Annotated in this window: 50 protein-coding genes and 4 pseudogenes (2 of these 54 cut by a window edge); 20 read left to right on the top strand and 34 right to left on the bottom strand. The window is 70.6% G+C overall.

Annotated features, from left to right (window positions below; translation table 11 throughout):
• Positions 1 to 969: the 5' portion of a sigma-70 family RNA polymerase sigma factor gene (locus ACWCXB_RS13565; protein ID WP_450722265.1), read on the bottom strand. The gene continues 39 nt to the left of window position 1, outside the view; the window shows 969 of its 1,008 coding nt (coding positions 1-969); the start codon lies at positions 967 to 969; its stop codon lies off the left edge, out of view.
• A 281-nt stretch (positions 970 to 1,250) separates the two neighbouring features.
• Here ACWCXB_RS13565 and ACWCXB_RS13570 point away from each other — a divergent pair, with 281 nt between their 5' ends.
• Positions 1,251 to 2,042 (top strand): SDR family NAD(P)-dependent oxidoreductase, encoded by a 792-nt coding sequence (locus ACWCXB_RS13570; protein WP_450722267.1) that lies wholly within the window; start codon positions 1,251 to 1,253, stop codon positions 2,040 to 2,042.
• Between the two features lie 93 nt (positions 2,043 to 2,135).
• Here ACWCXB_RS13570 and ACWCXB_RS13575 read toward each other — a convergent pair whose 3' ends face one another.
• Positions 2,136 to 2,510, bottom strand: a complete 375-nt coding sequence (locus ACWCXB_RS13575) for a GntR family transcriptional regulator (RefSeq protein WP_450722269.1) — start codon at positions 2,508 to 2,510, stop codon at positions 2,136 to 2,138.
• 82 nt (positions 2,511 to 2,592) lie between these two features.
• Here ACWCXB_RS13575 and ACWCXB_RS13580 point away from each other — a divergent pair, with 82 nt between their 5' ends.
• Together ACWCXB_RS13580 and ACWCXB_RS13585 are read left to right on the top strand one after the other, a co-directional pair.
• On the top strand, positions 2,593 to 3,525 hold the full coding sequence (locus ACWCXB_RS13580) for an N-acetyltransferase family protein (protein ID WP_450722271.1): 933 nt from the start codon (positions 2,593 to 2,595) through the stop codon (positions 3,523 to 3,525).
• Entirely contained in the window at positions 3,506 to 3,997 is a 492-nt protein-coding gene (locus ACWCXB_RS13585) for a DUF402 domain-containing protein (protein ID WP_450722273.1), read from the top strand. The genes ACWCXB_RS13580 and ACWCXB_RS13585 overlap by 20 nt, the downstream gene beginning before the upstream one ends.
• Before the next feature lie 12 nt (positions 3,998 to 4,009).
• Here the strand turns inward: ACWCXB_RS13585 and ACWCXB_RS13590 are convergent, their stop codons facing one another.
• From ACWCXB_RS13590 to ACWCXB_RS13605, 4 genes are read right to left on the bottom strand one after another with little or no spacing between them, the layout of a single operon-like run.
• Positions 4,010 to 4,459 (bottom strand): GNAT family N-acetyltransferase, encoded by a 450-nt coding sequence (locus tag ACWCXB_RS13590; protein WP_450722275.1) that lies wholly within the window; start codon positions 4,457 to 4,459, stop codon positions 4,010 to 4,012.
• Positions 4,456 to 5,952, bottom strand: coding sequence for a tripartite tricarboxylate transporter permease (locus ACWCXB_RS13595; RefSeq protein ID WP_450722277.1), 1,497 nt, complete (start codon positions 5,950 to 5,952; stop codon positions 4,456 to 4,458). The genes ACWCXB_RS13590 and ACWCXB_RS13595 overlap by 4 nt, the downstream gene beginning before the upstream one ends.
• A 3-nt stretch (positions 5,953 to 5,955) precedes the next feature.
• Positions 5,956 to 6,495, bottom strand: a complete 540-nt coding sequence (locus tag ACWCXB_RS13600) for a tripartite tricarboxylate transporter TctB family protein (RefSeq protein WP_450722279.1) — start codon at positions 6,493 to 6,495, stop codon at positions 5,956 to 5,958.
• Complete coding sequence (locus tag ACWCXB_RS13605; RefSeq protein ID WP_450722281.1) at positions 6,492 to 7,475, bottom strand: Bug family tripartite tricarboxylate transporter substrate binding protein; 984 nt, start codon at positions 7,473 to 7,475, stop codon at positions 6,492 to 6,494. The genes ACWCXB_RS13600 and ACWCXB_RS13605 overlap by 4 nt, the downstream gene beginning before the upstream one ends.
• A 252-nt stretch (positions 7,476 to 7,727) precedes the next feature.
• Here ACWCXB_RS13605 and ACWCXB_RS13610 point away from each other — a divergent pair, with 252 nt between their 5' ends.
• Complete coding sequence (locus tag ACWCXB_RS13610) at positions 7,728 to 8,408, top strand: response regulator (RefSeq protein WP_450722414.1); 681 nt, start codon at positions 7,728 to 7,730, stop codon at positions 8,406 to 8,408.
• A 24-nt stretch (positions 8,409 to 8,432) separates the two neighbouring features.
• Here ACWCXB_RS13610 and pyrF read toward each other — a convergent pair whose 3' ends face one another.
• From pyrF to ACWCXB_RS13625, 3 genes and pseudogenes are all read right to left on the bottom strand, one after another.
• Positions 8,433 to 9,128 carry an orotidine-5'-phosphate decarboxylase gene (pyrF, locus tag ACWCXB_RS13615; RefSeq protein WP_450722283.1) on the bottom strand — a complete coding sequence of 232 codons (696 nt, stop codon included), beginning with the start codon at positions 9,126 to 9,128 and terminating at the stop codon, positions 8,433 to 8,435.
• Between the two features lie 374 nt (positions 9,129 to 9,502).
• Positions 9,503 to 10,120, bottom strand: coding sequence for a TOPRIM nucleotidyl transferase/hydrolase domain-containing protein (locus ACWCXB_RS13620; RefSeq protein ID WP_450722416.1), 618 nt, complete (start codon positions 10,118 to 10,120; stop codon positions 9,503 to 9,505).
• A gap of 53 nt (positions 10,121 to 10,173) precedes the next feature.
• A pseudogene (locus tag ACWCXB_RS13625) lies at positions 10,174 to 10,341 on the bottom strand (transposase); the annotation flags it as partial.
• 112 nt (positions 10,342 to 10,453) lie between these two features.
• On the opposite strand from ACWCXB_RS13625, the gene ACWCXB_RS13630 reads away from it, so the two are divergent.
• The 5 genes and pseudogenes from ACWCXB_RS13630 (at position 10,454) to ACWCXB_RS13650 (ending at position 14,538) form a co-directional block, all read left to right on the top strand.
• The gene (locus ACWCXB_RS13630) at positions 10,454 to 10,909 is read left to right on the top strand and encodes a hypothetical protein (protein ID WP_450722285.1); all 456 of its coding nucleotides are present in this window, start codon (positions 10,454 to 10,456) and stop codon (positions 10,907 to 10,909) included.
• A 357-nt stretch (positions 10,910 to 11,266) separates the two neighbouring features.
• Positions 11,267 to 11,653 (top strand): DUF6221 family protein, encoded by a 387-nt coding sequence (locus ACWCXB_RS13635; protein WP_450722287.1) that lies wholly within the window; start codon positions 11,267 to 11,269, stop codon positions 11,651 to 11,653.
• Positions 11,654 to 12,005: 352 nt separating this feature from the next.
• Entirely contained in the window at positions 12,006 to 13,496 is a 1,491-nt protein-coding gene (locus tag ACWCXB_RS13640; protein ID WP_450722289.1) for a M12 family metallopeptidase, read from the top strand.
• A gap of 89 nt (positions 13,497 to 13,585) precedes the next feature.
• Positions 13,586 to 13,857, top strand: a pseudogene (locus ACWCXB_RS13645) (transposase); the annotation flags it as partial.
• A gap of 117 nt (positions 13,858 to 13,974) precedes the next feature.
• Positions 13,975 to 14,538 (top strand): dihydrofolate reductase family protein, encoded by a 564-nt coding sequence (locus ACWCXB_RS13650; protein WP_450722291.1) that lies wholly within the window; start codon positions 13,975 to 13,977, stop codon positions 14,536 to 14,538.
• Here ACWCXB_RS13650 and ACWCXB_RS13655 read toward each other — a convergent pair.
• On the bottom strand, positions 14,535 to 14,822 hold the full coding sequence (locus ACWCXB_RS13655; RefSeq protein ID WP_450722293.1) for a GntR family transcriptional regulator: 288 nt from the start codon (positions 14,820 to 14,822) through the stop codon (positions 14,535 to 14,537). The genes ACWCXB_RS13650 and ACWCXB_RS13655 overlap by 4 nt on opposite strands.
• Positions 14,823 to 15,111: 289 nt before the next feature.
• Between ACWCXB_RS13655 and ACWCXB_RS13660 the strand changes: the two genes are divergently transcribed.
• Positions 15,112 to 16,101: a lytic polysaccharide monooxygenase auxiliary activity family 9 protein gene (locus ACWCXB_RS13660; RefSeq protein WP_450722295.1), complete on the top strand. Its 990-nt coding sequence runs from the start codon at positions 15,112 to 15,114 to the stop codon at positions 16,099 to 16,101.
• A gap of 55 nt (positions 16,102 to 16,156) precedes the next feature.
• Here the strand turns inward: ACWCXB_RS13660 and ACWCXB_RS13665 are convergent, their stop codons facing one another.
• The 3 genes from ACWCXB_RS13665 to ACWCXB_RS13675 form a co-directional block, all read right to left on the bottom strand.
• On the bottom strand, positions 16,157 to 17,029 hold the full coding sequence (locus ACWCXB_RS13665) for an esterase/lipase family protein (protein ID WP_450722297.1): 873 nt from the start codon (positions 17,027 to 17,029) through the stop codon (positions 16,157 to 16,159).
• 184 nt (positions 17,030 to 17,213) lie between these two features.
• Positions 17,214 to 18,230 (bottom strand): DNA polymerase Y family protein, encoded by a 1,017-nt coding sequence (locus tag ACWCXB_RS13670; RefSeq protein ID WP_450722418.1) that lies wholly within the window; start codon positions 18,228 to 18,230, stop codon positions 17,214 to 17,216.
• A 506-nt stretch (positions 18,231 to 18,736) separates the two neighbouring features.
• The gene (locus ACWCXB_RS13675) at positions 18,737 to 22,228 is read right to left on the bottom strand and encodes a DNA polymerase III subunit alpha (RefSeq protein ID WP_450722299.1); all 3,492 of its coding nucleotides are present in this window, start codon (positions 22,226 to 22,228) and stop codon (positions 18,737 to 18,739) included.
• A gap of 221 nt (positions 22,229 to 22,449) precedes the next feature.
• Here ACWCXB_RS13675 and ACWCXB_RS13680 point away from each other — a divergent pair, with 221 nt between their 5' ends.
• Positions 22,450 to 23,616: an AI-2E family transporter gene (locus ACWCXB_RS13680; RefSeq protein WP_450722301.1), complete on the top strand. Its 1,167-nt coding sequence runs from the start codon at positions 22,450 to 22,452 to the stop codon at positions 23,614 to 23,616.
• A 105-nt stretch (positions 23,617 to 23,721) separates the two neighbouring features.
• On the opposite strand, the gene ACWCXB_RS13685 is transcribed toward ACWCXB_RS13680, so the two are convergent.
• On the bottom strand, positions 23,722 to 24,807 hold the full coding sequence (locus ACWCXB_RS13685; RefSeq protein ID WP_450722303.1) for a S1 family peptidase: 1,086 nt from the start codon (positions 24,805 to 24,807) through the stop codon (positions 23,722 to 23,724).
• A gap of 405 nt (positions 24,808 to 25,212) precedes the next feature.
• Between ACWCXB_RS13685 and ACWCXB_RS13690 the strand changes: the two genes are divergently transcribed.
• Positions 25,213 to 26,112, top strand: a complete 900-nt coding sequence (locus ACWCXB_RS13690; protein WP_450722305.1) for an alpha/beta fold hydrolase — start codon at positions 25,213 to 25,215, stop codon at positions 26,110 to 26,112.
• Here the strand turns inward: ACWCXB_RS13690 and fxsT are convergent.
• The 5 genes from fxsT to ACWCXB_RS13715 all read right to left on the bottom strand — a co-directional run bounded on the left by fxsT (position 26,109) and on the right by ACWCXB_RS13715 (position 34,681).
• The gene (gene fxsT / locus ACWCXB_RS13695; RefSeq protein WP_450722307.1) at positions 26,109 to 30,038 is read right to left on the bottom strand and encodes an FxSxx-COOH system tetratricopeptide repeat protein; all 3,930 of its coding nucleotides are present in this window, start codon (positions 30,036 to 30,038) and stop codon (positions 26,109 to 26,111) included. The genes ACWCXB_RS13690 and fxsT overlap by 4 nt on opposite strands.
• A complete protein-coding gene (gene fsxC / locus ACWCXB_RS13700) occupies positions 30,022 to 31,374 on the bottom strand; it encodes an FxsC protein (RefSeq protein ID WP_450722309.1) in 1,353 nt (450 codons plus the stop codon). The genes fxsT and fsxC overlap by 17 nt, the downstream gene beginning before the upstream one ends.
• 110 nt (positions 31,375 to 31,484) lie before the next feature.
• Positions 31,485 to 32,261, bottom strand: a complete 777-nt coding sequence (locus ACWCXB_RS13705) for an aminoglycoside N(3)-acetyltransferase (RefSeq protein WP_450722311.1) — start codon at positions 32,259 to 32,261, stop codon at positions 31,485 to 31,487.
• Positions 32,251 to 34,476, bottom strand: coding sequence for a radical SAM/SPASM protein FxsBH, inactivated beta-hydroxylase extension form (gene fxsBH / locus ACWCXB_RS13710; RefSeq protein WP_450722313.1), 2,226 nt, complete (start codon positions 34,474 to 34,476; stop codon positions 32,251 to 32,253). Before fxsBH ends, ACWCXB_RS13705 begins: the two co-directional genes overlap by 11 nt.
• 40 nt (positions 34,477 to 34,516) lie before the next feature.
• Positions 34,517 to 34,681: an FXSXX-COOH protein gene (locus tag ACWCXB_RS13715; RefSeq protein WP_351232986.1), complete on the bottom strand. Its 165-nt coding sequence runs from the start codon at positions 34,679 to 34,681 to the stop codon at positions 34,517 to 34,519.
• Positions 34,682 to 34,911: 230 nt separating this feature from the next.
• Between ACWCXB_RS13715 and ACWCXB_RS13720 the strand changes: the two genes are divergently transcribed.
• On the top strand, positions 34,912 to 35,814 hold the full coding sequence (locus tag ACWCXB_RS13720) for a DUF4231 domain-containing protein (RefSeq protein ID WP_450722315.1): 903 nt from the start codon (positions 34,912 to 34,914) through the stop codon (positions 35,812 to 35,814).
• A gap of 29 nt (positions 35,815 to 35,843) precedes the next feature.
• Here ACWCXB_RS13720 and ACWCXB_RS13725 read toward each other — a convergent pair whose 3' ends face one another.
• The 4 genes and pseudogenes from ACWCXB_RS13725 to ACWCXB_RS13740 all read right to left on the bottom strand — a co-directional run bounded on the left by ACWCXB_RS13725 (position 35,844) and on the right by ACWCXB_RS13740 (position 39,684).
• Complete coding sequence (locus tag ACWCXB_RS13725; protein WP_450722317.1) at positions 35,844 to 36,323, bottom strand: hypothetical protein; 480 nt, start codon at positions 36,321 to 36,323, stop codon at positions 35,844 to 35,846.
• 141 nt (positions 36,324 to 36,464) lie between these two features.
• The gene (locus ACWCXB_RS13730) at positions 36,465 to 37,370 is read right to left on the bottom strand and encodes a S1 family peptidase (RefSeq protein WP_450722319.1); all 906 of its coding nucleotides are present in this window, start codon (positions 37,368 to 37,370) and stop codon (positions 36,465 to 36,467) included.
• A 251-nt stretch (positions 37,371 to 37,621) separates the two neighbouring features.
• Positions 37,622 to 38,311: pseudogene (locus ACWCXB_RS13735) on the bottom strand (DUF1684 domain-containing protein); the annotation flags it as partial.
• A 137-nt stretch (positions 38,312 to 38,448) separates the two neighbouring features.
• The gene (locus ACWCXB_RS13740; RefSeq protein WP_450722321.1) at positions 38,449 to 39,684 is read right to left on the bottom strand and encodes a DUF5685 family protein; all 1,236 of its coding nucleotides are present in this window, start codon (positions 39,682 to 39,684) and stop codon (positions 38,449 to 38,451) included.
• Positions 39,685 to 39,981: 297 nt separating this feature from the next.
• Between ACWCXB_RS13740 and ACWCXB_RS13745 the strand changes: the two genes are divergently transcribed.
• The gene (locus ACWCXB_RS13745; protein ID WP_450722323.1) at positions 39,982 to 40,416 is read left to right on the top strand and encodes a cell division protein SepF; all 435 of its coding nucleotides are present in this window, start codon (positions 39,982 to 39,984) and stop codon (positions 40,414 to 40,416) included.
• 246 nt (positions 40,417 to 40,662) lie between these two features.
• Here ACWCXB_RS13745 and ACWCXB_RS13750 read toward each other — a convergent pair whose 3' ends face one another.
• Together ACWCXB_RS13750 and ACWCXB_RS13755 are read right to left on the bottom strand one after the other, a co-directional pair.
• Positions 40,663 to 41,853, bottom strand: a complete 1,191-nt coding sequence (locus tag ACWCXB_RS13750) for an acyl-CoA dehydrogenase family protein (protein WP_450722325.1) — start codon at positions 41,851 to 41,853, stop codon at positions 40,663 to 40,665.
• Between the two features lie 77 nt (positions 41,854 to 41,930).
• Positions 41,931 to 43,643 (bottom strand): MFS transporter, encoded by a 1,713-nt coding sequence (locus tag ACWCXB_RS13755; protein WP_450722327.1) that lies wholly within the window; start codon positions 43,641 to 43,643, stop codon positions 41,931 to 41,933.
• 421 nt (positions 43,644 to 44,064) lie between these two features.
• Between ACWCXB_RS13755 and ACWCXB_RS13760 the strand changes: the two genes are divergently transcribed.
• Positions 44,065 to 45,135: a phosphatase PAP2 family protein gene (locus ACWCXB_RS13760; RefSeq protein ID WP_450722328.1), complete on the top strand. Its 1,071-nt coding sequence runs from the start codon at positions 44,065 to 44,067 to the stop codon at positions 45,133 to 45,135.
• 131 nt (positions 45,136 to 45,266) lie between these two features.
• Here the strand turns inward: ACWCXB_RS13760 and ACWCXB_RS13765 are convergent, their stop codons facing one another.
• Positions 45,267 to 45,482, bottom strand: a complete 216-nt coding sequence (locus ACWCXB_RS13765) for an I78 family peptidase inhibitor (RefSeq protein ID WP_450722330.1) — start codon at positions 45,480 to 45,482, stop codon at positions 45,267 to 45,269.
• Positions 45,483 to 45,949: 467 nt separating this feature from the next.
• Here ACWCXB_RS13765 and ACWCXB_RS13770 point away from each other — a divergent pair.
• Positions 45,950 to 46,224: pseudogene (locus ACWCXB_RS13770) on the top strand (cytochrome ubiquinol oxidase subunit I); the annotation flags it as partial.
• 10 nt (positions 46,225 to 46,234) lie between these two features.
• Here ACWCXB_RS13770 and ACWCXB_RS13775 read toward each other — a convergent pair.
• The 3 genes from ACWCXB_RS13775 to ACWCXB_RS13785 form a co-directional block, all read right to left on the bottom strand.
• Entirely contained in the window at positions 46,235 to 47,194 is a 960-nt protein-coding gene (locus tag ACWCXB_RS13775) for a helix-turn-helix transcriptional regulator (protein ID WP_450722332.1), read from the bottom strand.
• Positions 47,195 to 47,260: 66 nt separating this feature from the next.
• Positions 47,261 to 48,037, bottom strand: coding sequence for a hypothetical protein (locus ACWCXB_RS13780; protein WP_450722334.1), 777 nt, complete (start codon positions 48,035 to 48,037; stop codon positions 47,261 to 47,263).
• Entirely contained in the window at positions 48,034 to 49,317 is a 1,284-nt protein-coding gene (locus ACWCXB_RS13785; RefSeq protein ID WP_450722336.1) for a glycosyltransferase family 4 protein, read from the bottom strand. The genes ACWCXB_RS13780 and ACWCXB_RS13785 overlap by 4 nt, the downstream gene beginning before the upstream one ends.
• A gap of 279 nt (positions 49,318 to 49,596) precedes the next feature.
• On the opposite strand from ACWCXB_RS13785, the gene ACWCXB_RS13790 reads away from it, so the two are divergent.
• Positions 49,597 to 50,406, top strand: coding sequence for a hypothetical protein (locus tag ACWCXB_RS13790; protein WP_450722338.1), 810 nt, complete (start codon positions 49,597 to 49,599; stop codon positions 50,404 to 50,406).
• Positions 50,407 to 50,517: 111 nt separating this feature from the next.
• Complete coding sequence (locus tag ACWCXB_RS13795; RefSeq protein ID WP_450722340.1) at positions 50,518 to 50,868, top strand: hypothetical protein; 351 nt, start codon at positions 50,518 to 50,520, stop codon at positions 50,866 to 50,868.
• A gap of 91 nt (positions 50,869 to 50,959) precedes the next feature.
• On the opposite strand, the gene der is transcribed toward ACWCXB_RS13795, so the two are convergent.
• The 5 genes from der to aroH all read right to left on the bottom strand — a co-directional run bounded on the left by der (position 50,960) and on the right by aroH (position 55,609).
• Complete coding sequence (gene der / locus ACWCXB_RS13800) at positions 50,960 to 52,408, bottom strand: ribosome biogenesis GTPase Der (RefSeq protein WP_450722342.1); 1,449 nt, start codon at positions 52,406 to 52,408, stop codon at positions 50,960 to 50,962.
• A gap of 78 nt (positions 52,409 to 52,486) precedes the next feature.
• Positions 52,487 to 53,131 (bottom strand): lysophospholipid acyltransferase family protein, encoded by a 645-nt coding sequence (locus ACWCXB_RS13805; RefSeq protein ID WP_450722344.1) that lies wholly within the window; start codon positions 53,129 to 53,131, stop codon positions 52,487 to 52,489.
• Positions 53,128 to 53,808: a (d)CMP kinase gene (gene cmk / locus ACWCXB_RS13810; protein WP_450722346.1), complete on the bottom strand. Its 681-nt coding sequence runs from the start codon at positions 53,806 to 53,808 to the stop codon at positions 53,128 to 53,130. The genes ACWCXB_RS13805 and cmk overlap by 4 nt, the downstream gene beginning before the upstream one ends.
• Before the next feature lie 356 nt (positions 53,809 to 54,164).
• Positions 54,165 to 55,250, bottom strand: a complete 1,086-nt coding sequence (locus ACWCXB_RS13815; protein WP_450722348.1) for a prephenate dehydrogenase — start codon at positions 55,248 to 55,250, stop codon at positions 54,165 to 54,167.
• A complete protein-coding gene (gene aroH, locus ACWCXB_RS13820; RefSeq protein WP_385418614.1) occupies positions 55,247 to 55,609 on the bottom strand; it encodes a chorismate mutase in 363 nt (120 codons plus the stop codon). Before aroH ends, ACWCXB_RS13815 begins: the two co-directional genes overlap by 4 nt.
• Before the next feature lie 306 nt (positions 55,610 to 55,915).
• Here aroH and ACWCXB_RS13825 point away from each other — a divergent pair, with 306 nt between their 5' ends.
• Both ACWCXB_RS13825 and ACWCXB_RS13830 read left to right on the top strand, forming a co-directional pair.
• Complete coding sequence (locus ACWCXB_RS13825) at positions 55,916 to 56,593, top strand: hypothetical protein (RefSeq protein ID WP_450722350.1); 678 nt, start codon at positions 55,916 to 55,918, stop codon at positions 56,591 to 56,593.
• 27 nt (positions 56,594 to 56,620) lie between these two features.
• Positions 56,621 to 56,629, top strand: the beginning of a protein-coding gene (locus ACWCXB_RS13830) for a DUF6529 family protein (protein ID WP_450722352.1). Its footprint extends 636 nt past the window's final position; only the first 9 of its 645 coding nucleotides appear in the window; the start codon lies at positions 56,621 to 56,623; the stop codon falls past the right edge of the window.

Raw genomic sequence — 56,629 nt, forward strand, 5'->3', positions numbered from 1 at the left:
GAGCACGCTGTTGTCGAAGCGGGTGAAGGCGCAGATGCGGTCGCCGGTGAGGGTGAGGACGAACAGGCCGGTTCCATGACGGACGCCGGTGGAGGCGCGCAGGTAGGCCCCGAACGCCGGCTGACCGTTGGCTCGCGTCGGCACGAGGTCAACCCTTCGGCCCGAGCGGAAGATGCCGGCGAAGAGGCGGGCCACGACGTCGCGGCCTTGGTATTCGAGGGGAATCGGTGGCATGGAGATGAAGACATCGTCCGTCAGAAGGGCCACCAGCGCGTCCAGATCCCCGGACTCGTAGGCGCGGACGAACTCTGCCACGAGCGTCTGCTCGGAGGCCCCGCCGGGGGCGGGAGCCGGTTCGCGCTCGTCGGTCGGCGGCTGCCGGCGCTGCAGGCCGGCGCGGGCCCGTTTGAGGGCGCTGTTCACCGACTCGACGGTCGAGTCGAGCATGTCGGCCACCTCGTTCGCATGGAATCCGAGGACGTCGCGCAAGATGAGCACGGCGAGCTGGCGAGGCGGCAGGACCTGAAGAGCGGTCACGAAGGCCAGGGAGATGGCTTCGGTCTGCTCATAGCGGGCCTCCGGGCCGAGGGGCACATCGATCGCTCCCTCGAGGAGGGCATCGGGAAACGGCTCGAGCCATACGACCTGGCCGAGCCGGGTCGGCTCGGGCGGTTCGACCTCGGGCATGTCCCACTTCCGGGCCGGGCGCCGGCTCGCCGACCGACGCGCGTTGAGGCACATGTTGGTGGCGATCCGGTAGAGCCAGGTGCGGATCGAGGCGCGGCCCTCGAATCCTCCGAGGCCCTGCCAGGCGGCCAGCAGCGTGTCCTGGAGGGCGTCCTCGGCGTCCTGCAAGGAACCGAGCATCCGGTAGCAGTGCACCTGTAGCTCCCGGCGGTACGGCTCGGTCAGCGCTCGGAACGCGTCGCCGTCCCCGGCCCGCGCCCTGGTGATCAGCTCGGTTGTCACCACTCCACCCTCGCCTCACGACTCTCCCGCACCTTGTCGCACTTCCATCCTGTACAGACAGTCGCACTTCCATCCTGTACAGACACCGGCCGAGGGGCGAACTGGGCGGTTGGTGGGCGCCCACTTTCCTGACGTCGCGGTGTCTGCATCATCGACGGCTCGGACGATCCGGACGTCGGCGGATGGCGAAAAAGACAGCCATGCGCAGATGAGTTTCAGCAGTCGGCCTTGACTCATGAGGGGGGAGGGTGTGCCCCCTGGGCACAGAAAGGAAGCCGGAGATGATGCTGAAGGACAAGGTTGCGGTGATCTACGGAGCCGGAGGCGCGATCGGCAGTGCTGTCGCACGCGCCTTTGCCTCCGAGGGGGCTCGTCTATTTCTCACCGGGCGCCACCTTGCGCCCGTCGAAGTTGTCGCCAAGGACGTCGTTTCGGCCGGCGGATCAGCCGAGGCGGCGGAGGTGGACGCTCTCGACGAGCAGGCTGTGGACGAGCATCTACAGTCCCTGATCGACAAGGCGGGACGCGTCGACATCTCGTTCAACGCGGTCGGCATCCCGAATACGAGCATTCTGGGCGTCCCTCTGATCGAGCTGGATGTCGAGCAGTTCTCCCTGCCGATCACGACCTACACGACCTCGTACTTCCTGACCGCACGCATGGCGGCCCGACGGATGGTCGCGAACAAATCGGGTGTGATCATGACCGTCACCGCACTCCACTCGCGGACGGGCATTCCCTTGGTGGGAGGCTACGGTCCGGCGATGGCCGCCAAGGAGGCACTCACTCGAGGTCTGTCCGCCGAACTCGCACCTCACGGCATTCGCGTGGTCGGTCTGCGACCACAGGCCATGCCGGAGACACGCACGATCAAGGAAGCCTTCGAGCCTCGCGCCAAGGCATCGGGAATGACCTGGGAACAGTGGCAGGAGTTCCTGGCAAGCAGGACCCACGCACGAAGGCTCATGACGCTCGAGGAAATGGCGAACCTGGCGGTCTTCATGGCTTCCGACAAGGCGAGCGGGATGACCGGAACCACCATCAACTTGACCATGGGAAGCCTGGATGACTAGGTCCTGTCGGGCAGCGGCACTCGTGAGTACGGGTTCGAATCCTGCCCCGGTCACTGAAGGACAGGGTCCGGTGCCAAGTGCGCCGGACCCTTGTCACTCGCCGTACGCCGCCCGCAGCGCATCCTCCACCGCCGACGCCGCGTCCGCGCGGGACAGCCCGAGGCGGCGGGCCTCTGCCGCGTACGCCTGGGCGGCCGACGCCGCCTGGCGCTCCGCCGCGTCGCCCGCCGCCGCGACGAATGTCCCGTTGCGGCCGCGCGTCTCGATCACCCCGTCGCCCTCCAGCGCGCGGTAGGCCTTGGCGACGGTGTTCGCGGCGAGGCCCAGTTCCTCGGCGAGGCCCCGTACGGTCGGCAGCTTGTAGCCGACGGGGAGCGCGCCCGAGCGGGCCTGCGCGGAGATCTGGGCGCGGAGCTGCTCGTACGGAGCGGTGGCGGAGTGCGTATCGATGACGATCTTCAAGGTCACGGCCCGATTGTCCCCCACCGCTGCGCCGACCGGCGGAAAATGGGAGGCGGTGGCGCCGGAGGCGCCCGTAGCGTGCCCCCTCATGACGTTGATTGTGCGTGCTGTACGCCCCCAGAACATCCAGGATGCCGAGGGCTTCGCCCGGGTCCGGCGGGCAGCCCTGCCCTTCATGCTGGCGAACGCCGAGTCGGTGGCATTCGACGCCGCGCACGCGCATCCCGACGCGCACTACCGGCAGGTCATCGCGCTGGAGGACGGCGAGATCATCGGTACGGCCCAGGTCGGAATTGTGTACGACAGCCCGGATCCGGGCGTCGGCTACGCCAATGTCTACGTGCATCCGGACCGGCGGCGCCGGGGCGCCGGGGCGCTGATCGTCCGGGCCGCCGAGGAGCATCTGGCGGGCGCGGGAGCCGACACCGTTTACTCGTGGGTGCTGGACGAGCCGGCGAACCGCGTCTTCGCCGAGCGGCACGGCTACCGCCCGAGCCGCTCCGCGCACTTCCTCCGCCTCGACCTGGCGGGCGGCACCCTGCCGCCGCTGTCGGCGCCCCCGGCCGGGGTGGAGATCGTGTCCGGCGAGCACTTCGCCGACGATCCGCGGCCGCTGTTCGAGCTGGACGCGGAGACCACGGCCGACGAGCCGAGCGATGTGAACTACTCGGAGTCGACGGACTACGAGCACTGGCTGGCCGAGACCTGGAACCATCCCCTGCTCAGCCGCGAGCTGACCTCGGTGGCCCTGGTCGACGGCCGCCCGGCAGCGTTCAGCGCGGCACGTACGGACGGCTCCCCCCGCTACGGCACGGTGATGACGGGCACCGCCCGAGCCTTCCGCGGCCGGGGCCTGGCCAAACTCGCCAAGAACGACTCACTCCACCGCGCCCGCGCCGCGGGGTACACGGAGGCGTTCACCGGCAACGACACGGGCAACGGGCCGATGCTGGCGATCAACAAGTGGTTCGGCTACGAGATCTGCGCGACGGAGGTCCGCCATGTCCGCACCCTCGGCTGAGCGGATCGAGGTCGTCCTGGTCAAGGCCGGCCGCACCAAGATCCGCTATCCGGCGGAGCTCGTCTCCGACGACGGCACCCGCATCACCGTCCGCGCGCCCTGGGCGGGCGACGGCGTACGGGACTTCGGGTTCGTCCGCTTCGAGCCGGGTGACCTCTTCACGGAGTACTACTGGCGGGACCGCTGGTACGCGGTGAAGGAGGTGCGCGGACCCGGCGGCGCCCTGAAGGGCTGGTACTGCGACATCACCCGGCCCGCCACGGTCCACGCCGGCGAGCTGGTCGTCGAGGACCTGGACCTCGACCTGTGGGTGTCGGCGGACGGCACGGAGATCCTCCGCCTGGACGAGGACGAGTTCCGGGAGAGCGGCCTCGCGGAGACCGACCCCCGGGCGGCCGAGGAGGCCGAGCGCGCCCTGGACGCCCTCGAACTCCTCGCCCGCGAGGGCCGGTTCACCTCGCTTCTGACCTGAGCCCGAGCCCGGTCAGCGCAGCGGCTTCCGGTAGTGGATGCGGTCGTAGGGACCTTCCATGCGGCGTTCGACGACTTCGTAGCCGTACCGCTCGTACATCCTCTGGTTCTCCCACATCTTGGCGTTCGTGAGGAGCCGGACCTCGGGGAGTCCGAGTCCGCGTGAGTGCTCCTCGACGAAGGCCAGCAGGCGGCGGCCGAGGCCGGTGCCCTGGGCATCGGGGTGAACGGCGATCGAGTCCAGGTAGAGGTGGTCCTGGCCGGGGATCAGCACCAGGACGCCGATCACCGGGTCGCCCACGACGTACACCCGCCCCGCCGCCACGTTGGCCGCGTGGTCCGCCTCCATCGGGGCCGGAACGAGTCCGATCCGCTCGATGTAGTGGTGGTAGGCCGCGTCGGTCACGGCCTTCACACGCGGTGTGTCGGCAGAGGTGGCGGGCCGGATGTCGTCGTGGGTCATGCCGTCACACTACGACGGCGGTTGATCAGCTTCTTCAGCCACGGCCAGGCCAGCAGCACCACGATCACGGCGTACACGGTCACCGAGAAAGGCGTGTTGACCAGGCCGCTCACGCTGCCGTCGCTGATCTGCAGCGCCCGGCGCAGCTGCTGCTCCGCGGCCGGGCCGAGGATGACGCCGATCACCGCGGGCAGGACCGGGAGTCCGTACCGCCGCATGCCGAAGCCGATCAGGCCGATGATCAGCAGGATGACGAGGTCCAGCGCCTCCCCGCCCACCGCGTACGCGCCGACGGCGGCGAAGAAGAGGATCCCCGCGTAGAGGTACGGCCGCGGGATGCGCAGCAGCTTCGCCCACAGCGGTGCGAGCGGCAGGTTCAGCGCGAGCAGCAGCACCATGCCGACGAAGAGCGAGGCGATGAGGCCCCAGACCAGGTCGGGTTCGCGTTCGAAGAGGAGCGGGCCCGGCTGGATGCCGTACTGCTGGAAGGCGGCCAGCATCACGGCCGCGACGGCGGTGGTCGGCAGGCCCAGGGTCAGCATCGAGACGAGCGTGCCCGCAGCCGAGGCGGACGCCGCCGACTCGGGACCGGCCACGCCCTCGATCGCGCCCTTGCCGAACTCGTCCTTGTGCTTGGAGAGCCGCTTCTCCGTGACGTACGACAGGAAGGTCGGGATCTCCGCACCGCCGGCCGGGATCGCACCGAACGGGAAGCCGATGACCGGTCCGCGCAGCCAGGACTTCCAGGTCCTGCGCACATCCGCCTTGCCGAGCCAGGGCCGGCCGACGGGGATCGCCTCGCCGGTCGTACGCCGCAGATGGGCGGCGACCCACAGCGCCTCGCCGATCGCGAAGAGTCCGACTGCGACGATGACGACGTCGATGCCGTCGGCGAGCTGCAGCGAGCCGAAGGTGAGCCGCTGCTGCCCGGTCATCTGGTCCAGGCCGACCAGGCCCAGCGTCAGTCCGATGAGCAGCGAGGCGAGCCCCCGGATCCGCGACGAGCCGAGCACGGACGTCACGGCGATGAAGGCCAGCACCATGATGGCGAAGTAGTCGGGCGCGCCGATGTCCACGGCGAGTGCGGCGACCGTCGGGGCGAGTGCGACGAGCAGGATCGTGCCGATCATGCCGCCCGCGAAGTGGCCGACCGCGGCGGCGGCGAGCGCCTGTGCGCCGCGGCCCGCCTTGGCCATCGGGTTGCCTTCCATGGCGGCGACGACGGCCGCGCTCTCACCGGGCGTGTTGAGCAGGATGGACGTGGTGGAGCCGCCGAACATCGCGCCGTAGTAGATGCCGGCGAACATGATGAAGGCGCCGGTCGGTTCGAGTCCGTACGTCACCGGGAGCAGCAGGGCCACGGCCATGGCGGGCCCGATGCCGGGCAGGACGCCGATCGCCGTGCCGAGCAGCACGCCGAGCGCCGCCCAGAAGAGATTGACCGGCGTCAGAGCCGTTCCGAACCCGTCGAGGAGGGAGTTGAGCGAATCCATCGGCTAGAGCACCCCCATGAGCGGGCCGCCGGGCAGCGGTACCCCGAGCAGGTTGTTGAAGACGAAGAAGGTGACGAGGGAGAGCACGGCGGCTATCAGCGGGTCGCGGTGGTGGTGGCGGCTGCCGAGCGCGTACGCCGAGCCCCAGAAGAGCAGCGCCCCGGAGACGGGGAAGCCGAGGGGGCCGATGAGGACGGCATTCGCGAGGAAGACACCGGCGAGGAGCAGGACCGTACGCCGGTCGCCGGGCTCGGACAGGTCGATGTCCTCGCCGGTCTCGGACTCGCCGCGGCCGCCGCGCAGGACGTCGACGGCGAGGAGGACGGCGACGGCGAGGAGGCCGATGCCGACGGCGACGGGTACGGTCTTGGGCCCGATCGGACCGCGCTGGGCTATGTCGATGTCCATCGTCAGCGCGTCGGTGAGGACGAGTACGCCGATGAGGAACAGCAGCAGGCTGACCCCGAGTTCGGAGTGCTCGCGCAGCCAGGTGCGACGGGTCCCGTCCGGACGGGTCTCGGTCTCGGCTGTCTGTGTGCTCACAGTCCCAGCTCCTTCAGGACCGTGTCGACGCGCTTGTTCTGCTCGTCGAGGAAGTCGCCGAACCTCTTCCCCGGGAGGAAGGCGTCGTTCCAGCCGTTCTTCTTCATCGAGTCCTTCCACTGCGGGGAGTCGTGCAGCTCCTGGACGAGGCCGATCAGCTTGTCGCGTTCGGCGTCGGAGAGGCCCGGCGGGGCGACGATGCCGCGCCAGTTGGTGAAGTCGGTGTCGAGCCCGGCCTCGCGGAGGGTGGGCGCGTCCAGGCCCGGTACGCGCTTCGGTCCGGTCACGGCGAGGAGCCGCAGTTCCCCGGACTTGATCTGATCGAGGTACTCGCCGACGCCCGAGACTCCGAAGGCGACCTTGTTGCCGAGGATCGAGGCGAGGAGCTCGCCGCCGCCGTCGAAGGGGATGTAGTTGACGGACCTGGGGGCGATCCCGGCGGCCTGTGCCATCAACATCGGGGCGAGGTGGTCGGGTCCGCCGGGTGAGGAGCCGCCGCCGACGGGCAGCTTGGCCGGGTCCTTCCTCCAGGCGTCGAGCAGGTCCTGGATGGTCCGGTACGGGGAGTCCTTCGCGACGACGACGATGTCCTGCTCCTCGGTGAGCCGGGCGATCGGGGTCGTGTCGGCGAGGGTCTTCGGGGACTTGTTGGTGTGGACGGCGCCGACCACGCCGAGGCCCATGGACATGGCGAGGCGTCCGTTGCCGTGCTCGCCGACGAGCCGGGTGAGCCCGACGGTGCCGCCCGCGCCGGGGAGGTTGAACACCTCGATGTTGTGGGTGAGTCCCGCGTCCTCGGCGTTCTTGGCCGCGGTGCGGGCGGTGATGTCGTAGCCGCCGCCGGGGGTGTTGGGGACCATGAAGCGCAGGCCGGGGATCTGCGTGCCGGTTTCGGCGCCGCTGCCCGTGGTGAGCAGCGGCGGCCCTACGAGCACCAGCAGCGCTGCCCCGAACAGGGCGAGGGGAGTGCGCAATCGCACGTGAGCCGCCTTTCGAGCAGAGCGGGGAACTTGTGAAGTGGCCCACATGTTGCCTGCGCGTTAAGAAGCTGTCTCTCTTCCGGAATCAACGGACGTTGTGGTCGTTGTGGTCGCCGCCTAGCGTGTCGGCGTACTGCGCTTTCCCCGGGGCCACTGCACCTGTTTGCGGCTGCGCCGCGAGCCGGACCCCCGGCCGAAGAGCCGGCGCCCGGGCAGGGGCGAACCGATCTCGCGAGGTGACTCCCGGTGAACGTGCTGGTGGTGGACGACGACTTCATGGTCGCGAAGCTGCACAGCCGCTATGTGTCCGCTACGGCCGGTTTTGCCGTCGCCGGGGTGGCGCACAGCGGCGCCGAAGCGCTGCGCGCGGCCGACCGGTTGCGCCCCGATCTGGTGCTGCTCGACATCTACCTGCCCGATATGGACGGGATCAGCGTGCTGCGCGAACTGCGGGCGGCGGAGGAGCGGGACGGGGACCGGCAGCCGGCCGACGTCCTCTTCATCACCGCCGCGCGCGACGCGGGCACGGTCCGCTCGGCCCTGCGCGCGGGGGCCCTCCACTACCTGATCAAGCCCTTCAACCAGGCGGCGCTCCAGGAGCAGCTGCGCCACGTTGCGTCCCTGCGGGCCCGCCTCGACGACCTGGACGAGGCCCGCCAGGAGGACGTCGACCAGCTCTTCGGTACCCGCCCGCCCGGCTCCCGCGAACTGCCCAAGGGCCTCGCCCCGCACACGGCCGACCTGGTCGACCGCATCCTCCGCGCCCACCCGGAGGGTCTCTCCGCCACACAGTGCGCCGAGGCGGGCTCCCTCTCCCGCGTCAGCGCCCGTCGCTACCTGGAGTACTTCGCGGAGACGGGCCGCGCGGAGGTCACGCTCCGGTACGGGGGGACGGGACGGCCGGAGCGGCGGTACCGCCGGCTCGGACAGTGACCGCTCACCGATCGGCCGCTCCGGTTACGGAATGAGGTCGCCGCGGACGAGCCTCAGTGCGGCTGCCGGATCCGCGGCGCGTGTGACCGTCCGGCCGACGACGACGTGGGACGCACCGGCGGCGACGGCTGCGCGCGGCGTATCCGGGCGGGCGTGCTCGCCGAGGGCCTCGCCAGGGAGCTTGATGCCTGGCGTGACGATCAGTGCGTCTGCGCCCAGCACGCTCCGCAGGGGTGCGGCCTCCTGCGGCGAGGCGATCACGCCGTGGCATCCGGCATGCTGGGCGAGTCGGGCCAGCCGGAGGACCTGTTCCTCGGTGGAGGCGCCGACGCCGATGTCCGCCAGGTCCGACTCGGTCATGCTGGTGACCACGGTCAGGGCCAGAACACGAAGGCGGGGGAAGTCGCGGGCCGCGGCCACAGCGGCGGCCATGATGTCGGTTCCGCCCATGCCGTGCACGGTCACCATGGTCGCGCCCAGTGTGCCGGCGGCACGGACCGCACCAGTGACGGAGTTCGGGATCTCGAACAGCTTCAGATCCAGGAACACCTCCTTGTCCCTGGCGACAAGGCGCTTGATGAAGTCGGGTCCGGCAGCCGTGAGCAGCTCCAGTCCGACCTTGTAGAAGCGGCAGCCGTCGCCGAGCCGGTCAACGATGTCTTCAGCGGCCCCGCCATTGTCGAAGTCCAAGGCGACGATGATCCGACTGGTTGGTTCCACGGCGTCATTGTCACCCACCATGGCTCTCCCATGTGAGTCGGCTTGCGGGCACCGTGGCGTTCCTGAGCCCCTTCTTGCCCCCGTAAGCCGCCCGAGGGCCGGCGCGCGTCAACACCCCGGCTCAGCACGGCAGTGGGGCCAAGCGAAGAACCTGCGGGGAGCCAAACAGGAAGCCGGCCGGACGACTTGGCACCATGACTTGGCACCATGAGGTTCCATGGCATCGGGCGCCGCCGCGGCCACGCCAAGCTGTCCGCTCACCGCGCGGGAAGCAATCGGTAAGCCGGTGCGGTCGGTGACCAGGTGGATCTTCGACCCGCGCTCAACGATCCCCACGGCCGAGTTCTTCTGCCGAGATTGACGTCACCCAGCGGTCAGAGGCTGGTGAGCAGGCCGTCGAGTGGGGCGGGTATGCGGTCGGGGTCGAGGGCCTCGACGAGGACGCGGCCGTAGCGGATCTTGCGCCCCTTCTTCGTGCCGAGGAAGCGCCGCAGCTGCTGCTGTGAGGTGCGGCCCCGCTGTGCGGGCTGGCGCAGGAAGGTCTGCAGGGCGCGCAGGTCGCCCTCCGCCCGGACGATCTCCTCCACCCGTGTCACGCCCAGCGCGCGGATGAGCTCGTCTTCCAGATCCGCCGCGCAGACGAAGAACCCTTGCTGTGCTGCACTGGCCCGCTCCAAGCCGCGGGCGTAGTAGCGACGCTCCGCCTCGTCGCACAGTCCCGTGAGGCGGAGGTTCAGGCCGGGTGGCCCGAGGATGTGGGCGAAGCGCCCGACGCTCATCGCACCGCCCATCGGCAGGACGCAGACTCCTTCGGCCGCCAGGTTCCGGCCGCGGCTCGCGGCCAGCGCGCTGACCGCTGCGACGTCGCTCGCCCCTTCGAGCAGGACGGCTGTCCGGACGGGCAGCCGCGCGGCCAGCTCGCGCGCGGGGTCGCCGGGGCCACCGGCAGCCCACGCGGTGACCGCCTCCTGGAACGACCCCATGTCAGCCATGAGAACGAGTCTCCGCCCTTTCCGGCCACCACGGTAGGGAATTTCCGCCGGCGCGTCGATCGGCGGTGAGCAGTCGGGCCCGACGGTCCGCACGAAGGAGGAAGCTGCCGCCAGGTGCAGCCCGAGGTGGCCACGAAGATGATCGCCGCCGGCACCTCCCGATCTCCGTACCGCCGTTGGCTGCCGCCCCGCGGCCGCGAAGGCGGCGAGTGGGGCCGCAGGCGTCGGCGCGGTGAGCGTGAGGTGCTGGCCGCGACAGTTTTCGTTGCCACGTCGGGCAGCACATGGCAAGATCGCGCCCAATTTTGATCGCTCTGACGCGGAAGGCTTCTGATGGCCAAGATGAGGAACCGGATCGCCACCCTGCTGGCAGCGACCGTCGTGATGGTCGGCGTCTCCTTCGGCTCCGGCGCGGGGACCGCCGCGGCAGCGCCCCGGCTCACCTACACGACGAGCAGCTATGAAAACGGCGATTCGAAGGTCATCTACCTCTACGCCGACGGCGACTACGCCGGATACGTGAACTGGAACTCGGACCCGCTGTACGACGGCACCCCCGGAGACGCGCTGCGGGCGCATGACGGCGGGGCCGACGGGTGGGGCGTCAAGGGGGTCGTCTTGAGCTCCATGGTCTACCGCGAGGCTTCGACGCAGGGACACTCGTCCCCCTACACGACCCCGTGGCAGACCGGCGACATCACCGAGGGGCACCGGATGATGCTCGACGCGTGCCTGGTGAAGGGCTCGGAGGAGGTCTGCACCGGGTTCAGCCACTACGTCTGGGCGTAGGCGCGATCGCCCACCCGGGCGGGCGCGGGTGTGGCGGCAGGTCCCAGTGATTCCCGCCGCCCGCCCTCACCAGAAGCTGAGCTCACCGTTCCCCGTGTGGACGGGAGTGTCGCTGTCCTAGAGGTGGCGTCCGCCCTTGAAGAGGCCGGCCTGCCGTCTGATCCGGCCGTCGCGTCAGCCACGGTCATGAGCCGGTGGGACGGCTTCAAGGATTCGTCGCCGGACGTCTCCCAAGTGCTCGATCAGCTGCACGTTTCCTCGGATGGTGAACCCGCCTGAAGGTTGTCCCGGACCGAGTTCCGTCAGCCTCCGCCGGACCCTATGGACAAGCTTCGTGGGTGCGGCGAGGATCCGGCCATGACTCAGACCGATGCAGGTCATGAGAGGGCACAGACCTCCGACTTGGTGGCCTTCCTCCGCGCCAGGTTTCAAGACGACTGGAACCACGCCCGCGACGCCATGATGGGTAACGGGGAGTGGAGGGCCGAGCGGACCGTTGTCGTGCTGGACAGCGGCGCCGAAATCCCAGAGGTCTACCTCGGCCAGGCGGATCACATCGCCCGATTCGACCCTGCTCGGATCCTTGCGGAGGTCGAAGCCAAGCGAGCCGTCGTAGACGCCTACGAAGGTGCGCAGGCGAATACATCAGCCGAGTACGGCGAGGGGCTCCGCAGAGCTCTCGGCTTGCTCGCCTCGGTGTATGCCGATCACGCCGACCACCGCGCAGAATGGCGGGCTTCCTGAACGAACGGCCGTCCGGCTGCGCGCAGTTACGCTGCCAGTTCTCGCAACTTATCCATGGCCTCCGCGGCGTCCCGCACCACGACGTCGGTCGGCAAGGCGCAACGAGGCGCTAACTGCGGTCGCCCAGCAGGAACGGCGGCGCTGGCACGCGCCATGTGTCACGGGCGTTCACCGCCACCCCCTGGAACGTTTCACGTGGCGACGCACGTATCGCGTTGATAACCTCGAAATGTATCGCCCCGGCACCGGTTGCTTGGGGCCCGCCCTCCCGTCGAGTTGACCTCGTCACGGTTGACTGTCGCCGAATGGAGTCATTCGGCTGGCGGCTCGTTCATGTAAATGAACTTGAGCATTGGAAGGCACCATGGGGCATGTGATAACTGGCAGTCGGTGGCGATGGCCGTATCGCGTCATCCCGTACACCATCAACGAGGGCGATTTCGGGACAGATCCCGAGAGTGCTGATCACAAGGCGATTCAAAACGCTGTGGACGCGTGGAACGACAATACGATTCTCACCCTTCGCTCACGCACCGATGAAACATCCTATATCGAGTTCGTGAAGGGGGATGAGTCTACCAGTTGCCGCAGCAAGGCGGGTATGCAAACCGGACGACAGCAAGTATTTTGTGATCCATCCATGTCCGAAGGATCGTTGAAGCACGAGATCGGGCACGCGGTGGGGCTACTTCACGAGCATCAGCGTGACGACCGGGACTCGTACGTCACGGTCTGGATTGACAACGTCATAGACGACCAGCGGCGCAACTTCGCCAAGATGGGCGGGGACGGCATCGAAGTCGGAGCCTACGACCACGGCTCAATCATGCACTACGGGCCTCGCGCCCTCTGCGTTGAATGGCGTTACGCAGTGCCGGTTCACCGTCAGTTCAGCTTCGCAAGACCCGCTCTCGCGGGTTTCAACAATACCCTGCACGTGGTCCACAGGGGCCACATCCGTTCGTGGCGTGACATCCCTCTCGCGCCGGCCGATTTGTGGCATTCACGGTGGACCGCCGGCGGTGACTGGAAAACTGATCTCATTCCCGGTCACCAAAGCTTCGCCGCGCCCGCTCTCGCGGCCTTCGACAATGCCCTGCATATGGTTCGCCTCAGCTCTATCCCTCTTTTCCCGAGCGTTTTGTGGCATTCACGGTGGACGCCCAGGAGTGGTTGGCAAACCCTCGCTCCCCCGAACCAAGGGACCCGGGGCGCGCCCGCTCTCGCGGCCTTCGACAATGCCCTGCACATGGTGGGCCGCGGCCCGCGGTCAAACGATCTGTGGCATTCACGGTGGAGCGCCGGGACTGGTTGGCAACCCCTCGATCCCCCCGGCCAAGCGAGCCGGGCCATGCCCGCGCTCGCGGCCTTCGGCAATGCCCTGCACATGGTCCGCTGCGGCCCGCGGTCATACGAACTGTGGCATTCGCAGTGGACGGCCACGGGCGGCTGGACCCCGGCCGTTCGCATCACCGGCCAAAAGAGCCTGTTCGGACCAGCGTTGAGCGTGCTCGGCCCAGAGCTGCATCTCACATACAGCTTCAACATGATGCCCAGAATCTGGCATTCGACATATGACGGAAAGTCCTGGGATCCGAAACACCGACGCGACAACAACCGGACATGGACGGGCCCTGCGCTTGCCACATTCAACGGAGAGCTCCATTCGGCCCACGTCCGCGGCGGCTATCTTCAGTCCGGTCAGATACGGCACACGGCGAGGGACACGACCCTGCAAAGCATCACGCCGGTCGACCTCCCGCCAGGAGTCACGATGGGCCAGCGTGATGGACTAAGCGCCGGAGATATCGCCACGGTGGCGTCTATGTACAGCGGTTTCTGAAACCCCCTTTGGAACGCATCGCTCTTGATCAGGCCGCCCTGCAGGAACTCGGAGGGGGCCCTCGCCGCAGCCGGGCCGCAGCGACGACGGGCAGGCCGTCCAGGTCGAAGCGGATGCTATCGACGGACCCCGGTGGCGAGTGCGGACCGGGGCTCCGTGGCGGGACCTCCCGCCCCGCTATGGGTCCTGGCAGACGGTCTACGGACTGTTCCGCCGCCGGCAGCGCCTGGGAGTGTGGGCAGGGCTGCTCACCAAGCTCCAGGCGCGAGCCGACGCGCGCGGTCGCATCGGGTGGACGGTGAACGTCGACTCCACGATCTGCCGGACTCACCAGCACGCCGCCGGGGCACGCCGGGACGGCCAGGCCCAGAAGGAACCGCCTTAGGCCCTGTCCGGCCGAGGGGATCCCGCGAGCCGCGATGAGTCCTGCGGCGTCCGGCGGTCGTACTGTCGAACCCGTTACCGAGGAGGACTTCTGATGCGCAGCGTGACCTATTCGATGAACGTCTCACTTGACGGCTACATCGTCGGGCCGGACGGCGACTTCGACTGGACGGCGCCCGACGAGGAAGTCTTTCGCTTCTGGATCGACGAGATACGAGAGGTCGGCGTCCACCTGTTGGGACGACGGCTGTACGAGACGATGCTGTACTGGGAGACCGCCGACCAGGATCCATCGCTCGGCGACTCCATGCTCGAGTGGGCCGCGCTCTGGAAGCCGCTCCCAAAGGTGGTGTTCTCCACCACGCTGTCGGCGGTGCAGGGCCATGCCCGCCTGGCCTCCGGCGGCCTGGCGGAGGAGATCGAGCGGTTGCGAGCCGAGCCGGGGGAGGGCGACATCGCGATCGGCGGCGCGACCCTCGCCGCCGAGGCGGCCGCGTTGGGTCTGATCGACGAGTACCGGGCCATGGTCTACCCGGTGCTGGTTGGCGGCGGCATCCCGTTCTTTCCCCAACGCGAGCGCCGGGTGGACCTCGAACTCGTCGAGACCCGCACCTTCAGCTCGAGAGTCGTCTACCTCCGCTACCGCGTGGCGCGCTAGTCCCCCTGCCTCATGGGCAGAGCGCGGACTTCCCGCCCCCTGTTCCCCTTGCCAATGAGTCCCTTGCCTTTCATCTGTGCGATGGCGGACCGGACCGCGGTCCGCGAGACCCCGAATCGCTCGCACAGCTCCTTCTCGGTAGGAAATGGGTCGCCCACCTTGACCCCGGCAGTCCGCAGTCCACGGGCCAGCCCCGGGCAGTCAGGGCCGGCACAGCGACGCGAGCGGAGGGCCGAACAGGGAGCCACGCGGGGAGCCACCCGGGGAGCCACCCGAGGCGACACGAGGCGGCTCCCCGCGGACGACTGCGGACGATGAAGCCCCGAACCCCGTGGTCAGCCGTGCGCGCTCCGCAGCCTTCCTGAGCCTGCTCTTACCCCCGCCTTAAAGGCACCATAAGGATCGCCTCCACCCGCTCCCAGCAGCGGATTTCGCCACTTCGAGCGGTTAGCTTGCTGATCGCCGGGGCGGGGTCCCAAGGCGTCGGTGCCGTCGTGCGGGGGGCCGCGCCGCCGCAGTGGGACCCGCCCGTAGTCCCCCCATATGCCGCTGCTGTTGAAGGAGTTCCTCACCATGACCGCTCGCCGTAGGGCCGCCGCCGTCGCCGCACTCGGGATCGCGCCGCTCGCGCTGACCGGGCTGGCCGCTTCGCCGGCTGCCGCGCACGGGTCGATGACGGATCCGGTGAGCCGGGTGTCCGCCTGTTACGCCGAGGGGCCGGAGAACCCGCAGTCGGCGGCGTGCAAGGCGGCGGTCGCCGCCAGTGGGCCGCAGGCGTTCTACGACTGGAACGAAGTCAACATCGCGAACGCCGCCGACAACCACCGGCAGTTGATCCCGGACGGCAAGCTGTGCAGCGCGGGCCGGGACAAGTACAAGGGCCTGGACCTGCCGCGCGCGGACTGGCCGGCGTCGAAGCTCGCCGCGGGCACTCACACGTTCCACTACAAGGGGACCGCGCCGCACAAGGGCTCGTTCGAGCTGTACATCACCAAGGACGGCTACAACCCGTCGAAGCCGCTGAAGTGGTCGGACCTGGAGGAGAAGCCGTTCGCGAAGGTCACCGACCCGCAGCTGGTCAACGGTGAGTACGTCTTCGGCGGAAGCATCCCGGCGAAGTCGGGCCGGCACCTGATCTACTCGATCTGGCAGCGGTCCGACTCCCCCGAGGCGTTCTACACCTGCTCGGACGTGGTGTTCGGCCAGGACAACGGCGGCACCGCGCCGGGCGGTGGTGGTGCACCCGCGCCGACCGCTTCCGCGCCGACCGATGAGCAGATCGAGGAGGGGGCCGGCGAGTCCACGGTGGACCATGGCGGTCACGGAGGCGACAGCCCGGAGGAGCACGCCCAGCAGCCGACGACGGACACGGCCGCGCCGGAGACGCAGACGGAGAGCCAGACCCCCGCCGGCAACACGCCCGCCGCCAACGGTGCCGGCGAGAACCTCGCCGAGACCGGTGGCAGCAGCTCCACCGCGTACCTCGCCATGGGCGGCGCCGCGGCGCTCGCGGTCGGCGCCGCCGTGCTGTTCGGCACGGTCCGCCGCCGGGCCACTCGCTGAGTCGTGGAGTGACGGACGGGGGTGCCGCCTTGTGGGCGGCGCCCCCGCCGCTCTGCTATTCGAAGACCGACGCGCAGGTCGTCGGGGTGGCGTGCGCCGGGTCCAGTGCGTTGGCCACCTCGTGGTACGCGATCCGGTCCCACACGCCGATCGCCACGTGCTCCGAGAAGTCAAGGGCGCACAGATCCTGAAGGGTGACGTTCCGGACGCCGGGCCCGTCGAGGAAGCCCGAGCTGTACGGGGTGACGACCTCGTCGTACTTGGTGGCGATGACGGTGTACCGCACGCCCGGGACCGTGTCACCGCCCGCGTTGAGCTTGGTGAGGAACGCGGATCCCGCGATCTGGTCGGCGAGGCCGGGGGTCGACGCGTTGAGCAGATCCGCCGCGCCCGGGAAGTACGGCAGCAGGTTCGTCAGCCCGCCGAGCTTCGTGCCGTGGTTGTCGGGCGCGAGGCCGACGAGGGCGTTCACCTTGTCCGCGCCGCCCAGGAACTTCAGGTAGTAGCGCGGCATCATGCCGCCCTGCGAGTGTCCGACCAGGTCGGCCTCGGCCGCTCCGGTCGCGGCGAGGACCTGGTCGACGTACGCGTCGAGCTGCTCGGCGGACTTGTCGATGGGGCCGAGACCGTGGAAGAACCGGACCCCGGGCAGCTGGCCGTAGTCGAGCGAGAAGACGCAATAGCCCCGGTGGACGAGATACGGCGCGAGGGCCAGCCAGTTGTCGACCGAGTTGCCGAGGGTTCCGTGGACGAGGACGACGGGGCGCGGGTGGGCGGCGGAGGGCTTGCAGCTGTAGTCGTTCCAGCCACTGGTGGGGGCCGCTGCGGCGTTGGCGGTTGCGGCGGGGGTGACGCCGATCGCGACGGCCAGCAGCAGGGCGGCGAGTGGTCTGATGGCACGCGACCAGGGGAGTTTCCGGGGCAGCATCGGGCGATCTCCTTGCGGCTCAAGGCAAATGGCGATGACTGGGATGTGGGGATTCCCTGCGGCCCGGACCACAAGAGAGAGCTGTGCTCATGACAACGTACGCACGAGTAACCAACTCTGGGAAGTTACGCGTCGGTAAAAACTGATGGATGCCGAAGCGGCACTCTTGTAGGGAAAGATCCGTCTACGCGGCCAGCGAGCCCGGAATGACCGCCCGTGGACCGAACCTGGCACGGGCGCGGTCGGCGACCGCCTCGATCCGGCGGGCCTTCTCGTCGGCCGGGTCGAACGTGAGCTGGTGCGCGGCGCGTTCGGCCGGGACCAGCCCCTCGGCACGCAGGGCGAGGGCGCGGACGCGGGCACGTTGCAGGCCGAGACCGTCGAGGAGGCGGTAGGCGGTGGTGGTGAGGGACGCCGAGTGGGCGGTCGGTTCGGGGAGGGCGCGGGACTTGGAGGAGGTCGTGCGGTCGGCGTAGCGCACGGTGAGGGTCAGGGTGCGGCAGACCTGGCCCTCGGCGCGCATCCGGGCGCCGAGCTCCTCTCCGAGCGAGAGGAGGGCACGGCGGTGCCGGGTGGGGTCCAGTTCGTCGCGGGTGAAGGTGCGTTCGGCGCCGACGGAGCGGGCGGCGGCGTTCGGGACGACCTGGGTACGGTCGATGCCGTGCGCCTTCTCGTACACGTCGCGCCCGGCGCGCGCGCCGAGGATCCGCTGGAGTACGGCGAGGGGCGCGGCGGCGACCCGGTCGACGGTGTCGAGCCCGTATCCGCAGAGGATACGGGCGGTCGCGGGCCCTACGCCGTGCAGCGCGGCGACCGGACGCCCGGCGAGGAACTCCGTCGCGTCGCCCACGACCAGGGTCGCGCCTGGACCGGCCTCGCGCGCCGCCATCCTGGCCAGCAGCGGGTTCGGGCCCGCCCCGATCACGCAGTCGACGCCGTACAGGGCGAGCGCCCGTACCCGTATCAGCGAGGCGAGACCTGCGGCGTCCCGCCCGAAGTACCGCAGCGCACCCCGCACATCGACGAGCGCCCCGTCCGGCGGCGCCGCCTCGACCACCGGCGTGAACGCGCCGAGCAGCGCGAGCAGCCCGGCGTACGCGGCCCCGTCCGGCGCCCCTCCCCCGAGCTTGCGGAACCGCAGATACAGCACGGCCGCCTCGGCCCCTGCGGCCCGGTCCACCCCGTCGGACGCCTCCGCCATACCCCGGCCCACCCCGTCGGACGCCTCCGCCATACCCCGGCCCACCCCGTCGGACGCCTCCGCCATACCCCGGCCCACCCCGTCGGACGCCTCCGTCGCACCCCGGCCCGGGCTGCGGTCGGCCGGCGCGTCACTGCCCGGTGCCGAGGACGCGCCGATCGGCCCCAGCGCCTGGGCCGGACCACCGGTCGACTCCGTCACGGCCCGGTCCGGACCGGCATCAGGCCGCGCGACCTCCGCAGGCCTGCCCGGAACACAGGCGGCCGACATGGCTGACCTGGCGTCAGCCTCCGCCGTACGGCCCCGGCTCTGGCCGTGGCCGGCCGGCACACCGCTGCCCGCTGCCGACGTGGCCCCCGCGGGCCTGCCCAGGCCGGCGTCCGTCGGCGCAGCCGGCGCGCCCTCGCCCGGCGCCGGCGCCTGCCGTGAGCCCGCCTCGGTCACGGCGCCTCCGGCGCCAACGGCGCGCGCGGCCCGGGCCGGCTTCCAGGGCTTCCGTTCCGTCGTCATCCCGCGCTCCCCGGGCTCTGGTGCCACAACTTCCGTGCCGGCGTCGCCATGCCGTCGCCCGCCGGGCGCAGGTCGGCCCAGGCGTTCATCTCGTAGCCGGTGGACATACGGATGGTGCGGTCCGCGGGTGGTGCGGCGGACGGTGCCGGGGAGTCCGTCGGGGAGTCCGCAGACGAGTCCGCAGAGTCCGTCGCGGCCAGCTGCTGGGCCACCGCGTCGAGACCGCCCGTACGCCGGACCTCGATCAGGTCCGCGAGGTTCCACGCCGCCGAGCCGACCACGCTGAGGCTGCGCGGGCCGCGGCGCTGGACCACGCCGCGTACGAGCAGCAGCCAGGAGTGGAAGACGGTGTGCGCGCACGCCTCGTGGCTGTCGTCGAAGAAGGCCAGGTCGACCAGGCCCGTACCGTCGTCCAGGGTGGTGAAGATGACCCGGCGGCCGGAGCGGATCGGCGGGGTCTGGGTGGCCGCCTTGGCGCCCGCAACCAGCACGGTCGCGCCGTGCTCGGCGTCGCGCAGCCGCCGCGCGGGGATCGCGCCGAGCTCGTCGAGGAAGGCGTGGTGGTCCGCCATCAGATGGCGGGACGCGTCCATGCCGAGGACGCCCAGCTCGGCGCTGAGCCGCTCGGCCTCGTTGAGGTCGGGCAGGCCGACGGACGCGGTCCTGTGGCCGCCTCCCAGGGGCAGCTGCGCACCACGACCACCGTGGGAGGCCAGGCCCCGCTGCGTACGGTGGAGTTCGGCAAGGTGCAGCAGCAGGTCGCGGCGGTTCGCGCCGAATGCGTCCAGCGCGCCGACCTGCGCGAGCCGTTCGGCGACCGGCCGCCCCGGCCGAGCCCGCTCCCAGAAGTCCAGCAGGGACGTGTACGGCCGCCCCGCCTCGATCCGCGCCGCTTCCGCCTTGCTGATGCCATGGACATCGGAGAGTGCGAGCCGTATGCCCCACTTTCCGTCAGACATCAGTTCGATCTGATAGGCGACCGCCGACCGGTTCACATCCAGCGGCAGCACCGGCACCCCCCGCCGTCGCGCATCAGCCAGCAGCAGCCGCTTCGGATACATCCCGGGGTCGTGCGTGAGCAGCCCCGCGTAGAAGGCCGCGGGATGGTGCGCCTTCAGCCACGCCGACTGGTACGTCGGTACGGCGAAGGCGACCGCGTGCGCCTTGCAGAAGCCGTACGAGCCGAACGCCTCGATGATCTCCCAGGCCCGCGCGATCACTTCGGCCGCGTACCCCTTCCGCTCCGCCTGCTGCGCGAACCACACCTTGATCCGTCCCTGCGACTCCGGGTCGGAGAGCCCGCGCCGCACCCGGTCGGCCTCGTCCCGGCCGCACCCGGTCATGATGTTCACCATCTCGATGATCTGCTCGTGGAAGACGACGACCCCGTACGTCTCCCCCAGCGGTCCGGCCAGATCCGGGTGCGGGAAGCGGACCGGCGCCCGCCCGTGCCGGGCCGCGATGAACGGCCGCACCATGTCGGCGGCGACCGGCCCCGGCCGGAACAGCGAGATGTCGACGACCAGGTCGTGGAAGGTCGCGGGCTGCAGCCTGCCGACCAGATCGCGCTGGCCCGGCGACTCGATCTGGAAGCAGCCGAGCGTCTCGGCGCTGCGGATCAGCTGATACGTCGCCGGGTCGCCCGGCGGCACCTGCTCCGGGTCGTCCAGGTCGATCCGGTGGCCCGTCGCCCGCTCGACCTCGGCGACGGCGTGGGCCATCGCGGACTGCATCCGTACGCCCAGTACATCGAGCTTGAGCAGCCCGAGGTCCTCGACGTCGTCCTTGTCGAACTGCGACATCGGGAAGCCCTCGCCGCTGGTCGGCATCACGGGCGTACGCCGCAGCAGCGAGGAGTCCGAGATGAGCACCCCGCACGGGTGCATGGCGACGCCTCGCGGCAGCGCGTCCAGGCCCTCGACCAGCTCCCACAGCCTGCGGTGTCCGCCCTTCTCCTTCGCCACTTCGCGCAGTTCGGGCAGCTCCTCCATCGCCGCGCGGGCGTCCCGGGCACGGATGTGCGGGAACGCCTTGGCCAGCCGGTCGATCTCGGCCGGGTCCATGCTCAGCGCGGCGCCCACGTCCCGGATCGCGTGCCGCACCCGGTAGGTCTCGGGCATGGCGACGGTCGCGACCCGCTCCTCGCCGAAGCGGTCGATGATCGCGCGGTAGACCTCCAGCCGGCGCGCGGACTCGACGTCGATGTCGATGTCGGGCAGCACGAACCGGCGCTTGGACAGGAACCGTTCCATCAGCAGATGCTGCTCGACGGGGTCGGCGTGGGCGATGCCGAGCAGATGGTTCACCAGGGATCCGGCGCCGGAGCCGCGTGCGGCCACCCGGATGCCCATCCTCTTGACGTCGTCGACGACCTGAGCGACCGTCAGGAAGTACGAGGCGTTGCCGTGGAAGTCGATGATGTCCAGCTCGGAGTGCATCCGCTCCCAGTAGGCGCGGGCGTCGGGCCTGCGGTCGTAGCCGCGCAGCACCATCCCCGCGGCAGCACGGGAGGCGAGGACGCGCTGCGCGGTGCGCCGGCCGGCGCCGACGAGATGCGGCTCGGGGAAGTAGACGGACCCCATGCCCAGGTCGCCCTCGGGGTCGACGATGCACTCGGCGGCGGTCTCCTCGGTCACGGCGAGCAGCCGGTGCGCGGCATCGCGCCGCCACCCGGCCGCCTCGGCGATCAGCTCGGCAGCGCGGTACATCTCGTCCGCGCCCTTGAGCCAGCGCTCTCCGCTGTCCAGGCCCTTGGCCGGATCGACCGGGACGAGCCGGCGGGCCGCGTCCAGGACGTCGGCGACCGGGCCCTGGCCGGGGTCGGCGTACCGTACGGCGTTGCTCAGCACGGCCCGTACGCCCTGCTCGGCGGCGAAACCGGCGGTTCGGGCGGCGAGCCGCAGTGAGCCGGGGCCCGTGCCTGCCAGCCCGTGGTGCACCGCTTCGAGGCGCAGGGCATCGCCGTACCGCTCCCGCCAGGGGGCGAGCAGCCGGGCCGCCCGGTCGGGACGGCCCGCGGCCAGCGCCCTGCCGACCTCGGAGGCGGGGCCGAGCAGCACGGTGAGCCCGTCCGGGGCCCCCGGGGCATCCAGCGCGTCCCACTCGACGACGGGCTGATCGGCCGCGGTGTGCGCGGCGGTGATCAGCCGGCAGAGCTCCGCCCAGCCGGCCGCGCCGTCGCGGGCGAGGAAGGTGACCCGGGGCGTCGACTCGTCGATGAAGGCTCCGCCGCGCACCGGGGTACGCCGCCGGGCGGCGGTCGTGGGCGCGTGCTCCCGTACGGCGAGCTCGGCGCCGAACAGCGGACGCACCCCCTCCTTGACGCAGGCCTTGGCGAACCGGACCGCGCCCGCGAGGGTGTCGCGGTCGGTCAGGGCCAGCGCGTCCATACCCCGCTCGGCGGCGCGCTCGACCAGCCGCTCCGGGTGCGAGGCTCCGTACCGTACGGAGAATCCGGACACGGTGTGCAGATGCGTGAACCCGGGCATCCGCACCTCCTGGATCAATCCGTTCTCACCTCCCCCTCACCTCCACCATAGACCAAGTTTCGAACATCCGTGCGATCCTCGCCGCGCTCCTGCCCCACCCGTCACCCGATCCCGTCCCACCTGCGCAAACGGCGCACGGGACGCCCCGCACACGGCCTTGCGCGACCCGGATGCGACGGGGCGCCGGGTCCCGGCGGTTCTGGGTGCCGTCGGCGGCTTGGGTGCCATCGGGGGAATGTCGGTCCCGGCACGTTGGCCGCCGCGCCCCGGGTGGTACGAGTCGGGGCGTGCCGGGAGGTGGTGACGGGCAGCTGCCGGGGCGCACGGGCGGCGAGCCGCCGGTCGCGCCCGCCCTGCGCACGGCCGCCGCCTACTCCTGGCGCCTGCTGATCGTGGGAGCCCTGGTGTACGCCGTCTTCTCGGTCCTCGGGCGCTTTCACGAGCTCGCCGTCGCCGTCTTCCTCGGGCTCGTCGTCACCGCGATGCTCCGGCCGGTGACCGATCTGCTGGCACGCAGGCTGCCGCGCCCGCTCGCCGTCGCGGTCGCGCTGATCGGCAGCATCGTCGTCGTCCTCGGCATCCTGGCCCTGGTCGGCGAGACGGTCTCCGGAGAGCGGGCCTCACTGCAGCGGGAGTTCGGCGACGGGGTCGAAAGAATCGAACGCTGGCTGGAGCAGCCGCCGTTCCGGCTGAACCCGGAGGCGCTCACGGACGTCCAGTCACGGATCGGCCGGTTCCTGTCCAGGCATCGTTCGACGGTCATCAGTACGGCCCTGAGCGGCGCGGGGCGGCTGGTGGAGGTGCTGACGACACTCGCGCTGGCGCTGTTCTGCTCGGTCTTCTTCCTCCACTCGGGCGACCGGCAGTGGGCCTGGTTCTGCGTCCAGCTTCCGGTGTCGGTGCGGGACCGGGTGTCGGTGGCGGGCCACGCGGCCTGGCGGACGTTCACCGGATACACGCACGGCATCGTGCTCGTGGCGGCGACCAACGCGGTGCTCGTTGGCGTGGCCCTCTACGTCCTCGGTGTGCCGCTCGCCGTGCCGCTCGCCCTGCTGGAGTTCTTCGCCGCCTTCATTCCGCTGATCGGCTCGCCCATCGCCCTCGCCGTGGCGGCCGTGGTGGCGCTGGCGGCCAAGGGGCCGGTCATCGCGGCCGTCGTCATCGCGCTGATCGTGATCATCGGCCAGATCGAGGGGCATGTGCTGCACCCGATCGTGATGAGCTGGGCCGTCCGGCTGCACCCCGTGGTCGTCGCACTGTCGGTCATCGGCGGGGCCGTCGCCGCCGGAGTGATCGGCGCGGTCGTGGCCGTACCGCTGGTGTCGGTCCTCTGGTCGGCCCGCCAGGCCCTGCGCGCCACGCACGACGAAGGCCCGGCCCGGCCCTGACGGGCCGATCCGACAGCGGGGATACCCCTCGGTCTGCGCGCCGACGCCGCGCAGACCGAGGGGTACGGGGTGCCAGAGGTGACCCGCACCCCTCGACCGCCGGCGTCAGCCGATCTGCGCGCCGAAGACCTCCAGCGCCTCCGTCACCGGCTGGAAGAACGTCTCGCCGCCCGCGGAGCAGTCGCCGCTGCCGCCCGAGGTCAGGCCGATCGCGGAGTCGCCGGAGAAGAGCGAGCCGCCGCTGTCGCCGGGCTCGGCGCAGACGTTCGTCTGGATGAGGCCGTTGACGATCTGGCCGTTGCCGTAGTTCACGGTCGCGTCGAGGCCGGTGACCTCGCCGTCGTGCACCTGGGTGGTGGAGCCGCTGCGGCTGACCTGCATGCCCACCGTCGCCTCGGCCGCCCGGGTGATCTCCTGCGAGCTGCCGTTGTAGAGGTCCACGGCGCTCGGGTGCTCGGTGTCGCCGTCGTACTTGACGAGCGCGAAGTCGTTCCCGGGGAACTGCGAGTCCACCATCGTGCCGATCGCGGGCCCGCCCGCGGACTCGGACCACTCGCTGCCGGCCTCGCCGCAGTGGCCGGCCGTGATGAAGTGCGGGGCGCCGTCCTTGACGACGTTGAAGCCGAGCGAGCAGCGCCCGCCCCCGCTGTGGATGGCGTCACCGCCGGCGATGAAGGGCTTGAACTCCCCCGCCGTCTTCTTCAGTTCCGCCTTCTCGCCGAGTCCCTTCACGACCTCCTGGAGCTTGGTCCAGTCGGCGCCGTCGACCGTACGGTCGGCGGTGACGACCACCTTGTTGGTCACGGGGTCGGTGGCCCAGGAGGTGCCGGGGATGGTGGCGCGGTCGGTGAGCGTCTTCCGGGCGGACGTGAGCTCGGCCAGCGTGTTCCGGACGATTCTGGCCTTGCCACCCGCCTCGCGCACGGACGCGGCGGCCTCCTCGTCAACAACGTTCATCACGAGGGCCTTGGTCTCGGCGTCGTAGTACGCGCCTGCCGCGTCGCCGCCCAGCTCCTGACCGAGCGTCGATGCGAGGTTTCCGGCCGCCGTCGCCGTCAGGGTCTTGACCGTGAACTCGGGGGTTTCCACACTGGCGTTCGCAGTCTGGAAGGTGACTCCCGCGGCCACGAGCGCGGCGACGGCTCCACCTGCCATCGTCGCGCGCTTCTTGGATATGCGTCGGTGCTTCAACGTCGACCTCCTGTGGGGGCCGCGTACGGTCAAGTGGGGTGACCGCACACGGAGGATGGGGCGCCCACTATTCCGAGACCCGTCGGCAGCACACAAGGTCGACTTCAGGACGCGCACACGACCACTCGAATGCGCCCCCTGTTCGTTCACAACCACCGGTCACCACCGGCGGTTTCGTTTGCGAACACCAGGTGCGATCAGTCGGTGGGCGGCGTGTGAGGACTAGTCCTGTCCGGATTTCGCCGCTGCGCGACACTCCGCTTCCCCCCGCTGATGGGTAATCATCTAAGGGGCGGGGAATGCCAAGGCAGTATTGCTGCAGACAGCACACAGCATCGCGGCGCCCAACAGCACGGCGCCCAACAGCAATGCACACACGGACCGCACGGCTAAGGAGGCGGGGGTTTGCGACGTCGGGTGCGCGCATCGGACGGGCGGCATCTGATGGTGGAGCGCATCGGGGATCCGCGCGGCAGACCTGTCTTCCTGCTCCACGGCACCCCGGGCAGCAGGCTGGGCCCGGCCCCGCGCGGCATGGTGCTCTACCAGCGCGGGATGCAGCTGATTGCGTACGACCGCCCCGGCTACGGTGGCTCCGACCGGCTGGCGGGCCGGAGTGTGGCCGATGTCGTCGAGGACGTACGGGCGATCGCCGATGCCCTGGGGCTCGACCGCTTCGCCGTGGTGGGCCGCTCGGGCGGCGCGCCGCACGCCCTGGCCTGCGCCGCGCTGATGCCCGACCGGGTGACCAGGGCCGCCGCACTCGTCACGCTGGCGCCGCGGGACGCGGACGGTCTCGACTGGTTCGAGGGGATGGCCGCCTCCAACGTCCTCGAGTACACGAGGGCCACCGCCGACCCGGACGGGCTCACCGCCCGGTTCATCACCCGCTCCGACGAGATCCGCCGGGATCCGGTCAGGCTCCTCGACGATCTGCGCCGGGAGCTGACCGACTCCGACCGGATGGTGGTCGCGGACGCCGGCGTACGGGCGATGCTGCTGCGCAACTACCAGGAGGCGCTGCGCACTTCGGCGTACGGCTGGATCGACGACGCGCTCGCCTTCTGCAGCCCCTGGGGCTTCGACCCGGCCGAGATCAAGCCGCCCGTGCTCCTGTGGCACGGCGAGAAGGACGTCTTCTCGCCGGTCGGCCACTCCCGCTGGCTCGCGGAGCGCATCCCGGGCGCGACGGCCGTACTGGAACCGGCCGCCGCGCACTTCGATGCCCTGCACGCCCTCCCCAGGATCCTCACCTGGCTGCTGGAGGACGACCCCGGTCGGCCAGGTGAACCGAGCCACGATTAGACAGCGAGCGGCTCCAGGTCCCGGTGGATCCTGCGCTCGTCCCGCGCGATCCTCGTCATCACATGGTCGTCGCCCAGCAGCCGCCCCAGCTCCTCGACGGTCTCCGCGCGCAGTACCGCCGCCTCGTCCTTGCGGCCCAGCGCGCCGAGCGTGACGCACATGTTGGAGGCGACGGCGAGGGTCTCCGGGTGGTGGGCGCCCAGCACCTCGCGGAGTTTCATGACCGCGCGCCGCTCGGTTTCCAGTGCCGCCTCCAGTTCGCCCATGTCCGCGCGGGCGTTGGCGAGGTTGACGGTGCAGAACAGGGTGTGCGGGTGGGCGCTGCCGAGGATGTCCGTCATCCTCCTGATGGCCGGCTGCAGCAGCTCCTCCGCGAGGTCGGGGGCGCCGCAGCCCCAGTGGTAGATGCCGAGGTTGTTGATCGCGGCGAGGGTGTACGGGTGCTTCTCGCCCGGCACCTCCCGGTACTGGTCGACGACCTCCTGCGCCAGGTCTCTGGCGGCGACGGGCTCCCCGGCCGCGAACAGATCGGCCGCCAGGTTCAGATCGCAGGCCAGCGAGTCCGGATGGGCGTAGGTGTACTTGGCGCGATAGCGGTTGCGCGTCGCCGTGGTGAGCCGGCGCGCGTCCTCCGCCCTGCCGGCCTTGCGCAGCGACACGGCAAGGCTCTTCGCCGCGGCCAGCGTGCCGGGGAAGGCCCGGCCGAGGGTCTCCTTGTAGGCGTCGTACGTCCGCGAGAGCAGCGCCACCGAGTCCTCGTACCGGCCGACTTCCCGCAGGTCACGGGCGAGTGAGGTGGCCGAGGAGAGGGTGTACGGGTGCTCGGGGCCGAGCACCTCGGTGCGCCGGTCGAAGACGTCCTGGTCGATCTCGCGGGCGCGCGCGTACTGGCCGACCATGCGCAGGTTCAGCGCGAGGTTGTTGGCGGCGGCCAGGGTGCGCGGGTGGGACTCGTGGAAGATCTGGCTGAAGCCCTCGTGGGCCTCGGTGGCCAGTTCCATCGCCTTGCCGTACTGGCCGAGCGTGCCGAGGTCCATCGCGAGACCGGACGTGGTCATGTAGGTGTGCGGATGGGAGGCGCCGAGCACGGCCCGCTGCCGCTCGAGCGTCACCTCGTCCAGCTCCCGCGCCTCCACATAACGACCTTGTGAGCGGAGGATGTTGGAGAGGTGGAAGCGCAGGTACAGATACTGCAGGTCGTCGTTTCCGAGCATCTCCCGCCAGGTGTCGCGCAGTTCTTCGGCGAGCGCTCCCGCGGTCTGCCAGTCGCCGCGCTTCCACAGATAGCGAACACGGTCGATGAGCAGCCGCCTGGTCTCCGGCTCCTTGCAGAAGCGGGCCTCCGAAGGGCCGAGGTGCGGCCAGATGGTGTTGAACCGCGGCCAGGTCTCGGGGTTGTCGATCGGCTCGTCGTCGTCGGGGCGTGCGCCGGCGAGGATCCGGTGGACGGCGTGCCGCGCGTCCATCTGCTCCTCCTCGCTGAGCTGGGCCCTGATGACGGCCTGCACCAGCCGGTGCACCTGGATGGAGTTGGAGACCTGGTCGACCTTGGCGAGGGCGAACCGGCCGATCTCCCGGATGACCCGGCCGAGCACGAGCTTCTCCTGGAGGGACGCGTCGTACGGCTTGAGGGCCTCGATCATCTCCTTGCTGTAGAGGAGGTTCGCGGAGATCGGCTCGGGTGCGAAGAACGCACAGAGCTGGAGCAGCCGCACGGCCGCGGGCGAGCGTTCCTTGAGCCGCTCGATGGAGACGTTCCAGGTCGCGGCGACCGGCTCGGGATAGCCTGCGGGCTGGTTGAGCGCGAGGACGCTCGGCGCCTGCTGGGCCAGCTGTTCCAGATAGGTGGCGACGGGCGTCGCGGTCTCGGCGATCCACGCTGCGGCCTGCTCGACGGCCAGCGGCAGGTCACCGACGGCGGCGGCGACCTGGTCGGCGTCCTCGATCGTCAGTCCGGGGGCGCGGCGCTGCAGATGCTCGATGGACTCCTCGCGCAGGAAGACGTCGACGGGCAGCGCGTCACCGTACTGGGACCAGGTCTGGTTCCTTGAGGTGACCAGGATGTGTCCGCCGGTCGGGAAGAACCTCTTCAGCTGTTCGGGGTCGTCGGCGTTGTCGAAGACCAGCAGCCAGCGCGACGTCGGTACTCCGCGTCGCAGGAGATCGACGGCCTCCTGGGAGGCCGCTGCCATGTCCTCACCGCCCTGGGCACCAAGCCGGACGGCGAGTTCGGCGAGCCCGGCGACGACGTCGTCGGGCTGCTCGGACGAGATCCACCACACCAGGTCGTAGTCGGCCATGAAGCGGTGCACGTACTCCAGCGCCACCTGGGTCTTGCCGACACCGCCGAGTCCGTACAGCGTCTGGGGCTGCGGCAGGACGACGGCCATTCCGCCGCCGAGCTGGTCGCGCATCCGCTCCAGGACGACGGAGCGGCCGGTGAAGCCGGGGTTGCGGGGCGGGGCGTTCCAGATCTTGGGGACGGTGCCGGGGAAGCGTGGCCCCGGCGAGACCCCGTCGGCGAGCTGCACGGGCCGATCGAGGGCGCGCAGCAGGGCGGTGGTGGCGTGCACCTCGTCGAGGCGGAAGAGGTCGACGGGGTTGCGGTCGATGTAGGGCGTGGTGAGGCGTACGTCGCCCACGCGGAGCGGCAGCAGATGGCGCCGGCCGCCGCCGGGGTCCTCGGACGCGGCGCGCTCCCACACCTCCATGGCACGCGTGGACTTGAGGTAGGCGCTGGAGAGGAGCACGACGGTGCGCGCGGCGGTCTCGGCGGCGTGCGCGGCCGTGCCGTCCTGCGGCGGTTCGGCGGAGACGTCGCGCGGGACGACGCGGAAGCCGGCGCGGGTGAGGACGGACTCGATCCAGTCGGCCCACATCCGGTTCTCGGCGACGTAGCTGAGGAAGAGATCGGCGGGCAGGGCGGGGCGGCGGCGGGTGAAGGCGTCCCTGATCCGCAGCCTGACCTCCTCGCCGACCGCGGGCATGGAGGTGATCTCCCCGTCGGTGATGACGGAGGTGAGCCGCTCGAAGGCGGAGAGCAGGGAGTTGGTCAGTCCCGCCTCGTCGCCGAAGGTGGCCAGGGTCTCCTCGTACGCGTAGTAGGGGCGGTAGGGGATTTCCACCGCGCCCCAGTAGGAGGTGAGTTCGTCGCCGGCGAGGCCGGTCGGGAAGCGGTCGAACTTCAGGCGGGCCAGTGCCCGTCCGGCGTCGGCCTTCTCCTTCTCGCCCTCGTCGATGCGCATCGGTACGGGGAAGATCCGGATGCCGCGGCCGCTGTAGCGTTCGTCGATCTGGCGGGCGACGGCGGCGGCGCCGTCGATGGACTGGTCGCTGAGGGTGAAGCAGTCGACGAGGACGTCGGGCAGATGGACGGTGCAGATGTCGGCGATGTCGCTGAGGCCGGTGCGGCTGTCGATGAGGACGTAGTCGTAGTTGGCCTTCATGTCGTCGCGCAGTGCGTCGAAGAAGTGCCCGCCGCCGAGGCGGTCGTAGAAGTTGTCCCAGTCGAAGGTGGAGACGGTCGCCGAGTACTCGCGGTTCTGCTTGCCCGCGGAGACGAAGTCGAGGGTGCCGCCCTCGGGGAACTCCCAGCCCAGGTTCTCGGGCGTGAGGGAGACGGCGTGCGGCTGGATGCGCGCGTAGTCGCGGTGCCAGTCGTCGGGGCGCTGCACGGGGCTGGTGGCGGCCCAGGCGTATTCGGTGATCAGGTCGATGACACCGGTGGTGGCGCCGAGCGTGGAGGGGTCGAGGAAGGGGTGGAAGAAGCGGTGGAGGCCGGGGGCTTCGAGGTCCCAGTCGACGGCGAGGACCCGTTTGCCGTTCGCGGCGAGTATCCAGGCCGTGTTGGCCATGGCCATCGTCCGGCCGGTGCCTCCCTTGTACGAGTAGAAGGTGACGATGCGTCCGTCACGACTGGCTGTCATCCGTGTCCTCCGCATCGGGCGCCTGGTCGAGCATGTCGTGGGTGAAGTGCGTGGTGGCGTACTCGGCGGCCATCGGGCCGCGCAGCCGGGGGCGTTCGGTGTGGCTGCCGCCGGCCGGTGGATAGACCTGGGCGTGTCTCAGGTACTGCTGGGCGGCGGCTTCCACCACCTGGGGGAGGATCTGGCCGAAGGCTTCCATGCTGGGTACGCCGCGGGCGGCGGCCCGGCAGGCGGCACGGCCCTGGCTCAGCTTGGTGGGCAGGGTCGCCTCGAGTTTGGCGGTGAGCTCGCTGTCGGCGGCGCGGCTCTGGTGGTCGTCCCGGTTCCAGGGGACGACGACGCTGACCCAGGGGCGGTGCTCGGCGTCGAAGGCGGCGAGCCGTGCCCGTCTCTCCTCGTCCTCCAGGGCCCAGCGGTCGATGAGCAGCAACTCGGGCTGGACCGGGGGCTGTTTGGCGTCTCCGGGGGAGGCGTCGAGGTCGAAGGACGTCACGGTGGCCTGGTAGTTGAGGGAGCGGACCAGGTCCTGTGCGACATAGCCGAGGGCTCGGGCCGAGTCCGGGTGGTACGGATTCCAGTCCTGCGGCATGTCTCCGTAGTAGGCGGGGTCGCGTCCCTCGGGCAGTTCGTGCCGGGTGGGGGCGGCGACCGTGACCTGAATGGGACGGGGCCCGCTGGTGCGGGAGTCCGACGGGTTGGGTGTGCCGAAGGCGCTGGGCGCCTGCCGGTAGTCGAGGGGCCTGCTGGGCCCGACCCCGGCGGTGTCGGCGACGCTGACGATGCGCTTGGCGAGTTCGTAGACCGCGCGCTCGTACTCCTCGGCGAATATGCGGAGTTTGATGAGCCCGTAGAGGCCGTCGGTGACATAGCGGTCCCCGAAGGCGCGGTGGTTGAACTGCAACCGCTCGGCGGGACCGGGGAGTTGTTCGGGCGGCACCGGCACCCACAGGGCGGGCACTATGGCCTCGGCCGGCCGGTTGCTCTTGGCCTGGTGGTAGATGGCCCGCTGGGCGAAGGCGTACCACTCCTTCCCGCACATCTCGCTGGCGAAGTAGCGCGGTGAGAAGAGTGGTACGAAGACGCGACAGGTGGCGAGTACTTCACCGAGCCGCTCCGACCAGCCCTCGCCCGAGCGTATGTCCCGGTCCATGAATCCGGCCGGGGCACCGGCCGGGAGATCGGTCATGGCCATCACATGGCCGCACAGATCACTGAACAGCCGCTCGACCCACATATCGGGGTCGGGGCCACCGGCTGCGTACCTCGGCGTGTGCGCATAGCTCAAGAAGAAGTACGGCCGATGGTCCGCCGCTCGATGTTGCGATGACGCTTGCACACGACCCCCGTCCTGGTCCTGTGTGAACACCCGCACTCACGGATGATGAGGTGCGAGCGAATTAATCATTCCGGAGCAGACCGTGCTTCATCCCCCCATCGGTCAGTCAATCAGGGCCGCTTTTCGGTCATCCACGCCACGGCGTGGTCCACCGCATCCCTGATCGAGAACAACCTTGCGGCCGTTCTTCCCAGTTGTCCCTTCTGCTCCCGATTCCCTTCGATGGCATCGAACGCATCTCCGATGATCCCGAAATCGCTGTCGTCCAGCGCGGTGTCCTCGTATTCCGTCCATTCCGGACCGTCCGCCCCACGCACCACACAGCGATAGCGCCGCTTGGGCGCACCGATGCGGTATTCCGCGAGATGAAAGGCGGTACAGACGGAGAAGCCCACATTGATCATCAGTACACGTGCCCCCGCCCGGTAGAAGGCCCCCATCGGGGAGTCCTCACCGAAATGGGAGTTCAGGGGGTGTGAGGAGAGGAGTTCCTCCGCCCGTCGTCCCAGCGCGGCGAAGGACACCTGCGGATGCGTGCTGCGGACGGCGCCCGGAGCGGTCCGTACGGACTCGGCCAACCGGCCCATACCGGTGGAGGGCGTCGTGGCGGGGTCGAAGGCCGGCATCGTGGCCCGGAAGGCCGCCGCCTGTGTGGGTGTCATACCGGCCACCCGCCGCAGATGGGCGCTGGACGTGTCCGAGTTGTCAGGGGTGAAGGCGGGCACCACCAGGGTGCCCTCCTCCCCCAACACCGTCAGCAGCGCCTCGCGCAGCGTCGCGGCGTCGAGGCCGGTGCCACTGAGCGAGGCGTGGACGAGCACCACGTCCCCCGCCGACAGCCCGAGCTCCGCGAGCCCGTGTGCGAGCCCGTCCCCCTCAGGCGCCACGGGCCGCCTCTTCCCCCAGCCGCGCCAGCAGGCGCTTGCCGTCGACGGTCAGTTCCGGCGCGTGCTCCAGGGTCTCGACGGCCTGCAGGGCCTGTTCGGCGCTGCCCGGCTCGAAGGCGGCGAGCCCTGCCCGCTCAAAGGCCCCTGCCAGCAGTTCCGACACCGGAACCGGCGCCTCCTGCCACGGGGCCCGATGGCTCCACCAGCCGTCCCCGGCATAGAGGTCGGTGACATCGAGCAGGGCGCTCAGCCGCGCCCGCCGGTGGCCGCGCAGCAGCGCGAGCGCCAGCTCCCGCACGTCAGCGCGCAAGGGCAGGCCGAGCGCGCCGAGCCCGTGCCGGCCGACCGAGGGGCCGTTACCGGCCGAGGGGGCCAGCGGGGTCAGCGTGGACAGCGATCCGGCGGCGGACTCGGCCTGTTCCGGCACCCGCTCCCGCAGCAGGCTCCAGGCGCCGGCCAGCCGTCCGGTCCAGTGGGCCGCCGCGTCGAGGCCGAGCCGCGGCAGGACCGGTACGCCGAAGCAGTTCCGGTACGGGTCGAGGTCGTCGATCGCGAGGTCCGGCGCACCGTCCCGGCCGAGCCGGCGCACGGGCGACCAGTCGGCGGCCGGTTCGTCGAGCCGGTCGATGCGCCGCTCGACGCCGCCCGCCCGCACCAGGAAGCCCTTCTCGACGGGCCGCACCTCCGCGGTGCCGCGCTCCCCCGCGTCGGTGAACCGCAGCTCGCCGAGGGCCGGCAGCAGCAGCACACCGCCGTCGTACGGCACGTGCACGGTCAGATCGGGCCCGCCCCGTACGACGGCGGCGGCGACGGACGCGGACAGCCGGGCGGCCGGGGCCGTGGTGGCGCCCGGCCGCTCCTCCTGCAGGGCGTCCAGGGCGTCGAGCAGCCAGCTGCGCGTGTACGGATGAGCCATCACCTCGTCGAGGCCGCCCCCCTCGGAGCGCTCGACGGCGCCCGTGAGCTCCCAGGCGCGGTCCCAGTCCTCGCCGCCCCGCCCGGCCAGCTCGTCGTTGAGGCCTGCGAGCAGCAGCCAGGTCAGCTCGTGCTGTTCGGTGCCGAGGGCCGCGTCGTCGGTCACCGCGGGTGACACGGATGCGGCGGCGGTGCGCAGCTCGATGCCGCGGACCAGGGCCTCCAGGTCGGTGCAGTACACGGAGGTGTTGTCGAAGTCGGTGCCGGTGCGGTACCGGTGGGTGTAGAGGCCGCCTCCGCACGAACGTACGACAGGGCACTGGCGACAGGTCTCGCTGACGCCGGCCAGGCCGAGCTGGCGTGCACGCACGCCGGGATGGGCCGCGACCTCGTCGAAGGAGTGCGTGAAGACGTCGAAGCCGGTGGCGGCGGCGCCTTCGTAGGCGCTCTTCAGGGAGTCGACCTGCTCGAGAGTGCCGTCGGTCTCGACGACGACGAGATCGGTGGGGGCGAGGCCGAGCGACTCGGTGAGGCTGGGACCGCCGGAGAGCGTGGAGAGGACCGACTCGAAGAGCCGCACCGGAACGCGACGGCCCTGCCGGTCCCAGCGGTCGAAGACGGTGAGGATCCAGTCGGCGTACGCCGTGGGCGAGCCGTTGGGTCTCGGGGGCGGCTCGTCCCAGGTGGCGTGCGGCAGAAGGAAGTCGATGCGCGGGGGGTCGAGCTCCATCAGCGCGTCATGGACGGCGACGGGGTCGTTCGCCACGTCGATCGTGCAGAGCAGGCCGAGGTTGAGATGGCGGTAGCGGTCCTGGCTGAGCAGCTGCACGGCCCGGATGACCAGGGGGTGGCTGCTGCGGCCGTCCGCGAAGCGGCGGTGGCGGTCGTTGGCCGCCTTGTCACCGTCGAGGGAGATGCCGACCTTGACGTCGAACTCGTCGAAGAGGTCGAGATAGCGGGGGCTGAGCTGCAGGCCGTTCGTGTGAATCCGCAGGTCGAGCGCGGCGACGCCGTCGAGGGCTTTCGTCAGCTCCTCGCAGATCCGTCGTAACCGGGCGGGGCCCGCCAGCAATGGCTCCCCTCCGTGCAGGATCACTGACACGGAGGGCAGTGCATGGTTCCTTGCGTGCTCGGCCAGTCGCCGGGCCGTCCAGAGAATCGCTTCGTCAGAGATTGTTTTAGGGCGGGTACGCCAGCTCTGATCTGCGTGTTCATAGATATAGCAGTGGTCGCATGCGAGATCGCATCTGCTGTGGACCTTGAGAACGATCTCGCGGAATGGGACCAGGGGTCCTGTCATTCCACCAGTCTAGGGTCAGGCCGGGCGGCCTGGAGCCGGACTAGAGGGCCGAGTTGAAACTCGACACCCGTGCGGAGCGGTCGACGGCAGCGGGACGCACGCGACCCAGCTTCCTGGCGGCATCGGCGCCGCGCACGTCGATCTCGGTGACAGGCACACGATTCTTCTTCGCGGCGGCGAAGGTGGCTGAGGTCTGGAAGGTCACGACGGCCGTCCTAGGTCATCTTGTGCTAACAGGGGTACCGCACCGTTGCAGTGTCGGCGGCACGACTTTACTCTCATGGCCACCCACAGCAACTCGGCACGTACAGCTGAAACAAAAGCGTTGCGCGAGTATTCCCCACTCCGTACGGAACAAGCCATTCCATCGAACGAGTGAAGCCAAATCTGCTGATGGGGGTGCGCATGACCGGGGTTCCCGGACATCTGCAAAGTATGGTCTTCCGAAACGCTGATCTGCCGGTTCTCTTTCACCGCACGGACGAGACAGCCATCTCACGGCAGCGGGAGTCGGTCAACGGCACCCGGCTGCAGCTGCTCCTCCTCGTCCTCGGTGCCGCCCTGGCTGCGCTGCCGTGGCGGGGAACGATCGGCGACTCCTTCCAACTCATGGGCGCGCTCAGCGCGTTGGCGTACGCGGGCGTGCTGGTGGTCAGCTTCCGCGGATCCCGCCATCGAGCAAAGTCGCATTGGCAACTGAACCGCTCCGCCGCGGAGTTCATCCGCTCCATGTGCTGGCGGTACGCGGTGCACGGCTCACCCTTCGACTCCAACGCCCCTGACCCGGACCGGCTGTTCACCACCCGGCTGGAAGAGGGCCTGCACGAGCTGCGCAAGGTGGGCTGGGTGGACCCGCGCGAGAGCGGGGAGAGCGCGGCCGGTGCGGAACTCATCACCACGCCGATGCGGCTGCTGCGGGAGAAGGTATTCAGCGTACGCAAGGAGACGTACGTACGGGACCGGCTGATCGAGCAGCGCAACTGGTACCACCGGCGCACGGAGGTCTCCCGGCGCGCCACTCTGCTGTGGCAGATCACGATCGGTCTGCTCACGCTGCTCGCCCTGTTCTTCGGCACCCTGCGCACCTTCGCCGTGACGGACTCTGCCGAGCCGCTCGGGCTGCTGTCGGCCGCGGCTGCCGCGTGTCTGGCGTGGAGCGAGATCCGCCGGCACCAGCCGCTGATCGCGGCCCACTCGCTCGTGGAGGAGGATCTGGCGGCGATCCACATCGCCATGGAGACCTCGGTGACCGAGCAGCAGTGGCCGTCGGCCGTATACGAAACGGAGCGCATCGTCTCTCCGCAGCACACCGACTGGCTGGTGCGGCACCGCAGTTGACATGCACTCCGGAGGCTGCGAGAGCGGCGTCAGCCGCGTTCGACGCCGTCCCGCCAGATCACGGTGACAGGCTTGCCCCGCTCGCGCGCGTACCGGACGATGTCGCCGGTACCGCCGAGCCCCCGGGCGGGGCGGCCGTCCCAGACGGCGAGCAGCCGGTCGCAGTTGTCGGCGATATAGGCACCGGCCGCGTAATAGGCCTCGTCCGTGGAGTGCGGGTAGGCCATCCGGACCTCCTGGCTGGCGCGGCCCTTGAGCCGGAGGTAGCAGGCCAGCGCTTCCGGGTCGGCGAACCCTTCCTCGTAGTCGCTGCTCGGGATCACCACGGTCAGTGCGGCGCCGCAGTCCAGGGCGATGTCGGCGAAGAGCTGGTCGGCGCCCTCGGCGAGGCTGGAGAGAGCCTCCATGGCTCCCTCGTGCCCGCACAGCGTCGCCTTCATGACGGCCTGGACATGGGCCATCGCCTCGGGCGGGATGCTTCTGTGGCCGGTCACTCCGATGCGCTTCATCCGCCCCCCGATCCTTCTGTGGCCGACCGCTCTGCCATCCTCTCAAAAGTGTGCAATACGTCGAGCCCCCACCCAAGAGTCGGGCGGGGGCTCTGGCGTGTTCGGATCAGTGGACGCCCGGATCGGTGAACGACGCCCGGATCAGTAGACGCTGACGCCGTACGCGCTGAGGGCCTCGGTGACCGGCTGGAAGAAGGTCGTACCGCCGGAGGAGCAGTTGCCGCTGCCGCCGGAGGTCAGGCCGATGGCCCGGCTGCCGGAGTAGAGCGGGCCGCCGCTGTCGCCCGGCTCGGCGCACACATTGGTGCGGATCATGCCGTAGACGATGTCACCGCCACCGTAGTTGACCGTGGCGTTGAGGCCGGTGACGGAGCCGCAGTGGGTGCCGGTGGTGGAGCCGCGGCGACACACGGACATGCCGACGGTGGCATTGGCCGCGCTGGTGATGTCGACGCTGCCGACGGTGCCCGGCTTGGAGATCGAGGTGTTGGTGTAGCGGACGATGCCGTAGTCGTTCGTCGGGAAGCTGGAGCCCGCGGTCGAGCCGAGGACGGTGGTGTGGCCGGAGTTGGACCACCACGTGCCCGCGCCGTCGGTGCAGTGGCCGGCGGTCAGGAAGTACGACGTACCGGAACTGCTGCGGACGTTGAAGCCGAGTGAGCATCGCCAGCTACTCGCATAGATGGCGTCGCCGCCGGAGATCAGCTTGGAGAACGTGCCGGGGGTGCGCTCGATGCGGAGCGCGGCGGCGTTGGTGCCCGCCTCCTGCTTGATCCTGGCGAGCTCGGCCTTGGAGACGGTGGAGTCGGCCGTGACGACCAGGGTGTTGGTCGCCCGGTCGATGTGCCAGGCGGTACCTGCCACATCGGCGTCGAGCACGGCGTCGCTCGCGGCGGAGAGCTGCGTCGCGCTGAACGTGCGGGGTGCCTCGTCGGCGCTGGCGGTGGGGACGGCCAGCGCTGCGGCGGTGACGAGGCCGGTGGTGACGGCGAGCAGACGGATGCGTCTGGCGACGCCGCTTCTGAGGGTGGTGCGCTTGATCCTCACTTCTCGTTCCTCCCGAGGGGAATCGGGGGCCCGACTGTGGGGTGACGGGCCCGTGAGGCGCAGTCAGGAGACGTCGGCGAATGTCCGGATTGCGGATCCGCCGTGCCCCTGACAAGCGCTGCTCGGGAGTATTCGGGGCGTCAACAACCCTCGCAAGGGCGCCTTTCGGCCGCTTGCGGCGCTCCACGCCGAAGGGCCCCGGGCGGTCGTGCTCCGGCCGGGGCTGGTTGTGCTTCTGCCAATGAGACGGATCAGGGGGCGAGCAGGTTCCGTTCGCCGGCCGGAATCTCCACGGGGAGCGTGTTGCCAGGGGGTGGGTAGGGACAGATGAAGTGATCGGCGAAGGCACACGGCGGCAGTGTCGCCCGGCTGAAGTCGACAGTCACGGAGCCTCCCCCGGACTTCGTCCGGATGGACCCTCAGGCCGGCTGCGCGGAGCGCAGGAAGCGGAAGCGGTGACTGCTTTCCCGCTGGTCGCGTCGGCGAAGACGGCCCACAGCGAGCCGGCGGACCGGACGGCGACCTGGAGGCTGAGCGCGGTGCCGCCGGGTTCGAAGACGATCTCGCCGGACAGGCCGGACCGCGCTCCTGTCCGTCGGCGTTCTCGACCCGTACGGTGCGGACTCCGGCGTACGCGTGGAAGGTGCCGGGCACGGCCCGGCGCGGGTCGTACGGCGTCGCCTCGATGCCGTCGAACGCCCGGCGCGCCAGGGCGCCTGGGTCGAAGTCGCGTACCGCGAACGGTCCTTCGCGGCGCAGTACGACCAGTCGGCGCCCGCCGTGCGCGACGCGCGACGTGTGCACCGCGAGCGTGGTCGACCGCCGAGCCGGACCTGGCCGGTCAGGGGCTGTCCGTCGAGCGTGGGCCCGTCCACGTCGGCGGCGGTCAGCACGACCTCGTCACTGTCCTCGCGCCACTTCCCCGGGACGGCCGGAATTCGCTCCACACACGCTCGGCGGACTCCTTCTCAGCCCGTCCGCCGTTTGAGGACGGACGGACGAGCCGTCCGCACAGTGCCGGGTACGCGCCGGGGCATTGGGGACCTGCCCCAGACCCCGAAAAGCCGCCGCGCGCGGCCTAGCAGCCGTCGCAGGGGCAGCAGCAGTCGCAGCCGTCGCACGGGCAGTCGCAGTCGCACTTGTGGCAGCAGCCCTCACGCTTCTTGCGGGACCACGGACCCTCGTACTCCTCGGCGCAGCAGATCCTGCATGTGCAGCAGAGACCGATGAAGGCCGCACAGCCCGCCCAGAAGCCGCGCGGCTGCGGCCTGTGCGGATCGCCGCCCCCGAACCGGGGCGGCAGCCCGTCGGGTCCCCCGGGGCCGCCGGGGCCGCCGGGCATGCCCGCGCCGCCGCCGTACGGGTTGTTCGACCCGTAGGGACCGCCGCCGGGGTGGCCGCCACCGGCGTACGGGTTCCCCTGCGGCGGCTGCTGCCCGTACCCCTGGTGCGAGCAGGTCGTCGTGCCGAACGCCCGGTCGACCGACCGCCGCAGCTCGTGCGCGAGCAGCACATGCAGCAGCTTGTCGTCGACGAACTCCGCGTCGCGCAGAGCGAGCCTGATGCCGTGCAGCGCGTCGTCCGCGAGCCGCCGCGCCTCGCCCAACGAGGTGCCGGTCGCGGTGAGCGGGTTCCAGGCTCCCGACGCGTCGTCAGCTTCCCTGTCCTCCACGGCATCCAGCAGATGCGCGAGCCTTCCGAAGAGCCGGCCCGCCTCGGCCAGCGGTGCGACGTTCTGCGGCCGCCCGGCGAGCACGGCGGTGTGCGCGAAGGCGGCCGCGGTCGCCGTCTCCGTCGGCTCGGTGACGGCCAGCAGCGACGTCCCGGGCCCCGCCACGGCCTCTATCCCGGTCTGCCGGTCGACGGCGTCGACCAGGACCGCGGTGTCGAAGCCCAGCTCCCGCCCGGTCCGTGCACCCGCCCGGTCCCAGCTGAGCGCCACCCGACGGGCCGCCGCGGCCACCGGCCTGCGCGCCAACAACCCGTCCCGGTCGGCAACGTGGTCCCGCACCTTCGCCGACGCCAGCACCAGCGAGACCGCGGCGGCCAGCCGGGCGCCCTCACCGCGAGCGACCGGCGCGGTGCGCATGGCGCGCAGCGGACAGGGCCCCGCCGTGCGCCGCAGCTCCGCCGTACGCGCCGTCTGAGCCTCCGTCAGAACCGAGACGATGAGCCCGTCGTAGTTCGTGACGACCCTGGCGAACTGGCCGTGGTCGGAGCGAAGTGCCAGACACAGCCCGCAGAGATGGGCCATCCATTCCGTCTTGAGGCCGTCCGTGAGCCGATGGGTGCAGGGTCTGACGATGCCGAACACGACGTTCCCCCGAGAGTCGTTCGAGTGCGCGGGCGGGCATCGTACCGGCCGATGCGTTCACCCGTACGCCCACGGCGTCACCCATCCGGCCCGACATTTATATTTTGCTCCGATATGAGGCTTATGAGGCGCCCTCAGGCCCTGTACGCAGCAGGAATCTTGACGAATCGCCACATCTTCTGCACCAGGTACGTCACGAAACCCCTGCGCGGCGACTATCCACTTGGCGCGCGATCCGCATCATGGACGACCATAGGGATGCGGAACCACAAGTGACCGCGGTGAAAGGAGGCGTCCATGGCATCGGTGCGCAAGGCGAGTGCATGGCTGGGGCTCGTCGAGGACAACGACGAGCGGTACTACGACGACGAGTACGCCGAGGGTGCGGGAGCTGCCGACCAGTGGGTGACCGACCCGCGGGTGCGGGTGGCCTCCGAGTCGGCGCTGGAGCAGGGTCGCCGGATCGCCACCATCTCGCCGGACAGCTTCCGTGATGCACGCGCCATCGGGGAGCTCTTCCGGGACGGCGTCCCGGTCATCGTCAACCTCACGTCCATGGAGCCCACCGACGCCAAGCGTGTCGTGGACTTCGCGGCCGGGCTGACCTTCGGCCTGCGCGGCTCGATCGAGCGCGTGGCGACCCGGGTCTTCCTGCTGACCCCCGCCGACACGGAGATCGTCAGCGGGGAGACGTCGGGCAGGACCACCGACGGCTTCTTCAACCAGAGCTGAGGCCGGGGTGGTTTTCGGCCGGGGGTCCGGGGGGGTGCCCCCCGGAAAATGCAGCAACCAGAGCTGAGGCCGGGGTGGTTTTCGGCCGGGGGCCCGGGGGGTGTCCCCCGGAAAATGCAGCAACCAGAGCTGAGGCCGGGATGGTTTTCGGCCGGGGGCCCGGGGGGTGCCCCCGGAAAATGCAGCAACCAGAGCTGAGCAGGGCGCTCGCGCAGTACCTTCCGGTGCCCCCAGGTAGCTCCTCGCCTACCTGAAGGCATCCAGACCGGTGAGCGCCTTGCCCAGCACCAGCTGGTGCATCTCGACGGTGCCCTCGTAAGTGAGCACCGACTCGAGGTTCGTCGCATGCCGCATCACGGGGTACTCGAGCGAGATCCCGTTGGCGCCGAGGATCGTGCGCGAGGTGCGGCAGATCTCGATCGCTTCCCGTACGTTGTTCAGCTTTCCGAAGCTGACCTGCTCGGGGCGGAGCGTCCCGGCGTCCATCCGCCGCCCGAGGTGGTGGGCGAGCAGGATCCCCTTGTGCAGTTCGAGCGCCATGTCGGCGAGCTTGGCCTGGGTGAGCTGGAAGCCGCCGATGGGCTTGCCGAACTGCTCGCGCGTCTTCGCGTAGTCGAGTGCCGCCTCGAAGCTGGAACGGGCCGCGCCCATCGCGCCCCAGACGATGCCGTAGCGCGCGTGGCTCAGACAGCTGAGCGGGCCCTTCAGCCCGGTGACCTCCGGCAGTACGGCATCGGCGGGCAGCCGCACGTCGTCCATGACCAGTTCACTGGTGACGGACGCCCGTAGAGACCACTTGTGCTTGATCTCGGGGGCGGAGAAGCCTGGCGCGTCGGTCGGCACGACGAAGCCGCGGATGCCCTCGTCGGTCTGTGCCCAGACCACCGCGACGCCGGCGACCGACCCGTTGGTGATCCACATCTTGCGGCCCGTCAACACCCAGTCGCCGCCGTCGCGCTTGGCATACGTACGCATTCCGGCCGGATCCGAGCCGTGGTCCGGCTCGGTCAGCCCGAAGCAGCCGATGGTCGAGCCCTCCGCCATGGACGGCAGCCAGCGCTGCTTCTGCTCCTCGGAGCCGTACTTCCAGATCGCGTACATGGCGAGCGAGCCCTGTACGGAGACGAGGGAGCGGATACCGGAGTCGGCGGCCTCGAGCTCGAGACAGGCCAGTCCGTACTGGACGGCGGTGGCGCCCGCGCAGCCGTAGCCGGTCAGGGACATGCCGAGCGCACCGATCGAGCCGAGTTCGCGGGCGAGCTCGCGGATGCCGGGGAGTTCGCCGCGCTCGTACCAGTCGGCGATGTGCGGCAGCACGCGGTCGGCGGCCCAGGTGCGGACGGTGTCGCGGATCGCGAGATCCTCGGGGTCCAGCAGGTCGTCGATGCCGAGGGGGTCGGCGGGGTCGAAGGGCGGCAGCTTCGAGGATGCGGACATGAGGGTGCCTCCGGCGGCTCGCACGGCGCTGGCAAAACCTAGCGGTGTTAGTTAATGCTCGGCGCCGACGTTACGGCTCAGTGTGCCGCGCGTCCAGCGCCGGCCGCACCCGCCGCCTCCGCGGGTGCGCGGCGCGCCGGGACGGTCACGTGGTCGCGGGACTCGGCCGGCTCATGCGAGTTGCGCGGCTCGTGCGACTGGTGTGGCTCGTGCGACTGGTGCGTCGCCTGCTCGGGCAGCTTCGCCGGCTGGGCCGCGCAGTCCATCTCCTTCGGCAGCCGCAGCGCCGCCAGCGCCCCGAGCAACAGCAGCCCGGCGCTCACCAGCAGCGTGACGTGCAGACCGTGCACGAACGAGGACCGCGCCGCGATCCGCAGAGCGTCCCCCGCGGGTCCGCCCAGCGCGGCCGCCACCTGATAGGCCTCTCCGAGCGAGTTGGCCGCGGCGGTACGGGCGGCGCCGGGCACGCCGGAGGCATCCGTCAGCCCGGGGGCGTACGCGGCGTTCATGACGCTGCCGAGCAGCGCAATGCCCATTCCGGCACCGAGCTGGTACGACGTCTCGCCGATAGCAGCGGCCCCGCCCGCCTGCGCGGCGGGCGCCTCGCTGAGCATCGACTCGTACGCGGCGAAGAGCGTGGTCTGCAGCCCGAAGCCGAGGAGCACGAACCCGGCGGTGAGCAGCAGCGGCCGGTCGTCATGCCCCATCAGCGTCAGCAGCAGCACGGCCGCGGCGGTCGCCACGAAGCCCCACCCGACCATCCGGCGCGGGCCGATGCGGCGCAGGGTGTACGAGCCGGTCGCGCCGGCCGCCATGGCGGCGAAGGTGAGCGGCAGCAGCCGCAGCCCGGTCTCCAGCGGGCTCAGCCCGAGCACCAGCTGGAGGTACTGGACGGCGATCAGTTCAAGGCCGACCAGCGCCAGCATGGCGAGCACGATGCAGCCGACCGCCGTGGAGAAGGTCGCCCGGTGGAACATCCGCATGTCGATGAGGGGATGTGCCCGGCGTCGCTGGCGGCGTACGAAGAGGACGAGGAGCAGGGCTCCGACGAGCAGCGGGCCCGCGGTGCGGAGCTCCAGCAGGCCGTGGCCGACCCCGAGACGCTTCACGCCGAGGACCATGCCGAGCACACCGGCCGCGGCCATCAGCGCGCCGACCACGTCCCAGGGGCCGTCGCCGCTGCCCCTGGACTCGGGCAGCAGCAGGCGGCCGACCGGCAGGATCAGCGCCATCAGCGGAATGTTGATCAGGAAGACCGAGCCCCACCAGAAGTGCTCGACGAGGAAGCCGCCGAGCACCGGTCCGGTGGCGGCGCCGACGGCGGCGACCGCGGTCCAGATGCCGATGGCCGTTGCCCGCTCGCGCCGGTCGGGGAAGACGGCACGGAGGATCGAGAGCGTCGCGGGCATGATCATCGCGCCGCCGATGCCCAGGAGGGCGCGCGCCGCGATGAGCACCTCGGGGGTGGTGGCGAGGGCGGCGACGGCGGACGCCGCGCCGAAGAGCGCGTAACCGAGCAGCAGCACGCGTCGGCGGCCGACACGGTCACCGAGCGTGCCGAAGAGGATCAGCAGCGAGGCGCAGACCAGGGGGTACGCGTCGACGATCCAGAGGAGCTCCACGCCACTGGGGCGGAGGTCCTCGGTGACGGCCGGCACGGCGACATGGAGCACGGTCGCGTCGAGCGCGACCAGGAGCAGGCTGACGCAGAGGACGAGAAGGACGACCCAGCGGTTGACACCGCCACCGGTGGCACGCGGGCGTGCTCCGGCCGTGATCGTCCCGAACATCCACGTACCTCCCATGAGTCTCTCGCGTCGGTGGGCCAGCCGGGGCGGGGCCCGCTGGGCGGCCCGGCATCGACGGGCGAGTGATCAGCCAGCGTACGCGAGTCCGGGCCGGTGGCGCGTGGCGCACCTCTCACCTCGACGGGCCGCGGGGTGTGGCGTACGCCACGCCCGACGCGCCAGGGAGTGGTACCCGCTGTGCTCCGAACGGCCCCGTAATTCCGTGCGGCAATCGCGTGAACTGTTTTCCCGCGTACAAACACACTTACGGAGAAGGCCACCTCAGCAATAGGGCACAAGGTCACTTCCATTTCGACTGCGACCGGGAATGAATGTGCGGCTGAGACATACTCCACATCACATCGTCATCACGAACAGCCGGGATCGGCCTGGCCCCACACTCACTCGCTGTAACGTCGATTGGGTGCGTACCGACATCTTTGCCCGTCTGGACCGGGAGCCGGAGCCGCCGAAGATAGAGATCCCGCGGATGAGCCGCACCCGTCTCGCCCTCTTCGGCGGGACGTCGGCGTTCTATCTCGCCATCGTCGTCGCCGTGCTCGTCTCGTCCTGGCTGGTGACCCTCGACTGGAAGGTCATGCTCTTCCGGCCGTATCAGCAGTGGCCGGAGCTGCACGCGTTTCTGGACTACTTCGTGGTGCTCGGCCAGCGCGGCCCCACCGCCGTGATGGTGGCGGCCTGGCTGGGCTGGCGCTCCTGGCGGCAGCACACCCTGCGGCCCCTGCTGGCGCTCGGCGCCGCGCTGCTGCTGCTGAACGCGACGGTGGGATCGGTCAAGCTGGGCCTCGGGCGGCTCGGTCCCCACTACGCGACGGAGATCGGCTCCGCCGAGCTCTTCGCCGGCGGCGATATATTTCCTTCCGGCCACACCGCGAACGCCGTCGTGACCTGGGGAATCCTGGCTTACCTCGCCACCACCCCGCTGGCCCGGCGCTATCTCTCGGCGTTGTCCGCCGTGGTTGCCCTGGGTGTCGGACTCACGACCGTCTACCTCGGTACGCACTGGCTGAGCGACGTCCTGCTCGGCTGGGCGGCCGGGCTGGTGATCCTGCTGGCGCTGCCCTGGTGCGAGCCGGTGATCGGACGCGCCGAGGACTTCATCCTGTCGCTGCGCGATCGGGTGCGCGACCAGCTGCGGACGCGCCGTCTGCCGGCGCCTTCGCTTCCGGTCGCCTCGGGTGGTCCGCGGCCCGCCATATATCCGCAGCGGGTGGCGACGGAGGAAGGCGAGCCGGTGCGCAGGCAGGTGGGCGCGGGAAGCAGCGGCGGCCGGACGCCGAGCGCGGGTGCGGCGGCTGCCACCACGGCTGCCACGACTGCCACGGCGACCGCGCAGCTCACGCAGTCACGCCCGCACGCGGTCGTGCGCTCGGGGCACGGCGTGCACACGCCCCACCCCCCGCACCCCAATCCGGTCGCCCCGGTCGGCAGCCGCCGGCCGCCGCGCTCACGGCCGGTGCCCGGCAGCGGCTGACGGCTCCGTCATATCCGCGGGGGACGGTACGCACAGCCTGTCCCCCGCACATGGTGAAGGCCCCGACCGAGGTCGGGGCCTTCACCATGTGCGGGCGGCGGGACGCACAGCTGAGGCCACGTCAGACTGCGTCAGCCCTTCCAGCAGCGGATGACCCTGCCGCCGTCGACCTCGAAGTTCAGTCGGCCCACCAGATATTCCATGGTGATGATGGCGCCCGGCGGCAGCGATCTGACGGTGCTCCACCCCCGGCTGCGGGCAAGGCGCTCCGCCCGGTCGGCGTCCAGACCGACATACGTTTCGGGGGCGTCGTCGGGTTCTGCGGAAGGGGTCGGAATCGATGCCATGGACCTCACCGTAGGTGGCGGCGGACGGTGACGGAAGTCCGCGGGAGCGGGAGTGGGTACGCGTATCAGCATCCCCACGTACCTCAGCCGTCACACTTGTGTCACAGGATCACGACACGCGTTTAGCGCAGGCCCGCCCATTTGTGCGGATAATCGAAGTCGCCCCCACAGGAAATTCACGGATCCGCCCGAACTTCACCGGACGCCCCCATTCCAGACTGCTGAATTTCTTCTGTCGCAGTCTTTTCACGCACCGCGGGAAAGTCGGGAATTCATCATTCCTTATGCAATCCCTACTTCAGGACGAACCGGCCGGCACCCGTACGCGTATCACAGCGTGGATCCGTGTGGTTCCGGACGAGGCCCGTCCGCGGACCGCGGGGGGCGACGACGGGGACGGACACCGCTGGGGCAGCCGCCGCCGAGGCACCCTTGCAGAGGCGGGGCCGGATGGCCGTGGACTGGCTCACGGCCTGCAGCAGTCCCCCGGTGTCGGCATCGACCTGTGGATCATGGGCTTGCGCTCTCCGGCTTCGGCACGATCCTCACCTCGGTGAACTTCCTGGCGGCGGGATCAGCGGGATGCGGGCGCCGGGCATGACGATGTTCCGGATGCCGGGTCTTCTCCCGCAAGCCGATCTTCGGCTACGTCACGCTCGTGGGCGCCACCATGGCCCTCACCGGACTCTCGGTGGTGGTGTGGGCGCACCACATGTTCGCCATCGGAGCGATCGCCCCGCCCGGCCTCCGGGTCATTCCCCCAGGGCCCGGGACAGCCGGTCCCGGAGCGTCCTGACGTGCTCGGTCAGCTCCTTCGGCTCGACGACCTCGAAGTCGAAGCCCATCAGGAGCACATGAATGACCATCACATCGAGGCTTCCCGCGCCCGTGTGCAGCAGACAGCTCTCCGGCCCCTCCGCCTCCAGTACGCCGGCCGACGGTGACACGGCCTCGGCGGCACGCTCGGCCGGTACCCGCAGCCTGATCACCGCCTTCGCGGCGTACGCGGCCGTCGACACGCCCTTCGAGACATAGGCGGCGAGGTCCTCGGCGGGCGGCGTACGGGGTGCGAAGCGCGGGCCGTGCGGCGGCCTCGGGGTGATCCGGTCGACCCGGAACGTGCGCCAGTCCGCGCGGTCCAGGTCCCAGGCGACGAGATACCAGCGGCGCTCGGTGCACACCAGCCGGTGCGGCTCCACGGTGCGTCGGGTCGTCGAGCCGTTGTGGTCCTCGTACGCGAAGCGCAGCCGCTCGCTGTCCCGGCAGGCACTGGCCAGCTCGGTCAGGACGGACGGGTCGACCTGCGCCTGGGGGGCGCGCAGCATCGGGACGGTGAAGGAGTTGAGGGCGCTGACCCGGCGACGCAGCCGGTTCGGCAGCACCTGCTCCAGCTTCGCGAGGGCACGTACGGAGGTCTCGCCGATGCCCTCCACGCCGTTGCCGGCGGCGGTGCGCAGCCCGACCGCGACGGCGACCGCCTCGTCGTCGTCGAGCAGCAGCGGCGGCAGTTCGGCCCCCGCGCCGAGCTGGTACCCGCCGCCTGTGCCGGGGCTGGCGTTCACGGGATACCCGAGCTCGCGCAGCCGGTCGACGTCCCGCCGCACCGTGCGCGGGGTGACGCCGAGCCGGTCGGCGAGCTCGGCACCCGACCATTCACGGTGGGCCTGCAGCAGGGAGAGCAGGCGCAGCAGTCGTGCCGAGGTTTCCAGCATGTACGCGAGTCTGCCAGGACTTGAGGACAATGACTGTCCGCAAGTGTCCTCGGGCCGTGCGACGGATCACTTCGCCGTCAGCCGTACGCACAGGTCGTTGTCGTTGGTGTAGCAGGGCGTGGCCCGGAAGTCGTCGGCCTCGTACACCGGGTAGACGAAGATGCTCTTGCGGTCCCATACGTCGTCGAGGATGCGGGAGATCCGCACGGGCTCCGCGCCCTCGGCGGGCCGCAGCCACAGCGTCCACATCTGCTGCTTATCGACGGGGGCCTCGCCGAGCGTGGCGTAGGGAAGCGTGAAGCGGAAGCTCGCGCCCTCGCTCGTCACGGGCAGCCGGTGAACCGTGCCGCCGAGCCGCGCCTCGGCCACCGCTCCGGCGCCGAGGCGTGCCCCGTACAGCACGCCCTCGATCGTGCAGGAACCCTGCTCGAAGCCGATGTCCCCGGCCTCGGCGTGCGGTTCGCGCACCCAGGAGCGCACCGCGAGCCGCCGGTCCGCGGTCGGATAGGGGACGCGCACGACGACCCGCCCGGCCTCCGGGACCCGGTCGACGAGCGCCCGGAGATCCCGGATGCCGGGCTCGACGGCCACGTCGTCGTCCGTGTACGCGTCCCAGTGGCCCTCGGCCAGCTCGACGGTGCTGGGCAGCACGGCCCGCGAGTGGTCACCGCCGGCCGGGGTGAGCGGCAGCCGGACGGTGTCGTCGGCGGCCGTGCCGCCGCGCCGGCGGAGCACCAGCGCGGCGTCGGGCGCGGTGACTCCCGCTATGTCGAACGTGACGCCTCCCGCGGCGTCGGCGATGCAGTCGGCACGCGGCGTCCGCCGCCCGGTGGACGTGGTCATGCCGTCTTCCCCTTCCGGATCACGTCGGCGGCCTTGTAGCGCAGGGCGTACGCCCCGTCGAGCACCGCGCCGCGTGAGCGGTGCGCGGCGTCCCGCAGTGCGCTGCGCGAGCGGCCGTTGGTGCCCTGGGCGACCAGTTCGGTGAAGAGCGCCTCATGGCGTTCGGCGATCCGGGCCGGGTCGAAGCGCTCGGAGGCGCTGAGGGCCGCCTCTCCGGTGCGCCGCCGCAGCGCGTCGTCGTTGATCAGGGCGAGCAGCGCATCGGCGACGGCGTCCTCGTCGCCGACCGGCACGAGCCGTCCGTCGACGCCGTCCTCGATGATCTCGCCGGGCCCGTGCGGGCAGTCGGTGGAGACGACCGGGACGCCGCAGCGCATCGCCTCGACGATCGTCATCCCGAAGGACTCGATGCTCGACGTGACGGCCGCGAGCGAGCCCTTGACCCACTCCGACTCCAGTGGGTTGGCGGGCCCCATCAGGAAGACGTGGTTGTGCAGTCCCCTCTGCTCGATCAGGGCTCGCAGTGCGCCCAGTTCGTTGCCGGTCGCGTCGCCGCTGCCGTAGATCCGCAGCCGCCAGTCGGGGCGGGCGGCGACGACCTTCGAGAAGGCCTTGACCAGCAGGTCGTACCGCTTGACCTTGGTGAGCCGGCCCGCCGCGACGACCCACTTGCTGCCGGCGTCGGCGGGGGCGACGGTCGGCGCGGGCACACAGTTCGGCACGGACTCGATCCGTACGCCGGGCAGCTTCAGGCGTGTGCGGTACGACTGCGCGTCGGCCTCGGTGACCGTGGTGACCGCGTCCAGCAGGGCGTACCGGTGGCCGATCTCGCGGCGCAGCCGGTATCCGTGGCTGTCCAGGGTGAGGTGCTCCTGGCCGATGCGGACGGGGCCGCGGCGGGCCTGGCGGGCGATGTGGACGTTCAGCCCGGGGCGGGTGCCGACGACGACATCGGCCGCGAGGGATTTCAGATGGGCTGCGATCCGGGCGTCGGTGAGGCGGCTGTACTGCTTCCAGCGGCCGTCGCCGCGCGGGAACACCTTCGAGGGCATGGTGTACTCCGGGCGCCCGCCGTCGAACGTGGGGCTGCCCTTGCGCAGGTCCACGAGATGCCTCATGGATACGCCGTCGGGGGCGCCCAGCATCGGCTCTTCGCGGTGCCGGAAGACGGAGACGATCTCGACGTCGTGCCGCTCGGCAAGGGTCTGGGCGAGGTTGAACGTCGTACGGATCGTCCCACCGATTCCGTACGCGTTGTGGAGCAGGAAAGAGATATGCATGCGCTGCCGCGTCCCCCGGTCTTCATGTTCGTCAGGAATGGACTGTACTTGCCCCTTGGGACTGTTATGCGGGGAGGGGCGAGCCGGGTGCGGCGTGGTGACGCCGGGTCAGGGACGAACGGTCGGCTCAAGGATGCCGGACATCGATCTGTCGACTTGACGATGTGTCTCTCAGTATCCGCTTCTCGCGTGACCCCGGCCAAGGATTGCCCGTTGTGCTCGTTATGAGCCGGGGACCCCCCCGGCAGCCCACCCAGCACCGAGTCCGAGGAGCCACCCGTGCCGCGCATGCTCGACGTCAGCGAGGACGTACGCGCCGAGATCGGCGACGAAGAAGCCGACCGGCTGCTCGCCGGCGAGAACGCCCCGGGCAGCTACGACTGCACTTCCTGCCGCACCCCGGGCGACTCCGAGCAGGAACGCACCAGCACCGTGCTGTTCGTCGGCGAGGAGACCGCCGTCCTCGCGTTCGCCCACGCCAGCTGCATCCCCTCGCAGGTCGTCCAGGTCGCCGAGGAGCAGCTCAAGGGCGCCGTAAGGTCGATCACCGGCGAGGCCCCGGCCCCGGCCGCCCCCGCCGTCCAGCCGGACCACGGCGTGGCGAACGCGGCGCCCGGTCAGGCCGTGCTCGGCATCACCAGCGGTCTCGTCCTGATCGAGGACGAGCTCCACCCCGCGCTCGTCGTCGAGCCGACCGCGCCCATCGCCCGCCCCGGCTCGTTCGGCGGCGGCGACGACTTCCTGCCGCTGCTCATCGAGCAGGGTTTCCTGCCGGTCTCCGCCGTCAACGAGGTGCCCCGTTCGCTGCCGGGCTGGTCCGTCCTGCTCGCCATGGGCCAGCTGCACGCCGTGCTCCAGCCGGGCACGGGAGGCGGCAGCCCGGTCGCCTGGTGGCAGGCCCATCAGCCGCTCCAGGTCACCGAGGGCTGGCGGACCGCCGCCAACAGGTCCCACCGGGTCCTCGTGTTCGCCGCCCCGGCCGGTTCCATCGGCCAGCAGCCCCGTGAGGACCTGCTGCGCGACGCGCTGGAGAAGGCGGCGGCGAACGGGCGGCTGGTCGCCGCGGCCATGCCGCTGGCGGGGACCTGATACCGCCGGGATACGCGGCGGGCGCCCCGTGCGCCCCCCGCGTATCCCCGCCGAACTGCGATTTCCCGGGCGGGCCCGCATCCGACGGGCGTGCAGGTCGTTGGCTCATACGTGCAGACATACGACCTCACCCGCCAGCCGTTCCCGAGCCAGATCCCCTCGGCCACGCCGATCTACGACGCGCTGTACTCCGAGTACCGCAGGGCGTTCCGGACGCTTCCAGGGGATCGGAGCGGCGAGGAGGATCTCGGCTTCAAGAGCTTCGGAGCCGGCCTGCACGGAGGCCGCTCCGGCCACAGCGGGCACAGCGGGCACACGGGATTCGGCTCCGGGCTCAGCTCGGGACTCGGCTCCGGACTCGGCGGGCAGCCGAGCGGCCGGCAGGCAGGCGCCCGGCAGCACACCGGGACGCGCCACCACGTCCCCGCGGCGCTGCCACCCGCGCCCCGCAGGGGGCTGTGAACCAGGCGAACGCACACGCACATGAACGACGAAGTGGCCGGGGCGGCTGCCGCCCCGGCCACTTCGTCGCGCATTGCATCTTCCTGCCGCGCTACTTCTTCTTGCCGCGCTTCTCGCGCACCCGCACCGAGATGTGGATCGGGGTGCCCTCGAAGCCGAACTCCTCGCGCAGACGGCGCTCGACGAAGCGGCGGTAGCCGTGCTCCAGGAAGCCGGACGCGAAGAGCACGAAGCGCGGGGGCTTCGTGCCCGCCTGCGTACCGAACAGGATGCGCGGCTGCTTGCCGCCGCGGATCGGGTGCGGATGGGCGGCGACCAGCTCGCCGAGGAAGGCGTTGAGACGGCCGGTCGGGACCCGGGTCTCCCAGCCCTCCAGCGCCGTCTCGATCGCCGGGACCAGCTTGTCCATGTGCCGGCCGGTCGCGGCCGAGACATTGACCCGGGGCGCCCACGAGACCTGCTGCATCTCGGTCTCGATCTCGCGCTCCAGGTAGTAGCGGCGCTCCTCGTCGAGGGTGTCCCACTTGTTGTACGCGATGACGAGCGCGCGGCCCGCCTCGACCGCCATCGTGATGATCCGCTGGTCCTGGACGGAGATCGAGTCGCTCGTGTCGATCAGGACGACGGCGACCTCGGCCTTCTCGACCGCGGCCGCGGTGCGGAGCGAAGCGTAGTAGTCGGCGCCCTCCTGGAGGTGGACCTTCTTGCGGATACCCGCGGTGTCCACGAACTTCCAGGTCTTGCCGCCGAGTTCGATGAGCTCGTCGACCGGGTCGCGGGTGGTGCCCGCCATCTCGTTGACGACGACGCGCTCCTCGCCCGCGACCTTGTTCAGCAGGGACGACTTGCCGACGTTCGGGCGGCCGATGAGGGCGACGCGACGCGGGCCGCCGACCGCGGTGCCGAACGTCTGGGCGGGGGCGTCCGGGAGCGCCTTGAGGACCTCGTCGAGGAGGTCGCCGGTGCCGCGGCCGTGCAGGGCGGAGACCGGGAACGGCTCACCGAGCCCGAGCGACCAGAGCATCGCGGCGTCGGCCTCGCCGGAGGGGCCGTCGACCTTGTTGGCGGCGAGCACGACGGGCTTGCCGGCGCGGCGGAGCAGCTTGACAACGGCCTCGTCGGTGTCGGTGGCGCCGACGGTGGCGTCCACGACGAAGACGACCGCGTCGGCGGCCTCGATCGCGAACTCGGCCTGGGCGGCGACGGAGGCGTGGATGCCGAGCACGTCCTGCTCCCAGCCGCCGGTGTCGACCACCTTGAAGCGCCGGCCGGCCCACTCGGCCTCGTACGTGACGCGGTCGCGGGTGACGCCGGGCTTGTCCTCGACGACGGCCTCGCGGCGGCCGATGAAGCGGTTCACCAGGGTCGACTTGCCGACGTTCGGGCGGCCGACGACGGCGAGGACCGGCAGCGGGCCGTGACCGGCCTCCTCGATCGCGCCCTCGACCTCCTCGAGGTCGAAGCCCTCCTCCGCGGCGAGCTCCATGAACTCCGCGTACTCGGTGTCGCCGAGTGCCCCGTGGTCGTGCTGGTCGTTCATGAAGTCCGTTCCTCGTTCATTGGTGGTCGGTGAGCCGGGTCGGGCCCGTGGGCCCGGGGCTCACTACTGAAGTCTCGCTCAGCGCCCGGTGAGGCGCCTGGCGTTTTCCAGGTGGGCGGTGAGCCGCTCCTGGATGCGTACGGTCGCTTCGTCGAGCGCCTTGCGCGTACGCCTGCCACTGCCGTCGCCCGCGGTGAAGGCATCACCGAAGACGACGTCGACGCGGCTGCGCAACGGGGGCAGCGGCCGTATCAACCGTCCGCCCCTCTCACTGCTTCCCAGCACCGCGACCGGAACGATCGGGGCGCCGGAGCGGACGGCGAAGTAGGCGAGGCCGCCGCGGATGGAGGCGAAGTTGCCCTCGCCGCGGGTGCCCTCGGGGAAGATGCCGAGAACGCCGCCGTTCTCGAGCACCGCGAGCGCGTTGGAGATCGCGGTCCGGTCGGTGTTTTCCCGGTCCACCTTCAGCTGCCCGATTCCGGTGAGGAACGGGTCGAGGGGCCCGACGAAGGCCTCCTGCTTGATCAGGAAGTGCACCGGCCTCGGGGCCGTGCCCATGAGCATCGGCCCGTCGATGTTGTGCGCGTGGTTGACGGCGAGGATCACCGGGCCGGTGGCGGGAACCCGCCAGGCGCCCAGGACGCGCGGCCTCCACAGCGTGTGCATGAGGCCGATGCCGATCCGCCTGCCGACGGCGGCGCCCTTCGCGGACGGTGCGGTCACTTCGCTGCCCGCTTCTCCTCAACCAGGGTGACGACGCACTCGATGACCTGCGCGAGCGTGAGGTCGGTGGTGTCGACCTCGACGGCGTCGCCAGCCTTGGCGAGGGGGGAGGTCTTCCGGTTGGAGTCGGCGTGGTCCCGCTTGATCAGCGCCTCACGGGTGCTGGCGAGATCGGTCGCCTCCTTGCCCTTCAGCTCACCGCTGCGGCGGGCGGCGCGGGCCTCCGGGGAGGCGGTCAGGAAGATCTTCAGGTCGGCGTCGGGCAGGACGGTCGTGCCGATGTCCCGGCCCTCGACGACGATGCCCTTCTCGGCGGCCGCGGCGATGGACCGCTGCAGCTCGGTGATCCGGGCGCGTACCTCGGGGACCGCGCTGACCGCGCTGACCTTGGCGGTCACCTCCTGCGTACGGATCGGCCCGGACGCGTCGAGCCCGTCGACGGTGATCGTCGGCGCGGAGGGATCCGTACCGGACTCGATCACCGGCTTCGCGGCGACGCTCGCGATCGCCAGCGGGTCCTCGACGTCGACGCCGTTGCTGATCATCCACCAGGTGATCGCCCGGTACTGCGCGCCGGTGTCGAGGTAGCTCAGCCCCAGCTCTGCGGCAACCGCCTTGGAGGTGCTCGACTTGCCCGTGCCGGAGGGGCCGTCGATGGCGACGATCACGGATTCCACGGTGTCGGAGACCTTCCTGATACGCGTTTACGGGCAGGCCGAATGCCAAGGTGCCCCGCACAAGGTTACCGAGTGCGGAACCCTGCCCATGCACCCGTGCGCCTGCGCACCCGTCCCGCACCGGGGCTCCGGGACCCCGGGCCGCTGCGCGGGGCCACGCGGCGGAGCCGCATATCGGACACTGCCCCACCCCACCCCTTCCCGAACCGGGGGCTTCGCCCCCAGCCCCCACTGGGGCTCCTTTGGAGCCCGTCCGGCGATTGAGGACGGACACACCGGCCCGCCGGACGGCGCCGTCGAGCCAGGCAGCCCGCCCGCAGGGCGCAGGGGGCCCGGGGGCCGAGCCCCCGGGGGGACTACTGCCGCAGCGCCCAGCCCCGCTCCCGCAGGGCGGCGCTCAGGACCGGGGCCGCGGAAGGCTCCACCATGAGCTGGACCAGGCCAGCCTGCTGGCCCGTGGCGTGCTCGATGCGTACGTCCTCGATGTTCACGCCCGCCCGGCCCGCGTCCGCGAAGATCCGGGCGAGCTCGCCGGGCTGGTCGCTGATGAGGACGGCGACGGTCTCGTAGGTCGTCGGGGCGGCGCCGTGCTTGCCGGGAACGCGTTCGCGGCCGGCATTGCCCCGGCGGAGGACGTCCTCCACGCCCTCGGTGCCCTCGCGGCGCTTGTCGTCGTCGGAGGACTGGAGGGCCCGCAGGGCGCGGACCGTCTCGTCGAGGTCGGCCGCGACGCCTGCGAGGACGTCGGCGACCGGGCCCGGGTTGGCGGAGAGGATGTCGATCCACATCCGGGGGTCGGAGGCCGCGATGCGGGTGACGTCGCGGATGCCCTGCCCGCACAGCCGCACGGCCGTCTCGTCCGCGTCCGCCAGCCGCGCGGCGACCATCGACGAGATCAGCTGCGGGGTGTGGGAGACGAGGGCGACCGCACGGTCGTGCGCGTCCGCGTCCATGACCACCGGCACCGCGCGGCACAGCGCGACCAGCTCCAGCGCCAGGTTGAGCACCTCGGTGTCGGTGTCCCGGGTCGGCGTGAGGACCCATGGCCGGCCCTCGAAGAGGTCCGCGGTCGCGGCCAGCGGGCCCGAGCGCTCCTTGCCGGACATGGGGTGCGTGCCGATGTACGTCGACATGTCGACGCCGAGCGCCTCCAGCTCGCGCCGCGGCCCGCCCTTCACGCTGGCCACGTCGAGGTAGGCGCGGGCGGTCCCGGCGTGCATCACCTCCGCCAGGGTGGAGGGCACGAACGCGGGAGGTACGGCCACGATCACGAGGTCGACGGGCCCCTCGGGCATCTCGTCCGTGCCCGCGCCGAGCGCCGCCGCGGTCCTGGCCTGCGCCGGGTCGTGGTCCCTGAGGTGGACCGTGACACCCCGCCCGGCCAGCGCCAGCGCGGCGGACGTGCCGATCAGCCCCGTTCCGATGACGAGCGCGGTTCTCACTGGGCGATGTCCTTGCGGAGGGCGGCCGCGGCGCCGAGGTACACGTGCGCGATCTCGGACTTGGGCTTGTCGGACTCGACGTGCGCGAGGATCCGCACGACGCGCGGCATCGCTCCCTCGATGTCCAGCTCCTGCGCGCAGATCAGCGGTACGTCGACGATCCCGAGGCCGCGTGCCGCCGCGGCCGGGAAGTCGCTGTGGAGGTCCGGCGTGGCCGTGAACCAGACACTGATCAGATCGTCCGCGGTGAGCCCGTTCCGCTCCAGGATGGCGGTGAGCAGCTCGCTGACCTGCTCATCCATGTGCCCGGCCTCGTCCCGTTCCAGCTGGACGGCTCCCCGGACGGCTCGTACCGCCACGTCGTGCTCCTTACCTGTCGTCACCGCGCGTGCTCCGATCAGCGTAGTCAGGTGCCCGGACACACGATCGCGGCGACCGTCCTCCGAGACAGGAGGTGCGGCCGCCGCGGTTCAGCTGTGGGTGGCGCTGCTGTGGGATCACGGCCCCTGTCTCTCGGATGACGAAAAGTAGGGGTTCACGGCCAATGTCACCCACCCTCGACGGTGCCGCCACCCGGACCACTACGGAACGTCGACCGGTGGACACATGGCGTCACGTCCGTTTGCATGGAGTTCCACTGCCCGCCGTCCCTGCGGAAGGCGCCGATGAAACACCCGGGACCACTGATCACCCTGCTCGCCGGACTGGTGCTCGGCCTGTTCATGCTGTCGCTCAACGCCACGACCGGTGAGCCGGTGCCCTCGGCGCGCAACCGCCCGTCCGTGAGCCCCAGCCCCAGTCCGAGTCCACCCGCGCCCGCGACACCACCCCCGTCCCCGACGCGCACCCCGCCCCCGGCCGCGACCGCGAGTGCGCAGCCGCGGACCGAGTACGCGGGCCGGACCACCGACGACACCGCGTCCGTCGCCATCTCGCTCCGCGGCGACCAGGCCATCGCCTACGTCTGTGACGGCCGCACCCGGGAGGCCTGGATGCGCGGCCCTGTCGAGGAGGACGGGGACATGCATCTGACCAGCAGCGACACCAACGCGAAGCTGGACGGCATCCTGAGCGGGGGCAAGGTCACCGGAACGGTCGACGTAGGCGACCGCAACTGGTCGTTCACCGCCACCAAGGCGGTCAAGCCGTCCGGGCTCTACCGGGCCACCGCCGAAGTACGCGGAGCCGAGCTCAAGGGCGGCTGGATCATCCTGCAGGACGGCCGTCAGGTCGGCATCATCACCCGCGACGGCAAGCCCGCCGCCGCTCCCCCGATCGACCCGAAGACCGGTGCCGTCACGGTGGACGGCACTCAGCTGACCGCCCGCCCCGTCGCCCCCTGAGCCTCCCCAGCGTCCCCGAGGTGCTTCATGAACGTG

It is taken from the genome of Streptomyces sp. NPDC001514, assembly GCF_053597075.1.

Bases quoted from the DNA above. Each gene is read 5' to 3' on its own strand.
- ACWCXB_RS13570 (WP_450722267.1), top strand. From the start codon at position 1,251: ATGATGCTGAAGGACAAGGTTGCGGTGATCTACGGAGCCGGAGGCGCG.
- ACWCXB_RS13580 (WP_450722271.1), top strand. From the start codon at position 2,593: ATGACGTTGATTGTGCGTGCTGTACGCCCCCAGAACATCCAGGATGCC.
- ACWCXB_RS13585 (WP_450722273.1), top strand. From the start codon at position 3,506: ATGTCCGCACCCTCGGCTGAGCGGATCGAGGTCGTCCTGGTCAAGGCC.
- ACWCXB_RS13590 (WP_450722275.1), bottom strand. From the start codon at position 4,459: ATGACCCACGACGACATCCGGCCCGCCACCTCTGCCGACACACCGCGT.
- ACWCXB_RS13595 (WP_450722277.1), bottom strand. From the start codon at position 5,952: ATGGATTCGCTCAACTCCCTCCTCGACGGGTTCGGAACGGCTCTGACG.
- ACWCXB_RS13620 (WP_450722416.1), bottom strand. From the start codon at position 10,120: ATGGCTGACATGGGGTCGTTCCAGGAGGCGGTCACCGCGTGGGCTGCC.
- ACWCXB_RS13630 (WP_450722285.1), top strand. From the start codon at position 10,454: ATGGCCAAGATGAGGAACCGGATCGCCACCCTGCTGGCAGCGACCGTC.
- ACWCXB_RS13635 (WP_450722287.1), top strand. From the start codon at position 11,267: ATGACTCAGACCGATGCAGGTCATGAGAGGGCACAGACCTCCGACTTG.
- ACWCXB_RS13650 (WP_450722291.1), top strand. From the start codon at position 13,975: ATGCGCAGCGTGACCTATTCGATGAACGTCTCACTTGACGGCTACATC.
- ACWCXB_RS13660 (WP_450722295.1), top strand. From the start codon at position 15,112: ATGACCGCTCGCCGTAGGGCCGCCGCCGTCGCCGCACTCGGGATCGCG.
- ACWCXB_RS13665 (WP_450722297.1), bottom strand. From the start codon at position 17,029: ATGCTGCCCCGGAAACTCCCCTGGTCGCGTGCCATCAGACCACTCGCC.
- ACWCXB_RS13670 (WP_450722418.1), bottom strand. From the start codon at position 18,230: ATGGCGGAGGCGTCCGACGGGGTGGACCGGGCCGCAGGGGCCGAGGCG.
- ACWCXB_RS13675 (WP_450722299.1), bottom strand. From the start codon at position 22,228: ATGCCCGGGTTCACGCATCTGCACACCGTGTCCGGATTCTCCGTACGG.
- fxsT (WP_450722307.1), bottom strand. From the start codon at position 30,038: ATGACAGCCAGTCGTGACGGACGCATCGTCACCTTCTACTCGTACAAG.
- fxsBH (WP_450722313.1), bottom strand. From the start codon at position 34,476: ATGACAGGACCCCTGGTCCCATTCCGCGAGATCGTTCTCAAGGTCCAC.
- ACWCXB_RS13720 (WP_450722315.1), top strand. From the start codon at position 34,912: ATGGTCTTCCGAAACGCTGATCTGCCGGTTCTCTTTCACCGCACGGAC.
- ACWCXB_RS13725 (WP_450722317.1), bottom strand. From the start codon at position 36,323: ATGAAGCGCATCGGAGTGACCGGCCACAGAAGCATCCCGCCCGAGGCG.
- ACWCXB_RS13745 (WP_450722323.1), top strand. From the start codon at position 39,982: ATGGCATCGGTGCGCAAGGCGAGTGCATGGCTGGGGCTCGTCGAGGAC.
- ACWCXB_RS13750 (WP_450722325.1), bottom strand. From the start codon at position 41,853: ATGTCCGCATCCTCGAAGCTGCCGCCCTTCGACCCCGCCGACCCCCTC.
- ACWCXB_RS13755 (WP_450722327.1), bottom strand. From the start codon at position 43,643: ATGTTCGGGACGATCACGGCCGGAGCACGCCCGCGTGCCACCGGTGGC.
- ACWCXB_RS13765 (WP_450722330.1), bottom strand. From the start codon at position 45,482: ATGGCATCGATTCCGACCCCTTCCGCAGAACCCGACGACGCCCCCGAA.
- ACWCXB_RS13775 (WP_450722332.1), bottom strand. From the start codon at position 47,194: ATGCTGGAAACCTCGGCACGACTGCTGCGCCTGCTCTCCCTGCTGCAG.
- ACWCXB_RS13780 (WP_450722334.1), bottom strand. From the start codon at position 48,037: ATGACCACGTCCACCGGGCGGCGGACGCCGCGTGCCGACTGCATCGCC.
- ACWCXB_RS13785 (WP_450722336.1), bottom strand. From the start codon at position 49,317: ATGCATATCTCTTTCCTGCTCCACAACGCGTACGGAATCGGTGGGACG.
- der (WP_450722342.1), bottom strand. From the start codon at position 52,408: ATGAACGACCAGCACGACCACGGGGCACTCGGCGACACCGAGTACGCG.
- ACWCXB_RS13825 (WP_450722350.1), top strand. From the start codon at position 55,916: ATGAAACACCCGGGACCACTGATCACCCTGCTCGCCGGACTGGTGCTC.